The organism is Billgrantia gudaonensis, assembly GCF_900100195.1.
GTDB lineage: Bacteria > Pseudomonadota > Gammaproteobacteria > Pseudomonadales > Halomonadaceae > Halomonas > Halomonas gudaonensis.
Map to the genome: position 1 here is coordinate 111,225 of NZ_FNES01000009.1, position 56,924 is coordinate 168,148.

The 56,924-nt window shown below is 66.4% G+C and carries 50 protein-coding genes, 6 tRNA genes and 1 riboswitch (2 of these 57 cut by a window edge); of the genes, 20 read left to right on the top strand and 36 right to left on the bottom strand.

What is annotated here, in order from left to right:
- A protein-coding gene (gene hemA, locus BLP96_RS12030; protein ID WP_089686483.1) for a glutamyl-tRNA reductase crosses the window boundary here: on the bottom strand, nt 1-175 show its beginning. The gene continues 1,091 nt to the left of window position 1, outside the view; only the first 175 of its 1,266 coding nucleotides appear in the window; the start codon lies at nt 173-175; the stop codon falls past the left edge of the window.
- 245 nt (nt 176-420) lie between these two features.
- Between hemA and BLP96_RS12035 the strand changes: the two genes are divergently transcribed.
- The 9 genes from BLP96_RS12035 to BLP96_RS12075 all read left to right on the top strand — a co-directional run bounded on the left by BLP96_RS12035 (nt 421) and on the right by BLP96_RS12075 (nt 7,677).
- A complete protein-coding gene (locus tag BLP96_RS12035; RefSeq protein WP_089686485.1) occupies nt 421-2,241 on the top strand; it encodes a tetratricopeptide repeat protein in 1,821 nt (606 codons plus the stop codon).
- Entirely contained in the window at nt 2,238-2,861 is a 624-nt protein-coding gene (lolB, locus tag BLP96_RS12040) for a lipoprotein insertase outer membrane protein LolB (protein WP_089686487.1), read from the top strand. Before BLP96_RS12035 ends, lolB begins: the two co-directional genes overlap by 4 nt.
- On the top strand, nt 2,854-3,723 hold the full coding sequence (gene ispE, locus BLP96_RS12045; RefSeq protein WP_245682234.1) for a 4-(cytidine 5'-diphospho)-2-C-methyl-D-erythritol kinase: 870 nt from the start codon (nt 2,854-2,856) through the stop codon (nt 3,721-3,723). Before lolB ends, ispE begins: the two co-directional genes overlap by 8 nt.
- Nucleotides 3,724-3,784: 61 nt before the next feature.
- A tRNA-Gln gene (locus tag BLP96_RS12050) sits at nt 3,785-3,859 on the top strand.
- A gap of 62 nt (nt 3,860-3,921) precedes the next feature.
- Nucleotides 3,922-4,863: a ribose-phosphate pyrophosphokinase gene (locus tag BLP96_RS12055; protein WP_176761514.1), complete on the top strand. Its 942-nt coding sequence runs from the start codon at nt 3,922-3,924 to the stop codon at nt 4,861-4,863.
- Nucleotides 4,864-4,980: 117 nt separating this feature from the next.
- Nucleotides 4,981-5,631 (top strand): 50S ribosomal protein L25/general stress protein Ctc, encoded by a 651-nt coding sequence (locus BLP96_RS12060; protein WP_089686495.1) that lies wholly within the window; start codon nt 4,981-4,983, stop codon nt 5,629-5,631.
- 88 nt (nt 5,632-5,719) lie between these two features.
- The gene (pth, locus tag BLP96_RS12065) at nt 5,720-6,304 is read left to right on the top strand and encodes an aminoacyl-tRNA hydrolase (RefSeq protein WP_089686497.1); all 585 of its coding nucleotides are present in this window, start codon (nt 5,720-5,722) and stop codon (nt 6,302-6,304) included.
- A gap of 141 nt (nt 6,305-6,445) precedes the next feature.
- A complete protein-coding gene (gene ychF, locus BLP96_RS12070) occupies nt 6,446-7,537 on the top strand; it encodes a redox-regulated ATPase YchF (RefSeq protein ID WP_089686498.1) in 1,092 nt (363 codons plus the stop codon).
- A gap of 63 nt (nt 7,538-7,600) precedes the next feature.
- Nucleotides 7,601-7,677, top strand: a tRNA-Met gene (locus BLP96_RS12075).
- 239 nt (nt 7,678-7,916) lie between these two features.
- Here BLP96_RS12075 and BLP96_RS12080 read toward each other — a convergent pair.
- Entirely contained in the window at nt 7,917-9,215 is a 1,299-nt protein-coding gene (locus BLP96_RS12080) for a M18 family aminopeptidase (protein WP_089686500.1), read from the bottom strand.
- Between the two features lie 128 nt (nt 9,216-9,343).
- Here BLP96_RS12080 and BLP96_RS12085 point away from each other — a divergent pair, with 128 nt between their 5' ends.
- A complete protein-coding gene (locus tag BLP96_RS12085) occupies nt 9,344-11,416 on the top strand; it encodes a carboxy terminal-processing peptidase (RefSeq protein ID WP_089686503.1) in 2,073 nt (690 codons plus the stop codon).
- Between the two features lie 60 nt (nt 11,417-11,476).
- Here the strand turns inward: BLP96_RS12085 and BLP96_RS12090 are convergent, their stop codons facing one another.
- The 6 genes from BLP96_RS12090 to BLP96_RS12115 all read right to left on the bottom strand — a co-directional run bounded on the left by BLP96_RS12090 (nt 11,477) and on the right by BLP96_RS12115 (nt 16,149).
- Entirely contained in the window at nt 11,477-14,347 is a 2,871-nt protein-coding gene (locus BLP96_RS12090) for a sensor domain-containing diguanylate cyclase (RefSeq protein ID WP_089686504.1), read from the bottom strand.
- A gap of 223 nt (nt 14,348-14,570) precedes the next feature.
- Nucleotides 14,571-14,646: transfer RNA gene (locus tag BLP96_RS12095), tRNA-Asn, on the bottom strand.
- Nucleotides 14,647-14,674: 28 nt separating this feature from the next.
- Nucleotides 14,675-14,750 (bottom strand) — tRNA-Asn (locus BLP96_RS12100).
- Nucleotides 14,751-14,787: 37 nt separating this feature from the next.
- A tRNA-Asn gene (locus tag BLP96_RS12105) sits at nt 14,788-14,863 on the bottom strand.
- Between the two features lie 157 nt (nt 14,864-15,020).
- Nucleotides 15,021-15,097, bottom strand: a tRNA-Met gene (locus tag BLP96_RS12110).
- 83 nt (nt 15,098-15,180) lie between these two features.
- The gene (locus tag BLP96_RS12115) at nt 15,181-16,149 is read right to left on the bottom strand and encodes a choline ABC transporter substrate-binding protein (RefSeq protein WP_422666819.1); all 969 of its coding nucleotides are present in this window, start codon (nt 16,147-16,149) and stop codon (nt 15,181-15,183) included.
- A gap of 162 nt (nt 16,150-16,311) precedes the next feature.
- On the opposite strand from BLP96_RS12115, the gene betI reads away from it, so the two are divergent.
- The 4 genes from betI (at nt 16,312) to BLP96_RS12135 (ending at nt 23,209) form a co-directional block, all read left to right on the top strand.
- Nucleotides 16,312-16,929: a transcriptional regulator BetI gene (betI, locus tag BLP96_RS12120; protein ID WP_176761515.1), complete on the top strand. Its 618-nt coding sequence runs from the start codon at nt 16,312-16,314 to the stop codon at nt 16,927-16,929.
- A 53-nt stretch (nt 16,930-16,982) separates the two neighbouring features.
- Complete coding sequence (gene betB, locus BLP96_RS12125) at nt 16,983-18,467, top strand: betaine-aldehyde dehydrogenase (protein ID WP_089686510.1); 1,485 nt, start codon at nt 16,983-16,985, stop codon at nt 18,465-18,467.
- 294 nt (nt 18,468-18,761) lie between these two features.
- A complete protein-coding gene (gene betA, locus BLP96_RS12130) occupies nt 18,762-20,453 on the top strand; it encodes a choline dehydrogenase (protein ID WP_089686512.1) in 1,692 nt (563 codons plus the stop codon).
- 308 nt (nt 20,454-20,761) lie between these two features.
- Entirely contained in the window at nt 20,762-23,209 is a 2,448-nt protein-coding gene (locus tag BLP96_RS12135; RefSeq protein ID WP_089686514.1) for an acyl-CoA dehydrogenase, read from the top strand.
- A 107-nt stretch (nt 23,210-23,316) separates the two neighbouring features.
- Here the strand turns inward: BLP96_RS12135 and BLP96_RS12140 are convergent, their stop codons facing one another.
- On the bottom strand, nt 23,317-23,661 hold the full coding sequence (locus BLP96_RS12140) for a DsrE/DsrF/TusD sulfur relay family protein (RefSeq protein ID WP_089686516.1): 345 nt from the start codon (nt 23,659-23,661) through the stop codon (nt 23,317-23,319).
- Between the two features lie 106 nt (nt 23,662-23,767).
- On the opposite strand from BLP96_RS12140, the gene BLP96_RS12145 reads away from it, so the two are divergent.
- The 3 genes from BLP96_RS12145 (at nt 23,768) to chrA (ending at nt 26,607) form a co-directional block, all read left to right on the top strand.
- On the top strand, nt 23,768-24,430 hold the full coding sequence (locus tag BLP96_RS12145) for an ArsR/SmtB family transcription factor (protein WP_089686518.1): 663 nt from the start codon (nt 23,768-23,770) through the stop codon (nt 24,428-24,430).
- Entirely contained in the window at nt 24,427-25,254 is an 828-nt protein-coding gene (locus BLP96_RS12150; RefSeq protein WP_089686519.1) for a sterol desaturase family protein, read from the top strand. The genes BLP96_RS12145 and BLP96_RS12150 overlap by 4 nt, the downstream gene beginning before the upstream one ends.
- 150 nt (nt 25,255-25,404) lie before the next feature.
- Nucleotides 25,405-26,607 carry a chromate efflux transporter gene (chrA, locus tag BLP96_RS12155; protein ID WP_089686521.1) on the top strand — a complete coding sequence of 401 codons (1,203 nt, stop codon included), beginning with the start codon at nt 25,405-25,407 and terminating at the stop codon, nt 26,605-26,607.
- Nucleotides 26,608-26,646: 39 nt separating this feature from the next.
- Here the strand turns inward: chrA and BLP96_RS12160 are convergent, their stop codons facing one another.
- From BLP96_RS12160 to BLP96_RS12175, 4 genes are all read right to left on the bottom strand, one after another.
- Nucleotides 26,647-28,542: an SLC13 family permease gene (locus BLP96_RS12160; protein ID WP_089686523.1), complete on the bottom strand. Its 1,896-nt coding sequence runs from the start codon at nt 28,540-28,542 to the stop codon at nt 26,647-26,649.
- Nucleotides 28,543-28,684: 142 nt separating this feature from the next.
- Nucleotides 28,685-29,503 (bottom strand): enoyl-CoA hydratase-related protein, encoded by an 819-nt coding sequence (locus tag BLP96_RS12165; protein ID WP_089686525.1) that lies wholly within the window; start codon nt 29,501-29,503, stop codon nt 28,685-28,687.
- On the bottom strand, nt 29,500-31,698 hold the full coding sequence (locus tag BLP96_RS12170) for an acetate--CoA ligase family protein (RefSeq protein WP_089686526.1): 2,199 nt from the start codon (nt 31,696-31,698) through the stop codon (nt 29,500-29,502). Before BLP96_RS12170 ends, BLP96_RS12165 begins: the two co-directional genes overlap by 4 nt.
- A gap of 22 nt (nt 31,699-31,720) precedes the next feature.
- Nucleotides 31,721-32,515 (bottom strand): enoyl-CoA hydratase/isomerase family protein, encoded by a 795-nt coding sequence (locus tag BLP96_RS12175; RefSeq protein WP_089686529.1) that lies wholly within the window; start codon nt 32,513-32,515, stop codon nt 31,721-31,723.
- Between the two features lie 261 nt (nt 32,516-32,776).
- Between BLP96_RS12175 and BLP96_RS12180 the strand changes: the two genes are divergently transcribed.
- The gene (locus BLP96_RS12180; RefSeq protein WP_089686531.1) at nt 32,777-33,700 is read left to right on the top strand and encodes a MurR/RpiR family transcriptional regulator; all 924 of its coding nucleotides are present in this window, start codon (nt 32,777-32,779) and stop codon (nt 33,698-33,700) included.
- A 75-nt stretch (nt 33,701-33,775) separates the two neighbouring features.
- On the opposite strand, the gene BLP96_RS12185 is transcribed toward BLP96_RS12180, so the two are convergent.
- Nucleotides 33,776-34,753, bottom strand: a complete 978-nt coding sequence (locus BLP96_RS12185) for an NADPH:quinone reductase (protein ID WP_089686533.1) — start codon at nt 34,751-34,753, stop codon at nt 33,776-33,778.
- Nucleotides 34,754-34,815: 62 nt separating this feature from the next.
- Complete coding sequence (locus BLP96_RS12190; protein WP_089686535.1) at nt 34,816-35,385, bottom strand: hypothetical protein; 570 nt, start codon at nt 35,383-35,385, stop codon at nt 34,816-34,818.
- 146 nt (nt 35,386-35,531) lie between these two features.
- Here BLP96_RS12190 and BLP96_RS12195 point away from each other — a divergent pair, with 146 nt between their 5' ends.
- Nucleotides 35,532-36,293: a glycerophosphodiester phosphodiesterase family protein gene (locus BLP96_RS12195; protein WP_089686538.1), complete on the top strand. Its 762-nt coding sequence runs from the start codon at nt 35,532-35,534 to the stop codon at nt 36,291-36,293.
- A 15-nt stretch (nt 36,294-36,308) separates the two neighbouring features.
- Here BLP96_RS12195 and BLP96_RS12200 read toward each other — a convergent pair whose 3' ends face one another.
- The 14 genes from BLP96_RS12200 to cobT all read right to left on the bottom strand — a co-directional run bounded on the left by BLP96_RS12200 (nt 36,309) and on the right by cobT (nt 50,163).
- Complete coding sequence (locus BLP96_RS12200) at nt 36,309-37,775, bottom strand: cobyric acid synthase (RefSeq protein ID WP_089686540.1); 1,467 nt, start codon at nt 37,773-37,775, stop codon at nt 36,309-36,311.
- Nucleotides 37,772-38,377, bottom strand: a complete 606-nt coding sequence (cobO, locus tag BLP96_RS12205) for a cob(I)yrinic acid a,c-diamide adenosyltransferase (protein ID WP_089686542.1) — start codon at nt 38,375-38,377, stop codon at nt 37,772-37,774. The genes BLP96_RS12200 and cobO overlap by 4 nt, the downstream gene beginning before the upstream one ends.
- 1 nt (nt 38,378) lies before the next feature.
- Nucleotides 38,379-39,719 carry a cobyrinic acid a,c-diamide synthase CobB gene (locus BLP96_RS12210; protein WP_089686544.1) on the bottom strand — a complete coding sequence of 447 codons (1,341 nt, stop codon included), beginning with the start codon at nt 39,717-39,719 and terminating at the stop codon, nt 38,379-38,381.
- 1 nt (nt 39,720) lies between these two features.
- The gene (locus BLP96_RS12215) at nt 39,721-40,488 is read right to left on the bottom strand and encodes an ABC transporter ATP-binding protein (RefSeq protein WP_089686546.1); all 768 of its coding nucleotides are present in this window, start codon (nt 40,486-40,488) and stop codon (nt 39,721-39,723) included.
- Entirely contained in the window at nt 40,488-41,435 is a 948-nt protein-coding gene (locus BLP96_RS12220) for a FecCD family ABC transporter permease (protein WP_218118608.1), read from the bottom strand. Before BLP96_RS12220 ends, BLP96_RS12215 begins: the two co-directional genes overlap by 1 nt.
- 46 nt (nt 41,436-41,481) lie before the next feature.
- Nucleotides 41,482-42,372: a cobalamin-binding protein gene (locus tag BLP96_RS12225; RefSeq protein WP_218118607.1), complete on the bottom strand. Its 891-nt coding sequence runs from the start codon at nt 42,370-42,372 to the stop codon at nt 41,482-41,484.
- A complete protein-coding gene (locus tag BLP96_RS12230; protein WP_089686550.1) occupies nt 42,369-44,177 on the bottom strand; it encodes a TonB-dependent receptor domain-containing protein in 1,809 nt (602 codons plus the stop codon). Before BLP96_RS12230 ends, BLP96_RS12225 begins: the two co-directional genes overlap by 4 nt.
- Nucleotides 44,178-44,330: 153 nt before the next feature.
- Nucleotides 44,331-44,612, bottom strand: a riboswitch (cobalamin riboswitch).
- A gap of 57 nt (nt 44,613-44,669) precedes the next feature.
- Entirely contained in the window at nt 44,670-45,098 is a 429-nt protein-coding gene (locus BLP96_RS12235; RefSeq protein ID WP_089686553.1) for a bifunctional adenosylcobinamide kinase/adenosylcobinamide-phosphate guanylyltransferase, read from the bottom strand.
- Complete coding sequence (locus BLP96_RS12240; RefSeq protein ID WP_089686554.1) at nt 45,050-45,691, bottom strand: histidine phosphatase family protein; 642 nt, start codon at nt 45,689-45,691, stop codon at nt 45,050-45,052. Before BLP96_RS12240 ends, BLP96_RS12235 begins: the two co-directional genes overlap by 49 nt.
- A complete protein-coding gene (cobS, locus tag BLP96_RS12245; protein ID WP_089686556.1) occupies nt 45,643-46,401 on the bottom strand; it encodes an adenosylcobinamide-GDP ribazoletransferase in 759 nt (252 codons plus the stop codon). Before cobS ends, BLP96_RS12240 begins: the two co-directional genes overlap by 49 nt.
- Before the next feature lie 18 nt (nt 46,402-46,419).
- On the bottom strand, nt 46,420-46,956 hold the full coding sequence (locus tag BLP96_RS12250) for a bifunctional adenosylcobinamide kinase/adenosylcobinamide-phosphate guanylyltransferase (RefSeq protein ID WP_089686558.1): 537 nt from the start codon (nt 46,954-46,956) through the stop codon (nt 46,420-46,422).
- Nucleotides 46,953-48,125, bottom strand: a complete 1,173-nt coding sequence (locus tag BLP96_RS12255) for a pyridoxal phosphate-dependent aminotransferase (protein ID WP_089686560.1) — start codon at nt 48,123-48,125, stop codon at nt 46,953-46,955. Before BLP96_RS12255 ends, BLP96_RS12250 begins: the two co-directional genes overlap by 4 nt.
- The gene (cbiB, locus tag BLP96_RS12260; RefSeq protein WP_089686561.1) at nt 48,122-49,114 is read right to left on the bottom strand and encodes an adenosylcobinamide-phosphate synthase CbiB; all 993 of its coding nucleotides are present in this window, start codon (nt 49,112-49,114) and stop codon (nt 48,122-48,124) included. The genes BLP96_RS12255 and cbiB overlap by 4 nt, the downstream gene beginning before the upstream one ends.
- The gene (cobT, locus tag BLP96_RS12265) at nt 49,111-50,163 is read right to left on the bottom strand and encodes a nicotinate-nucleotide--dimethylbenzimidazole phosphoribosyltransferase (protein WP_089686563.1); all 1,053 of its coding nucleotides are present in this window, start codon (nt 50,161-50,163) and stop codon (nt 49,111-49,113) included. The genes cbiB and cobT overlap by 4 nt, the downstream gene beginning before the upstream one ends.
- Before the next feature lie 167 nt (nt 50,164-50,330).
- Here cobT and BLP96_RS12270 point away from each other — a divergent pair, with 167 nt between their 5' ends.
- Nucleotides 50,331-51,413 carry a PA0069 family radical SAM protein gene (locus BLP96_RS12270; RefSeq protein ID WP_089686565.1) on the top strand — a complete coding sequence of 361 codons (1,083 nt, stop codon included), beginning with the start codon at nt 50,331-50,333 and terminating at the stop codon, nt 51,411-51,413.
- A gap of 6 nt (nt 51,414-51,419) precedes the next feature.
- Here the strand turns inward: BLP96_RS12270 and BLP96_RS12275 are convergent, their stop codons facing one another.
- The 7 genes from BLP96_RS12275 to BLP96_RS12305 all read right to left on the bottom strand — a co-directional run.
- Complete coding sequence (locus tag BLP96_RS12275; protein WP_245682236.1) at nt 51,420-52,418, bottom strand: zinc-dependent alcohol dehydrogenase family protein; 999 nt, start codon at nt 52,416-52,418, stop codon at nt 51,420-51,422.
- A 40-nt stretch (nt 52,419-52,458) separates the two neighbouring features.
- Nucleotides 52,459-53,259, bottom strand: a complete 801-nt coding sequence (locus BLP96_RS12280; RefSeq protein ID WP_089686600.1) for a DUF2797 domain-containing protein — start codon at nt 53,257-53,259, stop codon at nt 52,459-52,461.
- A gap of 49 nt (nt 53,260-53,308) precedes the next feature.
- Nucleotides 53,309-53,593, bottom strand: coding sequence for a YeaC family protein (locus BLP96_RS12285; RefSeq protein WP_089686567.1), 285 nt, complete (start codon nt 53,591-53,593; stop codon nt 53,309-53,311).
- 26 nt (nt 53,594-53,619) lie between these two features.
- Nucleotides 53,620-54,468, bottom strand: a complete 849-nt coding sequence (locus BLP96_RS12290) for a rhomboid family intramembrane serine protease (protein ID WP_089686570.1) — start codon at nt 54,466-54,468, stop codon at nt 53,620-53,622.
- 174 nt (nt 54,469-54,642) lie between these two features.
- The gene (locus BLP96_RS12295) at nt 54,643-55,647 is read right to left on the bottom strand and encodes a metallophosphoesterase (RefSeq protein ID WP_089686572.1); all 1,005 of its coding nucleotides are present in this window, start codon (nt 55,645-55,647) and stop codon (nt 54,643-54,645) included.
- Nucleotide 55,648: 1 nt separating this feature from the next.
- A complete protein-coding gene (locus BLP96_RS12300) occupies nt 55,649-56,545 on the bottom strand; it encodes an NAD(+) kinase (RefSeq protein WP_089686574.1) in 897 nt (298 codons plus the stop codon).
- A 75-nt stretch (nt 56,546-56,620) separates the two neighbouring features.
- On the bottom strand, nt 56,621-56,924 hold the 3' end of the coding sequence (locus tag BLP96_RS12305) for a carboxylate/amino acid/amine transporter (RefSeq protein WP_089686576.1). Its footprint extends 566 nt past the window's final position; 304 of the gene's 870 nt are visible here — the last part of the coding sequence; its start codon lies off the right edge, out of view; the stop codon is at nt 56,621-56,623.

The following is a 56,924-nucleotide window of genomic DNA, read 5'->3' on the forward strand; positions in this document are numbered from 1 at the left end:
TCACGCAGTACAGTTCCGTACGATTGCAGGTCGACAGCACGGCGGCTTCCCGCACCTCGGGCATGCCGCGCAGCTGACCGAGTGCCGATGTCAACTGCGGGGGCGTGAAGGCAACCCGCTCGCGCACGGCGACCGTAGCGGTCTTGTGATTGATACCAAGGGCAAGAAGCGTCATGCGTTAGGCGTCTTCGCGTAGTGTCGTTCGGTGGTGCCGCAAAAGCCCACCTCTGCGGCGCAGAATTCTACCACAGCCTGAGCGTTCGGGCGCCAGGCGGCCGTCACTCAACCTTGACGCGGCGCAAGAATCCACGGCGAGCCTGGCATGCCCGACGGCAGCATTTCGACAACGGCCAGGTCGCCGCTTTGCCCTTTCGCCATGAGCCGGTATGCTGACGGCTCGGTCTATTGGACAGGATTCGCATGCCCTCCACCTACCGCGCGGCGACACGCTCTCGCTTTCATCATCAGGGTCGGCGCTGGCGCCTCGGGCTGGCCGCGCTCGGCCTCGGCGCTCCACTTCTGCTGGCCGCCTGCCAGGCGGTATCGACGCACGACTCCAGCAGCCCCCAGGATGATCCACTGGCACACGCACCGGCCATCGAAGAGGGACTCGATGCCGACAGCCTGTCGTCGCTGCTGCTGGCCGAGTTCGCCGGCCAGCGCGGCGACTACCGTCGCGCCACGCGGGAATACCTCGAGATGGCCGAACGCCTGGACATCCCTGCGCTGGCGGAACGCGCCACCCTGGCGGCGCGATTCAGCAGCGACCCGCTGCTGCTCGAGGAATCCGTCGAGCGCTGGCAGCGCCTCGCCCCCGAAGCGGACGCCCCGATGCGCCTGCTCGCCGGGCTCGCCATCCAGCGCGGCAACTGGCCGGAGGCCCTCGAACAGCGCCTGGCCCTTGCCGAACGCGGCAGCCAGGCCGACCTTTCCGGGCTGGTGGAGCTGGCGATGGAAGCCAATGCCGAGCTGGAGCCACTCCGCGAGCGACTCGCCACCTTTCTCGACCGAGCCGAGGTCGAGCTGGCCAGCCCTCACGACGCCGAACTGGCACTGGCCATGCTGGAAGCCGCCACCGGTCAGACGCAGCGAGCCGAAGTGCGACTCGACGGCCTCGCCGAGCAACACCCGGAGTTGCCGGCGATATGGTTCACCCGCGCTCAACTGGCCCTGAACGCCGACGATCCCGAACGCGCCCGCGACGCCGCCCGGCGCGGGCTGGAGATTGCCCCGGACGATCCGCGCTTCGTGCTGCAGCTCGCCCAGGCCGAACTGGCACTGGGCAACGTTGACGCCGCCGAAGCGCGTACCGACGCCCTGCTCGACAGCCATGCCGGCGGACACCAGCTGCGCCTCGCTCTGGCCCAGCTCTACATCGAGGAAGGTCACCTGGAACCGGCCCGCCGCCTGCTGCTGCCGCTCACCGACAGCGATGAAACGCCGGCAGCAACCTTCGCACTGCTGGGCGCCATCGCCGAAACCGAAGGCGAGATCGACAACGCCCTCCTCTATTATCGTCAGGTACCGCCCGGCAACGAATTCCTGAACGCTCGGCTGAATGCGGCACGCATGCTCATCGACGACGGCCGCCTCGAGGATGCCCGCGCCTTCCTGCGTATCGAACGGCTGCGCCACGAACGGCACTACAGCGATCTGGTCGCCCTGGAGGTGGAACTGCTCGACGAACGGGGCCGCGAGGACGCCGCCGACGAGCTGCTCGACAGCGAGCTGGAACGCACTCCCAACGACGAGCAACTGCTCTATCTGCGGGCCATGCGCGCCTGGCAGGATCGCGACCTCGAGGCCATGGAACGCGACCTCGAGCGCATCATCGAGCATCACCCCGAGAATGCCATGGCGCTCAATGCCCTGGGCTACACCCTGGCCGATCTGGATATCGAGGGTCGCCTCGAAGAAGCGCGCGAGCTGATCGAGCGTGCCCATGAACTCGAACCCGACAACGCCGCCATTCTCGACAGCCTGGGATGGGTCTACTTCCGACTCGGCGATCCCCAGCGCGCCCTGCCCTGGCTGGAACGCGCCTATGCGGCCATGCCGGATCAGGAAGTCGCCGCCCATCTGGCCGAAGTGCTGTGGGCCCTCGATCGCCGCGACGAAGCTCGTGACACCGTCCACGAAGCGCTCGAGCGCTTCGATGAACACCCGCTCATTGACGAACTGCTCGAGCGCATCCCCGAGCTCTCTCCTGATGCCTCCCAGCCCGACGAGACACGATCATGACCCTGTTCCCGCCTGTCCAGCGACTGCTCCTGCTCACGTTCGCCCTGACCCTGCTGGCCGGCTGCGCCGGTCGTCCGGCCGCACCGGACGGCGAACGCCAACCCGGCGACTGGGAGGCACAGCAGGCGCGCGTCGAGGCGCTCGACACCTGGACCCTGATCGGCAAGGCGGGCCTTCGCACCCCCGAAGAGTCGACCAGCGCCAACCTCGACTGGAGCCAACACCCCCACTACTACCGCTTGCTCATCAGCGGCCCGTTCGGGAGCGGGCGCAACACTCTGGAAGGCCGCGAGGGCCGCTTCTCGATGACCACCAGCGAGGGGCGCTTCGAAGCCGAAACGCCCCAGGCACTCATGGAAGAGCGGCTCGGCTGGTCGCTGCCCGTCGAGTCGCTCTCCGAATGGGTTCGCGGTCTGCCGGCAGCCGAACGTCCTCATCAGCTCGAGACGGACGCGCTCGGCTTCCCGCGTCATCTCCAGCAGGATGGCTGGACGATCGACTATCGCGACTGGACCCAGGTGGAAACGCTGTGGCTGCCGCGCCGCCTGGTGATGACCTACGACGAGCTGCGCGTGACATTGGTGATCAACGAATGGCGCCCGGACATCGACGATGACTGAGCCAATGTCGGAACGGGCGTGGCTGTCGCTACCCGCCCCGGCCAAGCTCAACCGCCTGTTGCACATCGTCGGCCGCCGCGCTGATGGCTATCACGAGCTGCAGACCCTTTTTCAGTTCCTCGATCACGGCGACACCCTCCACCTACGTCGGCGCGAGGACGGCGAGATCCATCTCACGCCGCCGCTGCCAGGGGTTGCCGCGCATGACAACCTCATCGTGCGTGCCGCTCTCGCGCTGCAGGACGCAAGCGGCGTGCAGCTCGGCGCCGACATCCACCTCGACAAGCGCCTCCCTCTGGGTGGCGGCCTGGGCGGCGGCAGTTCCAACGCCGCCACGGCCCTGCTCGGCCTCGACCGCCTGTGGGACCTCGGTCTCGAGCTGGACGAGCTGGCCGACCTCGGGCTCGCCCTGGGGGCCGATGTGCCGGTCTTCGTTCACGGCCACGCTGCCTGGGGAGAAGGCATCGGCGAACGGCTCACGCCGGTCGAGCTCGACACCCCCTGGTTCGTGGTCGTCCACCCCGGCGTCACGGTCGCCACGCCGGCCGTGTTCGGGGCGCCGCAATTGACACGCGACACCCCCCCGATTACCATGGCGCGCGCACTGCAGGGGGGAGCACCCGGCTGGCGCAACGACTGCGAGCCGACCGTCAGGGCACTCTATCCGGCCGTCGCCGATGCGCTGAACTGGCTCGGCGAACACGCTCCGGCCATGTTGACCGGTACCGGAGCCTGTGCTTTCGCTCGTCTGACGAGCGCCGCCGACGCCCAGCGGCTAGTGAACGACGTGCCCGAGCACTGGCAGGCCTTCGCAGCACGAGGCCTGAATCGCTCACCCCTTCATGCTGCGCTGGGTCGATGATCGCCGCCGTGAATCGCCATGGGGGCGGCACCCAGAAACGACCCGGTGCGGAGCCGATTGCTGGGGTATAGCCAAGCGGTAAGGCAGCGGTTTTTGGTATCGCCATGCGGAGGTTCGAATCCTCCTACCCCAGCCATTCCGTCCCGGACGACCGTCGACCCGATCCCTGAAGACCCTACACAGCAAAGGTGGCTGCGCGTGTCAAAATTGATGGTTTTCGCCGGGAACGCCAATCCCGAACTCGCCCAGAGAATCGCCGAGAGTCTGGACACCCGGCTGGGCAACGCCACGGTCGGGCAATTCAGCGACGGCGAAATCGCGGTCGAGATCAACGAGAACGTGCGCGGCAAGGACATCTTCATCCTGCAGTCCACCTGTGCGCCGACCAACGACAACCTGATGGAACTGATCCTGATGGTGGATGCCCTGCGCCGGGCCTCCGCCACCCGGGTCACGGCCGTCGTCCCTTACTTCGGCTACGCTCGCCAGGATCGCCGGGTACGCTCTGCCCGGGTACCGATTTCCGCCAAGGTGGTGGCCGACATCATGGTCAAGGCGGGCGTCGATCGAGTCATGACCATGGATCTTCACGCCGACCAGATCCAGGGCTTCTTCGACGTTCCCGTGGACAACGTCTACGGCTCGCCGATCCTGCTCGACGACATCGAACGCCAGAACTACGACGACCTGGTGGTGGTCTCGCCCGACGTGGGCGGCGTGGTGCGGGCCCGCGCCATTGCCAAGCAGCTCAACGCCGACCTCGCCATCATCGACAAGCGCCGCCCCTCGGCCAACCAGGCCCAGGTGATGCACATCATCGGCGAGATCGAGAACCGCACCTGCGTGGTGGTGGACGACATGATCGATACCGCCGGCACCTTGTGCAAGGCGGGCGACGCTCTGAAGGATCACGGCGCATGCCGCGTGGTGGCCTATGCCACCCATCCGATCCTTTCCGGTCCGGCCGTCGACAACATCACCGCCTCGGTGCTCGACGAGGTCGTGGTCACCGATACCATTCCGCTCTCCGACACGGCACGCCGCAGCGGCAAGATCCGCCAGCTCAGCGTGGCCGGTCTGATCGCCGAGGCGATCCGTCGGGTCAGCAACGAAGAATCCGTCAGCGCCATGTTCCACTGAGTCTCTCGGTCGAACGGTGCGACGTACGTCCCGGGCACTGTCGCCCGGGCAACCGGAAGCGCCGGGATCTGGTCGCGGATCCAAACGTTTCCTTTTTCTCCAGCAAGAGGCAATTCCATGTCCGACTACACACTCAACGCCAGCGTTCGAAACGACCTGGGGAAAGGTGCGAGCCGCCGCCTGCGTCGTGCGAACGAACAAGTGCCGGCCATCGTCTACGGTGGCGAGCAGGCACCCCAGCCCATCGCCGTCGACAAGACCAGCTTCTACAAGGCGCTCGAGGAAGAGGCTTTCTTCTCTTCCGTGATCACCCTCAACGTCGAAGGCAAGGCTCAGCAAGTCGTGGTACGCGATCTTCAGCGTCACCCCTACAAGCCGCTGGTCACCCATGCCGACTTCCTGCGCGTGGATGCCACCCACGAGATCAACATGCGCGTGCCGCTGCACGTCACCGGTGAAGAGAAGTGCGTCGGCATCAAGGACCAGGGCGGCGAGCTGCACGTGCTCTCCAACGAAGTCGAGGTGAGCTGCCTGCCCAAGGATCTCCCCGACTACCTCGAGATCGACATCACCGACGTCGAGCTGGGCTCGACCCTGCACCTCTCCGACCTCTCGCTGCCGGCCGGCGTGACCCTGGTCGAGCTCTCCCACGGCGAAGACCATGACAACGCCGTACTGAGCATCACCAAGCCCAAGACCCGCGTGGCCGACGAGTCCGAGGACGGCGAAGCCGCCGAGGGCGAGGAAGGCGAAGAGAGCGGCGAGTAAGCCATGTCGCTCAGGGGCCGCGCCAGTCGCGGCCCCTTCATCGACCTCAAGCGCCTCGGCGCTTGTTTTTTTGTTGGGAGGCTGAGCCATGGGCCAGGTCAAGGCGATCATCGGGCTGGGCAATCCGGGCCCCGACTACGCCGCCACTCGTCACAATGCCGGCGCCTGGCTGGTCGAGGCCATGGCTCGCACCGCCGGCACCGAGCTGCGTCCGGAGCGCAAGTTCCTCGGCCTGCATGCCAAGGTGCGCCTCGACGGCCACGAACTCCACCTGCTCGAACCCACCACCTTCATGAATCGCAGCGGAGGCGCCATCGCCGCGTTGACCCAGTTCTTCAAGATCGGTCCCGCGGAGCTGCTGGTCGCTCACGACGAGCTGGACCTGCCGCCTGGAACCGCCCGCTACAAGCAAGGAGGGGGTCACGGCGGGCACAACGGTCTGCGCGACATCATCCGCGCACTGGGCAATGACAAGTCGTTCCATCGTTTGCGCATCGGTATCGGCCACCCGGGCGACGCTCGCCAGGTGACCAACTATGTGCTCGGACGCCCCGGCAAGGTCGAACGGGCGGCCATCGACGCGGCCATCGACGAATGCCAGGCCACCCTGCCACTGGCCATCTCCGGCGACTGGGCCCGCGCCATGAATCGGCTGCACAGCTTCAAGCCTTAGACCGCGGGCCTCGGACTGCGAGCCACGTAAGCAACGCTCGTAGCTCGTAGCTCGTAGCTCGTAGCTCGTAGCTCGTAGCTCGTAGCAGCGATAGAATACCGGCCAATCGCCAATTTCGAACACGCTTTCCAGGACGATCCCATGGGTTTCAACTGCGGTATCGTCGGCCTGCCCAACGTCGGCAAGTCGACCCTCTTCAACGCCCTGACCAAGTCCGGCATCGACGCCGAGAACTTCCCCTTCTGCACCATCGAGCCCAACGTGGGCATCGTGCCCATGCCCGACCCGCGGCTCGACCGGCTCGCCGAGATCGTGGGTCCGCAGAAGGTGATCCCCACCACCATGGAGTTCGTCGACATCGCCGGCCTGGTCGCTGGCGCCTCCAAGGGCGAAGGGCTGGGCAACCAGTTCCTGGCCAACATCCGCGAGACCCAGGCCATCGCCCACGTGGTGCGCTGCTTCGACAACGACAACGTCATCCACGTCGCCAACCAGATCGATCCGCGCGCCGACATCGAGACCATCAACCTCGAGCTCGCCCTGGCCGACCTCGACACCGTGGAGCGCGCCATCCAGCGCCTGGCCCGGGTGGTCAAGGGCGGCGACAAGGAGGCCATTGCCACCAAGTCGATCCTCGACCGCATCCAGCCGCATCTGGCCGAGGGGCTTCCCCTGCGCAGTGTCGGCCTCGATGACGACGAGAAGAAACAGCTCAAGAGCTTCGGCTTCCTGACCCTCAAGCCGACCATGTACATCGCCAACGTCAACGAGGATGGCTTCACGGACAACCCCTATCTCGAGGTGGTCCGCGAGATCGCCGCCGAGGAAGGCGCCGTGGTGGTACCGGTGTGCAACCAGATCGAGGCCGAGATCGCCGAGCTCGATTTTGATGAGCGCGCCATGTTCCTCGACGAGATGGGCATGGAAGAGCCGGGACTCGATCGGGTGATCCGCGCCGGCTATGCCCTGCTCGACCTACAGACCTACTTCACCGCTGGCGTCAAGGAAGTGCGCGCCTGGACGGTCAAGGTGGGAGCCACCGCCCCGGAAGCCGCCGGCGTGATCCACACCGACTTCCAGAAGGGTTTCATTCGCGCCGAAGTGGTCGGCTACGACGACTTCGTCGCGCTGGGCGGCGAGCAGGGCGCCAAGGATGCCGGCAAGTGGCGCCTGGAAGGCAAGGAGTACGTCGTTCAGGACGGGGACGTCATCCACTTCCGCTTCAACGTCTGAGCACTGCCCCGCCAAGTGCTTGACCAGCGCCGGATAAATCCGTAGACTTCGCCCCCGTCGTGCGGCTACGTAGCTCAGTTGGTTAGAGCACATCACTCATAATGATGGGGTCCCCTGTTCGAGTCAGGGCGTAGCCACCAGATCGAATGCCGAAAAGCCCGCCTGTTCGCCAGGCGGGCTTTTTTGGGCTGCGGGCTGCGGGCTGCGGGCTGCGGGCTGCGGGCTGCGGGCTGCGGGCTGCGGGCTGCGGGCTGCGGGCTGCGGGCCATAGTCTAACTCGCCCCTCGAAACCCGCAACTCGAAACCCGTGGCTCGAGGCTCGTATCTCGTGGCACGAAACTCGAGGCCCAACGCTCGTGACTCGCCACCCGAAGTGTCATCAAGGCAGCTCGCGACGATTGACGAAGGCGATCAGCGCCCGGGTCAAATGCTCCACGTCGGCGCTGCCCGCCGTCTCGCGAACCGAATGCATGGCCCACTGCGGTACGCCCACGTCCAGCGTCGGCACGCCTATTTCCGTGGCGGTGATGGGGCCGATGGTGCTGCCGCAAGCCATGTCGGCGCGCGTCACGAAGGTCTGCACCGGCACGCCTGCCTCGCGGCACAAGTCTCGGAACAGCGCACCCGTCGCACTGTTGGTGGCATAGCGCTGGTTGGCGTTGACCTTGATTACCGGCCCGCCGTTGAGTGCCGGCCCGTGGGCCGCATCGTGCTTGTCGGGAAAGTTGGGGTGCAGGGCATGGGCATTGTCGCAGGAGATCATCCGCGACGCCTGGACCAGGCGGATATGGCCTTCGTCGCCGGCCTCGCCCAGCTGCGCGTTGATGCGGCGCAGCACGTCGCCCAGAAAGGGCCCTTGGGCGCCGCAGGCACTGGCACTGCCCACCTCTTCATGGTCGTTGGCCACCAGCAGGGCGCCCTGGCTGCCGTCACTCTCCAGAAGCGCCTCGAGGCCAATGAAACAGGAGAGCAGGTTGTCGAGTCGTGCACTGGCGATCAGCTCGCCGTTCACGCCGACCCGCGACGGAGGCTGAAGGTCGTGGAAGCCCAGTTCGAAATCGAGGATCTCGACATCGCGAATGCCGTGCTGCGCCTCGAGCCAGTCACGCAGCAAGCGTTCGAGATCGGCGCCCTCTCCACCCTGCAGAAAGACCGGCGCCATCTGCGTCTGGGCGTTGAAGGCGCGACCGTTGTTGGCCTCGCGATCGAGGTGAATGGCCAGGCTGGGGATGATCGCCACCGGCTCCTCGACGTCGATCAGCACGCCTTCCAGATGGCCGTCGGCATGGCGCAGGTGCACCCGCCCGGCCAGCCCCAGGTCGCGATCGAACCAGGGGGCCAGTAGAGCACCGCCGTAGACTTCCACCCCCAGCTGCAGCCAACCGGCACTCTGCTGGGCCGCCTGGGGTTTGAGGCGCAGCCCGGGGCTGTCGGTATGCGCACCGATCATGCGCAGTGACTCGAGTTCGCCACGGGGCAGCTGCGCGGCGACGATCGAGGAGTCGTTGCGGGTCACGTAGACTCGCTCCCCCGGGGTGAGCTGCCAGGGCAGAGACTCCGAAAGACGGCGATATCCCGCCTCTTCCAGTCGCTCGGCCATGGCCGCCACGGCATGCCAGGGGGTGGGTGAGCGCTTCAGAAAGTCGAACAGGCGATCCAGTCGGGCTTCCCGGGACATGAGAATCCTCTTTCAGGGGCTGTGGTCGGCAGGACAGCTGCTACAATGCCAGACCGGCCTTTCGCAACTCGCCAGCCTTGTGCGTGTCTAGGGAAGGAAGTGTACACGAAACCAGGAGTGCTTCATTGATGAGCCAGCTTGTCGCCCTTTGGCGGAGAGCCGCCCTGCTGGTGGTGCTGCTGCTGGTCAGCGCCACCGCGCTGGCACGGATCGAGCCCGACGAGACCCATCTCCAGGTTGCCGGGGAAGTCGCCGAATCCCTGCGCTATGGCCACTATGCCAATGTCGAATTCGACGACGAGTGGTCGCAGACCGCCTACGCTCGCTACCTGGACATCCTCGACGGCCAGCGCGCCTTCCTGCTCGAAAGCGACGTCGCGGACTTCGAGCATCTCGCAAACCGCTTCGACGACATGCTCCTCGATGGCGACCTGGACGGGGCCTACGATCTCTACCAGCGCTATCACGACCGCGCCAGAGCCCGCTATGAGTGGCTGCTGGAGCGCATCGACGAAGGGATGTCGCTCACCTTCGACAGCGACGACCGTCTCGAGACGGACCGCAGCGATGCCGAATGGTCCTCCAGCGAGGCCGAGCTGGATGAACTGTGGCGCAAGCGCTTGAAGAACGCCGCCCTCACGCTGGACATCAGCGGCCAGTCACGTGACGACATCGAAGCCAACCTGCGACAGCGTTACGAAGGACAGCTCACGCGTCTGAAACAGACCAACGGCGAGGACGTCTTCGGGCTGTTCATGGCCGCCGTCACCGGCAGCATCGACCCGCATACCGAGTACCTTTCGCCTCATCAGGGCGAATCCTTCGACATTCAGATGCGCCTCTCCCTCGAGGGAATCGGCGCCATGCTGCAATCCGATGGTGAATACGTGAAGGTCACGAGCCTCGTGCCCGGCGGCCCCGCCGACCGCGCCGGCGTCCTGGAGCCGACCGACCGCATCGTCGGGGTGGGCCAGGAGGATGGCGAAATGATCAACGTGGTCGGCATGCGGCTCGATGAGGTCGTCGACCTGATCCGTGGCCCCAAGGGTAGCGTCGTTCGTCTCGACGTGGTGCCGGGCGAGGCCGTGGACATGACCCGCTCTCACGAAGTCGAGATCACGCGCGACACCGTGGACCTCGAGGAGCAGGCCGCCAAGGGCGAAATCATCGAGGTCGAACGCGACGACGGCGTACGTCGCATCGGTGTCATCACCATTCCCACCTTCTACGTCGATTTCGACGCCTGGCAGGCCGGCGAGGAGGACTACCGCAGCACCACCCGCGACGTCGCCCGAGAAATCGAGCGCCTGCAGGACGAAGGCATCGACGGCCTGATGCTCGATCTGCGCAACAACGGCGGCGGAGCACTGCAGGAAGCCAACTCACTGCTGGGTCTGTTCATCGACCGCGGTCCCACCGTTCAGGTTCGCGATGCCCAGGGGCGCATCAATCTCTACGGCGACACCGACAGCGGCGCGCTCTACGATGGCCCGCTGGTCGTGCTGGTCAACCGCCTGTCGGCCTCCGCTTCGGAGATTCTGGCTGGCGCCGTCCAGGACTACGGCCGCGGCCTGGTGCTGGGCAATGCCACCTTCGGCAAGGGAACCGTGCAGACATTGAGCGATCTCAGCCACGGCCAGATCAAGCTCACCCGCGCCAAGTTCTACCGTATTTCCGGAGAGAGCACCCAGCATCGCGGCGTGGAGCCGGACATTCTCTTCCCCAATCTCATCGACCCGGAGCGGATCGGCGAGAGCAGCCTCGACAACGCCCTGGAGTGGGATACCGTCCGCGAAGTGCAGTATCGCACCTATGGCGAACCCTGGGAGTACCTGGAGACCCTGCGCGATCGCCATTCCCGCCGTGCCGATACCCATCCCAACTTCGTCTACCTGGAACAGCGTGCCGAGCTGGCCGACGAGATGCGTGAGGAGCGCACCAGCGTCAGCCTCGACCGGGAGCAGCGCCAGCGCGAAGTGGAAGAGCAGGAGGCCGCGCAACTCGCCCTGGAAAACCAGCGCCGTGAGGCGCTGGGACTGGAACCCCTGGAAGAGTGGGCCGACGCTCGGGACGATGACGCCAGCGACCAGAGTGACGATCAGGAAGACGAGCCCGTGGATCGCGCCCAGGTCCTGGAAGCGGCCGAGATCCTTGCCGATTACGCGGAACTCTCTCAGCGCCGCCTGGCCGGCAATCCCTGAGCGAGGGCTCCATGGATGGCGCTGCCTTCGGCTGCGGCCGAAGGTAGCGCCCTGCTCGGCTCAGAGGTCGGCTCGAGTGCGGCCCATCACGCCATCGGGGTCATCGTCACCGGCAACGCGTGAGCGATTGCGTCCGGAACGCTTTGCCTCGTAGAGCGCCTTGTCGGCACGCTCCAGTCCGCTTTCCGGCGTATCTTCCGGCCCCAACTGAGTCATCCCCAGGCTCACCGTCACCCGCAGCATCTCTCGATTCACCGCCACTCTCATCGACTCGCACGCGCGGCGCAGCCGCTCGGCAAAGGCCATGGCTCCCTCGATGTCGGTTTCCGGCAGCAGGATCGCGAACTCCTCGCCCCCGAGCCGGCCGAGGAGATCCTGAGAACGGAGCTTGTCCCTGCAAACGGCGACCAGTCGCTTCAGCACCTCGTCGCCGGCAGCATGTCCCCAGCGGTCGTTGATGCGCTTGAAGTGGTCGATGTCGAACATCAACAAGCTGGCCGTCGTGGCGCTGCGGCTCAGCCGCTGCAGCTCTTCATGGAAGCGGCGCAGGAAATAGCGGCGATTGGGAGCGCCCGTCAATTCGTCGATCGTCGACAGGCGCTCCAGCTGGTGCTGGGCTTCCAGCCTCTCGGTAATGTCCTTGAACACCACGACACAGCCCGCGATCTCGCCATCCTCGATGAGTGGAGAGGCGACCAGCTCCACGGGGAAGATCTTGCCGCTCCTGTGCCAGAAACAATCCTGAGTGACGCGCCACTGGCGCCCATGGCTCATGGCCTTGAAAATGGGGCATTCCGCAAGAGGATAGTCGGTTCCATCGCGCCGAGTGTGGTGAAAGAGCTCGTGGGAATTCTTGCCCTGCGTCTGTTGCAACGTCCAGCCCAGCAGCCGACTGGCCGCGGTGTTCATGAAAGTGATGCGACCCTCCCGGTCGACCCCGTAGATACCCTCTCCCGCCGCCTCGAGAATCCTATGCTGGCGTTCGGCCAGGCTTTCCAGGGTCTGCAAGGCCTGGCGCTGCTCGGTCACGTCGCGCGACAGCGTCTGCAGTGCGATCAGGCGCCGTTCATGATCGTAGACGGGCATCACCTGGGTATGCAGCCACAGGTAGTGGCCATCGCGATGGCGGAAACGATACTCGATGCCCGGCTCCGCCTCCCCCTCGAGGTAGCGATGATGCACCCTGTCGAGCAGCCGTGCGACATCTCCCGGATGGACGAAATCGAACAGCGCACGCCCCTGCAGTTCATCGGGAGAATGCCCCAGAACCCGCGTCGCAGAAGGGCTCACGAAACGATACTGCATGTCTCCGTCGGCGTTGTGCAGACAGAGCACGTCGCTGATGGTTTCGGCAATGCGTCGAAAGCGCTGTTCGCTGGCCTGCAGCTCCAGTTGGGTCTGCTTCTTCTCGGTGATATCGCAGATGAAGCCATGCCACAGCACGCTGCCATCCTCGAGTCGCTCGGGCGTGGCCATGCCGCGCACCCACCGCTGGTGGCCGTCGGGATTGACACGGTACTCGCATTGCCACGGGGACAGCGTCTGCGCCGACTCGGCGATCGTATCGACGACCCGCTGCAGGTCGTCGGCATGAATGGCATGGAAGGCACGGGCATCGCTTTCCCGCAACTCTTCGGGATCCGCTCCATAGATTTCGCGGCTGCGATGGCTGGCATAAGGGAAGCTCCCCTCGCCTTTCGCATTCAGTCGATATTGATAAATGAAGCCCGGCAGTTGATCGCCGAGCTTGGCCAGTCTCGACTCCATGTCATGCTGCTCGCTGATGTCGAGCATTGCCCCGACCACTTGCTCGGGACGCCCCCGGTCATCGTGGAGCAGCCGCTTCTCGCCGTGCACCCACAAGTAGTGCCCATCGGCATGACGTATTCGATAGCGCAGCCCAATGGCGCCACCTTCGCGAAGCAGGCGCTCGACCTCCTGCCGGGCGTCGTCACGATCCTCCGGGTGCACGAGCTCGGTCAGCCATATGGCCTTGCCGAGGTGCTCGCTGCGCTGATAACCGAGCATCCGATGCAGGTTGGGACTGATGTAGGTCGGCACGAGCTCTGGCGTCGGACGACACGAATAGAGCACCGCGGGATTGGCCTCGAGCAGCCGGTCCAGCTCCTGCCACGAAGCCCAGAGACGACGCTCGCTGTCGCGGACGGCCGTGACGTCGCGCCCCATGCCGACGATCTCGACGATGCGGCCGCTCGCGTCGTGCAAGGGAACGAGCAGTGTGTGCCAGTCGCGAAGCCCGCCCGGCAATTGGAGCTGCTCTTCGTACTCGATGGGCTCCCCCTTCTCGACGCACTGTCGATAGTGCGCCACCATCCAATCCGCTTGGGCCGGATCGACGATCTCGTGGGGCGTCCTGCCGACGATGTCCGTCGACTTCAGGCCGGTATTGTGCTGATGGGCTGGATTGCTTTCCCGGTAACGAAAGCGGCCATCCGCATCGACATCGACGATGAAAACGGCATCGCTGGTGCGTGCTTTGAGCTGTTCGAGAAGCCGGAGTCTCTCACGCATCCGGCATTCGGCGTCGCGCTGCTCGGTGACGTCCTTGGCAACCCCGAACAGACGTATCAAACGACCGTGGTCGCCGACCATCGTCCAGGCCGAATCCTGCAGCCACACGTGGCTGCCATTGGGTCGAACCACACGATAGCAACGCTCGACGTTCCCCTGGGCCAGCAGTTTCTCGTGGCTCGCCGCCACGGCATCGCGATCGTCCGGATGCACGCGAGCCAGCCACAAGGCCGAGTCGTCACTGAAGGCATGCAGTGGAATGCCGAAGATACGCTCGGCAGAAGGGCTGAGATATTCCAGCGAAAGGTCATCGGCCCTGACCGACCAAACGATATCGCCCATGCGCTCCACCAAGCTGCGGAAGAGCGCATGGGAAGACGCGTCATCCAGTTGTGACATCGATCAGCGACTCACGGGTGAGAAGGGTATCCAGCAGTCTGCTCGAGACGTGACTAAACCGGAGTTAAGTGAACATGACCGATCAGCGGCGTCAAGTGTCCGGAAGCACTAGACCTGCGAATCACGGCTCAACGACACGGGTTCCTTGACATCGCACAAGATACCCCCGGTACGTCGGCCACCGGAGAGAATATTCGAGAAGACATTGCCCAGCAGGGAGGCTTGGCTCCCGAAGCAGGACTCGAACCTGCGACCCAGTGATTAACAGTCACTTGCTCTACCAGCTGAGCTATTCGGGAATGGGCATGATGATGGCGGGAACGCTGATGGCTCCCCGAGCAGGACTCGAACCTGCGACCCAGTGATTAACAGTCACTTGCTCTACCAACTGAGCTATCGGGGAATGGCTGCGAGGATCAGCGTAGCGTGCTCTGAATCGGTGGCTCCCCGAGCAGGACTCGAACCTGCGACCCAATGATTAACAGTCATTTGCTCTACCAACTGAGCTATCGGGGAATGGCCTCGAGCACGGTGCGTAGTATACGGATCGCTTCCGGCAGGTCAAGAACCGATTGGCGCGACGAGCCGCCTCCGCACGCCCTTCGGCTCCGACAGAAGACCGTTGAACGACCGCGCCCGCTCGCGAGGGGCGAACGGGCGCGGTCGAAACGTCTGGTGGCTACGCCCTGACTCGAACAGGGGACCCCATCATTATGAGTGATGTGCTCTAACCAACTGAGCTACGTAGCCTTTTTCACTCACCCGAAAGGCAGCCCGGGCAACGGGGGTGAATTATGCACGGCCCCCGTCACCAAGGCAAGCCTCGAGCGTGCTCAGTCTTCGATTCCGAGCTCGGCCTTCACCGCCGGCAGAGCCGGTTCGCCGTCGCGGGTCTCCACATCCTCGAGCCAGGCATCCAGCACTCCGGGGTTGGCCTGCAGGTAGGCACGGGCGGCATCACGCGGGTCTTCACCCTCGTCCATGATCTCGCCCATCAGTTGGTTCTCCATCTCCAGGGTGAACTCGAGATTGTCCAGCAAGGTGCCGACGTTGCCGCACTCCTCGGCATAACCGCCGCGGGTGTTGGTGTAGACGGTGGCGCCCCCCAGATCCGGACCGAAGTAATCGTCGGCGCCTTCCAGATACGCCATGTCGAAGTTGGTGTTCATCGGGTGAGGCTCCCAGCCGAGGAACACCATCCAGTTTTCGTCAGGCACGCGAGCGCTCAGCTCGGCGAGCATGCCGGCCTCGCTGGAATCGACCAGTCGCCAGTCGCCCAGGCCGAAGGCATCATCGTCGATCATGTCCTGAATCAGCTGGTTGCCGTCGTTGCCCGCTTCGATGCCGTGGATGGCGCTGTCGAACTCGTCGGCATGCTCGGCCAGATCCTCCACCGAGGTGACGCCGGCGTCGTAGACGTACTGGGGCACGGCCAGGGTGTACTTGGCCCCTTCCAGGTTGGCGCCCAAGCGATCGACGTCGCCATCCTCGACGTAGGGATCGCTGATCGAGGCCATCGAAGGCATCCAGTTCCCCAGGAAGACGTCGAAATCGTCGTTCTTCATGCCAGAGTAAGCGATGGGCACGGAGACGGTATCGACGCGAGTCTCGTAACCCATGGCCTCCAGCACTTCGGTGGTCAGCGCCGTGGTGGCGGTGATATCGGTCCAGCCCACTTCGGCGAAACGAACGGTGCTGCAGCTCTCGGGTTCGTCGGCAGCCTGCACCGAGGCAGCCAGCCCCATGGCGACGGTACCCAGGCCCAAGGCGGTGAGAGTCGGCAGGTTCGTCTTGTTCATCATAGTTCCCCTTTTCGGTTGGCCACTTGAGTATAGCCGCGGCACCAGGCCAGCGGCAGCCCTTTCTTGATTGAACGTTCAATAAAGAAATGGCAAGCTGTGCACATGGTAACCACGTCGGCTGGTGTGGTTGCAAGGCAGAAACCGGTAACAGGAGCGCGCCAGGTGCCCAAGGTCGGAATGGAACCCATCCGTCGCCAGCAGTTGATTCATGCCACGATGGCCGCCATCGACGAAGTCGGTCTGGCGGATACCACGGTGATGCGCATTGCCCGCCATGCCGGCGTGTCGGCCGGCATCATCAGCCACTATTTCGGCGGCAAGGACGGCCTGCTGGAAGCCACCATGCGCCAGATCCTCCACGACCTGGGAGACGCAGTGGCCGCACGCCGCCGATCACTCGAGGACACCAGCGCCCGCGCCCACCTCGGCGCCATCATCGACGGCAACTTCGACCGCAGCCAGGTCACCGGCGCCGTGGCCAAGACCTGGCTCGCCTTCTGGGCCAGCAGCATGCACAAGCCGCGTCTGGCGCGCCTTCAACAGGTCAACCACCGTCGGTTGCACTCCAACCTGTGTCACCAGTTCCGCCGCCTCATGCCTCGCGACGATGCCCACCGAGCGGCGGCGGGCCTGGCTGCCGTGATCGACGGGCTCTGGCTGCGCGGTGCACTTACGCCCGGCGAGCTGGATGCCGACAAGGCCAGCCGCCTCGCCCATACGGCGCTCGACCAGCTCCTCGCCGGCCACGAAATCGCGGCCTTGGCACCGGGCAACGCTTGAACCACGACACTTCGAATACCGACCCGGCCCGAACAGCTCGAACAGGAGGCCTCATGGCACAGCTCGATACTCAAACCCTCTACGTCGGCGGCCGCCCTGTCGACGCCACTTCCGGCGAAACCTTCGAGGTCGTCAACCCCTTCGATGGCAGCGTGCTGGCCAGCGTGCAGCAGGCTTCTGCCGGCGACGTGGATGCTGCCGTAGCGGCAGCCCGCGATGGACAGCGCACCTGGGCCGCGATGAGCGGCATGCAGCGTGGCCGCATTCTGCAGCGCGCCGTGGCGCTTTTGAGAGAGAGGAACGACGAACTCGCCGAGCTCGAGACGCGCAACACCGGCAAGCCGATCAGCGAGACCACCACGGTGGACATCGTCACCGGCGCCGATGCCCTCGAGTACTACGCCGGCCTTGCCGCGGCCATCGAGGGCACCCAGATCCCGCTGCGCGAGGACGCCTTCGTCTATACCCGCCGCGAACCGTTGGGCGTGGTCGCTGCCATCGGCGCCTGGAACTACCCGATCCAGATCGCCTGCTGGAAAGCCGCTCCGGCGCTGGCGGCAGGCAACGCCGTGGTCTTCAAGCCCAGCGAAGTGACCCCGCTGACCGCCATGAAACTGGCCGAGATATTCACCGAGGCGGGCCTGCCCGACGGCGTCTTCAACGTCGTCCACGGCGACGGCACCGTCGGCGCGATGCTCACCGAGCACGACGGCATCGACAAGATCTCCTTCACCGGCGAAGTGGGCACCGGCAAGCAGGTGATGGCCACCGCCGGCGGCTCCACCCTCAAGGACGTGACCATGGAACTGGGTGGCAAATCGCCCCTTCTGGTCTTTGCCGACGCCGACCTCGACCGCGCCGCCGACGCCGCCATGATGGCCAACTTCTACTCCAGCGGACAGATCTGCACCAACGGCACGCGGGTGTTCGTCGAACGCAGCGTCAAGGAGGCCTTCGAGGCGAAGATCGCCGAGCGGGTGGCGCGCATCCGCGCCGGCGACCCACTGGACCCGAGCGTCAATTTCGGCCCCCTGGTGAGCTTCGAACACCAGGCCAAGGTGCTCTCCTACATCGAACTGGGCAAGCAGGAGGGCGCCACCCTGCTCGCCGGCGGCGAGGCCTGGAACGACGAGGAGCGAGGTGGCATCGACTGGAAAAAGGGCGCCTGGGCCGCGCCCACGGCGTTCAGCGACTGCACCGACGAGATGCGCATCGTGCGCGAGGAGATCTTCGGCCCGGTGATGGCGGTACTGACCTTCGACGACGAGGAAGAAGTGATCCGCCGCGCCAACGCCACCCACTACGGTCTGGCCGCCGGTCTCTTCACCGAAAGTCTCAACCGCGCCCACCGGGTGATTCACCGCTTGCAGGCCGGCATCTGCTGGATCAACACCTGGGGCGAATCCCCCGCCGAGATGCCGGTGGGCGGCTACAAGCAGTCCGGCGTGGGCCGCGAGAATGGCCTCGAGACGCTCGCCCACTACACCCAGACCAAGTCGGTGCAGATCGAGATGGGGCCGTTCGAGTCGGTGTTCTAAGTCACGGGCCTCGAGCCACGAGCCGCAAGTCGTGTTGCGGCCACCCAGATGAGCGGCGCCGGGGGCAGGTCATAGAGAGGGTCCGATGCCAGGGGTGAGGAGGATTCCTCCGAACGGGCTGGCCATGGATGGCCAGCACCGGCCCTGCAAGCGGAGCAGGACGCGAGAGCGCAGCAGGGCATCGCTAGCGTCCAAGCCGGGGTCATAGCGCCCCCTCGTAGACCTGTCCACGGATCAGTCCCGCGCAGCCCCGTTAGCAGGCCCGCTTACGTCGCGTTATCAGTGAGAGATGTTATGTCCCAGCTTCGCGAATTCGATTACGTCATCATCGGCGCCGGCTCTGCCGGTAACGTGCTCGCCGCCCGGCTCACCGAAGACCCGAACGTACGGGTGCTGCTGCTGGAAGCCGGCGGCCCCGACCACCGTTTCGACTTCCGCACCCAGATGCCGGCGGCGCTCGCCTACCCGCTTCAGGGCAAGCGCTACAACTGGGCCTTCGAGACCGACCCGGAACCCCACATGGACGGCCGGCGCATGGAGTGCGGGCGCGGCAAGGGCCTGGGCGGTTCCTCGCTGATCAATGGCATGTGCTACATCCGCGGCAACGCCCTGGACTATGACAACTGGGCCAAGGCAACGGGCCTCGAAGACTGGACCTACGCCGACTGCCTGCCCTACTTCAAGAAATCCGAAGCCCGGGACATCGGGCCCAACGACTACCACGGCGGCGACGGCCCGATCAGCGTGACCACGCCGAAAGAGGGCAACAATCCGCTCTATCGCACCTTCATCGAGGCCGGCGTGCAAGCCGGCTACCCGGAAACCGAGGACGTCAACGGCTACCGACAGGAGGGCTTCGGCCCCATGGACCGCTTCGTCACGCCGAACGGCCGGCGCGCCTCCACCGCCCGCGGCTACCTCGACATGGCCAAGGAGCGTGCGAACCTCACCATCGAAACGCGTGCCATCACCGACGTCATCGAATTCGAGGGCAAGCGCGCCGTGGGCGTGCGCTACCGCCACCGCAGCCAATTGCAGCGGGTGCGGGCCCGCCGCGAAGTACTGCTATGCGCCGGCGCCATCGCCTCGCCGCAGATCCTGCAGCGCTCCGGCATCGGCCCGCAGGACGTACTCGACGAATTCGGCATCCAGGCGGTGCACGTCAACGGCAACGTCGGTGCCCATCTCCAGGACCACCTGGAGATGTACATCCAGTACGAATGCAAGGAGCCGATCTCGCTCTACCCGGCGCTGAAGTGGTGGAACCAGCCGAAGATCGGCGCCGAATGGTTGTTCTTCGGCAGCGGCATCGGCGCCAGCAATCAGTTCGAAGCGTGCGGCTTCATTCGCTCCAACGACGAAGAGGCATGGCCCAACCTGCAGTACCATTTCCTGCCCATCGCCATCAGCTACAACGGCAAGAGCGCAGTGCAGGCCCACGGTTTCCAGGCCCACGTGGGTTCCATGCGCTCCGAGAGCCGTGGGCGAATCCGCCTCGCCTCACGCGACCCCGAAGCGGCGCCGAGCATCCGGTTCGACTACATGTCCACCGACAAGGACTGGCAAGAGTTCCGCGACGCCATTCGCCTGACCCGCGAGATCATCGCCCAGCCCGCCTTCGACGCCTATCGCGGGCGCGAGATTTCGCCGGGGCCCGACGTGCAGTCCGATCAAGAACTGGATGCCTTCGTGCGCGCCCACGCCGAGACCGCCTACCATCCCTGCGGCAGCTGCCGCATGGGCGAGGGCGACGACGCCGTGGTCGACGGTACGGGCCGGGTGCACGGCGTGGAAGGCCTGCGGGTGGTCGACGCCTCGCTCTTCCCGTTGATCCCCACCGGCAACCTCAACGCCCCGACGATCATGCTGGCCGAGAAGATCGCCGATCGCATCCGCGGCCGCGAGCCGCTGCCGAAAAGCGACGTCCCCTACTATGTGGCAGGCGACGCCCCGGCCCGCAGCGAGCCCCAGCGCCGGCTCGACTGAGGCCGGCCTGTCCACTCTCGCCCATGCCCCGTGCTGCTCAGGTAACGCGGGCCTTTCGCTATCCCCTCGGGGCTGATCCGGGCACAGCGTCTCGAGGGGGCGCTGTGAACCCTTCCCTGGGCGCTACATTGGCCATCCCTCGCAAATGACCTCCTCTCCACCCTGTACCCGGCGCCCCTCGCTCTTCAGGTGGAACGCGACGTAATGCGGCATTCATCGAGCTGGCCGGTTGCAGCGAAGTGGGCTAGTCTGCAAGAATTCAAACAGATGTTCGAAATCTTGCGTTCCACGACAACCGGAGTCTCTCCATGCTCACCCTGATCCTGCTGATCGTGGCCATCGTCGGCCTGCTGGCGGTGATGCGCCGCGAGGCCGGCGCATTGCCCGCTCTGGCGGTGCTGGCCGCCACCGGCCTGGCCAGTCTGCTCTTCGCGTCCACGCTGCTGGGCATCGTGCTGCTGCTCGCCGCCGCCGGCGTGGGCGCGGCCGGCCTGCCGGCGCTACGCGGCAAGTGGCTGACCCCGCGGCTGTTCGCCATGTTCAAGAAGGTCTCGCCGAAGGTTTCCGACACCGAACGCACGGCGCTGGAGGCCGGCAGCGTGGCCTGGGACGGCGAACTGTTCACCGGCAAGCCGAACTGGCAAGCGCTACTGGACTACCGTGACGATGGACTCACGGAAGAGGAAAGGGCTTTCATCGACAACCAGTGCTCGATCGCCGCCGGAATGTGCAACGCCTGGGAAATCGCCAAGGAGCGTGCCGACCTGCCCCAGGCGCTGTGGGATCATCTCAAGCAGGAGCGCTACTTCGGGATGATCATCCCGAAAGAGTACGGTGGGCTCGGCTTCTCGGCCAAGGCCCAGTCGCTGGTGCTGCAGAAGCTGGCGATCAACGAAACCCTGATGGTCACCGTCGGCGTGCCCAACTCCCTGGGACCCGGCGAGCTGCTGCTCAAGTACGGCACCGACGAGCAGAAGAACCATTACCTGCCGCGCCTGGCCGACGGTCGCGAGATTCCCTGCTTCGGCCTCACCGGCCCGCGTGCCGGTAGCGATGCCACCTCGCTACCCGATACGGGAGTGGTGTGCAAGCGGACGGTCGACGGTGAGGAAGTGCTGGGCATTCGACTCGATTTCGAGAAGCGCTGGATCACCCTCGCCCCCATCGCCACTGTGGTGGGCCTGGCCTTCCGCCTGTTCGATCCGGATCGCCTGCTGGGCGACGAGGAAGACCGCGGCATCACCCTGGCGCTGATCCCCCGCGACACCCAGGGCATGGAGATCGGCCGCCGTCATCACCCCATCGGCAGCCCCTTCCTCAACGGCCCCATCAAGGGCAAGGACGTCTTCGTGCCGCTGGATACCATCATCGGCGGCGAAGCGATGATCGGCCAGGGCTGGCGCATGCTGGTGGAGTGTCTCTCCGTGGGCCGCTGCATCACCCTGCCCTCCGGCGCCACCGGCACCGCCCGCTACGCCATCGGCTGGAGCGGCGGTTTTGCTCGCATCCGCCGCCAGTTCAACGTGCCGGTGGCAGAGATGGAAGGCGTTCAGGAACCGCTGGCACGCATGAGCGCACTGGGCTACATCGCCCAGGCGGCGGTCTACCAGACTGCCAACACCATCGACCGCGGCGAGAAGCCGGCGGTGCCCTCGGCGATTCTCAAGAGCCAGCTCACCGAATTCCAGCGCGTGATTCTCGGCGACGCCATGGACATCCACGGCGGTAAGGCGGTGACTCTCGGCCCGCGCAACTATCTGGGCATCGGTTACAGCGCCAACCCGGTGGCAATCACCGTGGAAGGTGCCAACATCATGACCCGCAACCTGATGATCTTCGGTCAGGGCGCCATCCGCTGCCATCCCTACGTGCTGGAAGAGCTGGCCGCCAAGGAAGCCGACGACGTCAACGCCTTCGACCGAGCCTTCTTCGGCCATGCCGGCCTGATCTTCGGCAACGCCGCTCGCGCCTTCACCCAGGGGCTCGGCATCGGCAAGCCCGCTACGCCCTTCGACGGCGAGGCCGGGCGCTACGCCCAGGAGATCGCCCGCCTCTCCGCCGGCTTCGGCCTGTGCGCCGATGCCGCCATGGCCAGCCTCGGATCGAGCCTCAAGCAGCGCGAGATGCTCTCCGCCCGCCTGGGCGACGTGCTCTCCAACCTCTATCTCGCCTCCATGGTGATCAAGCAGTGGCATGAAGGCGACAAGGTCGAGGACGAATCGGCGCTCCTCCACTATGCCTGCCAGTGGCTGCTGGGCCGCGCCGAACGAGCTCTCGACGAGCTGTTCGACAACCTGCCGAACCGCGCCCTGGCACGCACCCTTCGCCTGCTGGCAATGCCGCGCGGCAAGCGCTTCAAGCGCCCCCACGACGACCTGACCCGGCGCATTGCCCAGGCCGTCTCCCGCGACACCGCCCTGCGCGACAAGCTGCTGCTCAATACCTGGGACAGCGACGACGGTGCGCGGGAAAACCCGCTGGCTCGCTACAACGCCCTGCTGGCGACCCAGGAACGCGCCGAGACGCTCTACCGCACGGTCAACAAGGCCCACGCCAAGGGCGAGCTGCCCCCTGAGGCCCTACACCCCGAGCAGAAGGTGGAAGCAGCGCTGGAGAAGGGCCTGATCAGCGAGGAGGACGCCCTCTTCATGCGCGAGCGCGAAGCCCAGGTGCTGGAGTTGCTCACCGTGGACGACTTCGAGTACGACGCCTTCGTCATCGACAAGTCCAAGGTGCTGCGCCACAACGCCGCCTGAGCTGCCGTCATGGACGCCGCCATCAGCGACCGCTGGCATGAGACGCCCGCGGTCGCTGGCTCGTGTCGCCGAGTTGCAGGCCACCCTGGCAGATTCAGAAGTGCTGGTCAGAACACCAGCACCTTGTCGGCCTGCTCGGTGGCTTCGGCCAGGGCGTCCATGGTACTGCGCTCGGCGCCTTTCACCACTTCGTCGTCGGTCAGGCCACGGGCGTCCATGCAGGTGCTGCACAGCAGCACCCGGCCCTTGGTGGTGACCCGCTTGACCATGCGTTCGGCGTTGTAGAACCCATCGGGTGTCTTCTGGCCGCGCTTGGCGCCGGAGACGGCGTCGCCCATCAGGAAGACCGTGACGTCCGCCTCGCGCTTGATCAGCGCATGGGCCAGACGCAAGCCATTGAAGAGACGCTCGGTACCGTAAGGCGGATCGTTGATGAGAATGAGAGTCTTCACAGCGCACCTTCATACGAACATTCAATCTATCAATTGAATATCGGAAATATGCTAGCCTGATGTCAAGCGACTGGATGCCCTGCCGCATCATCCACGGGGGATAGCGATGACCTCACAGCAGGATCTCTTGGATACGCTGGCGCTGGTGGCGCGCGCCCTGGGCAACGGCCATCGCCTGGCGCTGCTCGAACGGTTGGCGCAGTCCAGCGCTGCCGTGGAGACGCTGGCCAGTGCTGCCGACCTCTCCATCGGCAACGCCTCTCAGCACCTTCAGCAGCTCCGGCGAGCCGGTCTGGTGACCGCCAGCCGCTCGGGCAAGCAGATGATCTATCGGCTGACCGACGAGCGGATCGTCAACCTGCTGGGCCTGCTTCGCCAGGTGGCCGAGACCAACCTGGCCGAGATGGAGCGGCTGGTCAGCCAGTTGTTTGCCGAAGACGATGCGAGTGGAGCCCTGGAAGCCGTGTCGAGTCGTGAGCTTCTGGCTGCCCTGGAGCGCGGCGAAGTGGCCCTGCTCGACGTGCGCCCCGCAGACGAATATCAGGCGGGTCACTTGCCCGGGGCGATCAACATCCCGCTGAAGCAACTGGAAGCGATGCTCGGTGACCTGCCCCGCGACAAGGAGATCGTCGCTTACTGCCGAGGCCCCTACTGCGCGCTCTCGCACGAAGCCGTCCAGCGTCTTCGACAGCTGGGATATCGGGTTCGACGCTTCGAAGACGGCTTCCCCGAGTGGAAAGCCGCAGGCCTGCCGGTGAGCCAGCCATGAGCGAAACGCTGCTGACTCAGGAACCGTGGGTACGACTCGCCGTCTTCGTCAGCATTCTGGCGGCAATGGCGCTGTGGGAGGTCGTGGCGGCCCGGCGCCCGCAACGGGTTTCCCGCTGGCAGCGCTGGCCCAGCAACCTGCTGATCGTCGTCGTGGACACGCTCGCCGTTCGCCTGATCTTTCCCCTGGCCGCCGTCGGAGCGGCCCTGGTATCGGCCGACAAGGGCTGGGGCGTTTTCAACCTGATCGCCGCTCCAGGGTGGCTGGCCATGCTCGTCTCCGTGGTCGTGCTGGACGCGGCGATCTATTTCCAGCACCGCCTCTTCCATGCCATCCCTTGGCTGTGGCGCCTGCATCGCATGCACCATGCGGACCTCGAGTTCGACGTGACCACGGGCCTGCGCTTCCACCCCCTGGAAATTCTGCTCTCGATGGGCATCAAGGTCGCCGTGGTTGCCCTGCTCGGCGCGCCGGCGCTCGCGGTATTGCTCTTCGAGATCCTGCTCAATGGCACCTCCTTGTTCAATCATGGCAATGTGCGCTTGCCAGCCGGGCTCGACCGCTGGCTGCGCCTCGTCGTGGTGACGCCGGAGATGCACCGCGTTCATCACTCCATCATCCGACACGAAACCGACAGCAACTTCGGCTTTAACCTGCCCTGGTGGGACCGCCTGTTCGGCACCTATCGCGACCAACCCGCCGCGGGCCACCTGGGCATGACGATCGGCATCGAGGATTTCCGCGATGTGCGGGAACTGCGACTCGACCGGATGCTGCTGCAACCCTTCCGCAACCCCGTCCCACGAACGCAACGCAGGTCCTGAGCGAGACACACCTCCTCGAACCGGCCACGCAGCCATCGTGAAAGTGTCACAGTGCCCGAGTAGACTTCTCATGCCACGCTCGCTCTTCGGCGGCGACGCGAAGGCGCAACGTCTCGATCATCCCAATGCCCGAACGAGGAACCCCGACCGATGGCGGATTCGCCACCCCCTGCTGGCCACGTCAAAGACGTCTTCACCACCTTTCTATTACTGGGCCTGACCTCTTTCGGCGGCCCCATCGCCCACCTCGGATACTTTCGCACCGAGTTCGTCGAACGGCGCCGCTGGCTCTCCGAGCGCGCCTATGCCGATCTGGTGGCGCTGTGCCAGTTTCTGCCCGGGCCGGCCAGCAGCCAGGTCGGCTTCGCCCTGGGGCTGATACGCGCGGGCCCCTGGGGCGCGGCGGCGGCCTGGACGGCCTTCACCCTGCCTTCGGCCATCGTCCTGGTGCTGTTCGCCCTCGGCGCCGCCGTGCTGGATGGCCCCGTCAGCCAGGGCATCATCCACGGCCTCAAGGTGACGGCCGTGGCCATCGTCGCTCATGCCGTCTGGGGAATGTCGCGCCACCTCTGTCCCGACCGTCGGCGCGCCGGCATTGCCCTGGCCGCCGTCTTCACCGTGGTGCTGGTCGGCGGTCCGCTGGGCCAGGTGGCGGCCATCGCCATCGGCGCCCTGGCCGGCATGGCGCTGTGTCGGGTCCACGCGGAACCGGACGTTCACGAACTGCCGCTACCGGTCTCGGTCCGCGCCGGGCGGTGGGCGGGCCTCGCCTTCGCGGCCCTGCTGGCCGGCCTGCCGCTTCTCACCTGGGCCAGCCCTTCGGCAATCCCTGCCGTCATGGATGCCTTCTATCGCGCCGGCGCCCTGGTGTTCGGCGGCGGCCACGTGGTGCTGCCGCTGCTGGAAGCCGAGGTGGTGCAATCGGGTTGGGTCAGCTCGGACGACTTCCTTGCCGGCTACGGTGCGGCCCAGGCCGTACCGGGGCCGCTGTTCACCTTTGCCGCCTATCTGGGTGCCGTGCTGGACGCTCTCCCCGTCCCACCACTGCTCGGGGCAGCGCTGGCTCTCGTCATGATCTTCCTGCCCGGCCTGTTGCTGCTCGTCGCCGTGCTGCCCTACTGGAACGACTTCCGGCGCTGGGACAGCGCGCAGGCACTGATGCGCGGGGCGAACGCGGCCGTGGTAGGCATCCTAGGGGCCGCCCTCTATCAGCCCGTGTGGACGAGCGCGATTCTCGGCCCCCACGAGTTCGCACTGGCGCTGACGGGCTTTCTATTGCTCAGCGTGTGGAAGCTACCGGCCTGGACCGCCGTGATCGTGCTGGCCGGCGGAGGGATACTCATCACCCTGTGACGTCCGACCTCGCACAGCGGCGGAAACAGGCAGGCCGCTTCACTGGGCCGACAGCGGCCACACCAGCAGGATCATGGGAATGGCTACCGCCAGCACCACCAGCGACAGCGGCAAACCCAACCGCCAGTAGTCGCCGAAGCGGTAGCCACCGGGGCCCATCACCAAGGTATTGGACTGATGCCCGATGGGCGTGAGGAAGGCACAGGAAGCGCTCACCGCCACCGCCATCAGGAAGGGATCCACCGACACCTCGAAGCCCTCGGCCAGGCTCGCCGCGATGGGCGCCATCAATACCGCCGCGGCGGCATTGTTGATGACGTTGGAAAGCAGCATCGACAGCAGGAAGAGGGCTGCCAGCGTGACCACCACCGGCCAGTCGCTGCCCAGCGCCAGCATTTCTTCGGCAATCAGGCTCGCACCGCCGCTGGTTTCGAGCGCCTGGCCTACCGGAATCATGGCGCCGAGCAGCACGATCACCGGTCCGTCGATGGCCTGATAGCCGTCGCGCAGCGGCAGCACCCCGGCCATCAGCGTCACCAGAGCCGCCAGCGACAGCGCCACCGCCGCCGGCAACAGGTCGAAAAGCATGGCCAGGATGGCAGCACCGAAGATGGCGATCGAGGCAAGCAGCATGCGCGGCTGTCCCAGGGTCAGGTTGCGGCTGGCCAGCGGCAGGCAGCCCAGCGTCGCCAGGCTCTCGGAGAGTTCGCTCTCGCCGCCCTGCAGCAGCAGCACGTCGCCGGGACGAAAGCGGATCTCGCGCAACCGCTGCTTGAGGCGCCCGCCATCACGGGCCACCGCCACCAGGTGCAGGCCGTACTGATTGTGCAGACGCAATTGGGTGACGGTGCGGTTGACCATCATGGAGTCGTTGCGTACTACCGCCTCGACCAGCTGCAGTCCTTCCGTGTCCACGCCACCTTTCTCGTTCCTGTCATCGTCTTGCTTCACCAGCCTCTCGTCCCCATTCTTCTGCGCCTGGGAGTCGCCGGTGAACTCGACGTCATCCGCCTGCTGCTTTTCCTCGGCCTCCGGTTCCTCGTCTGCGGCCTCCTTACCCAGATGAAGCCCCGCACGATCTTCCAGCAGCTTCATCTCGTCGGGTCCCGCTTCCACCAGCAGGATATCGCCCTCTTTCAGTGCACCGAAGAAGGCATGTCCGGCCTGGCGCCTGTCATCACGCACCACCGCCAGCACCGGAACGGTTTCCTCCAGTTTCTGTTGCAGTTCGCGCAGGGTCAGGCCATTGGCCTCCGACTCTTCGCCAACGCGCAACTCCACCAGGTAATGAGCGGTGTCGAACATCGCTTCGGTGGAAGCCTTTCCGGCACGCTGGGGAACCAGCCGCCAGCCCACCAGAAGGATGAAGGCCAATCCGGCCAGGGCTATCGTCAGCCCCACCGGAGAGAAGGAGAACATCCCGAAACTCTCGCCGGTAACGCCACTCCGGTAAGCCGAGATGATGATGTTGGGCGGGGTGCCGATCAGCGTGGTCAGCCCGCCGAGCAGCGAACCGAAGGCCAGCGGCATCAGCAGAATGGAGGGGGAAGCGTCGTGCTCCCGGGCCAGGCGCATGGCTACCGGCAACAACAGTGCCAGAGCGCCGACATTGTTCATGACTCCGGAGAGCACCACCACGGTGCCGGTGAGCACCAGCAACTGAAGGAAGAGCCGTTCGCCCACCTTGAGTACCTGGTCGGCGATCACGTCCACCACGCCGGAGCGTTCGAAGCCGCGGCTGAGCACCAGCACCGCGGCCACGGTGATCACCGCCGGGTGACCGAAGCCCAGAAAGGCTTCTTCCGACGGCACCAGGCCCAGCAGGACCGAACCCAGCAGCGCCGACAGCGCCACCAGATCGTATCGGAAGCGCCCCCAGACGAAAGCGGCCAGGGTGAGCCCGAGCACGATGAAGACCAGTGTGCTGTCGGCCATGCGTTCACCTCCCTGTGAGATCGGATGGCCTCAGCATCGCCAGGCGCGCGGCCTGCGCACAAGTGTTTTTTGCATCGCTTTGGGCCGATCGGGCGCCTCTTGCGCGGAGCGGATGCAGACAGGCTGGATTCGACGTGCGCAGTCACTGCTTCGCCATCTTCTCCAGCATGGCATCGACCGCTTCGAGGTGCTCCGGCTCGTTGTGGCACAGCCCCTGGAAGACCGCGCAGAGGTCGAGGAAGTCGGGCAGCGCCATGCGGCTGCCCTTCTTCATCAGCCGCTTGGTGAGCCGCGTCGCCTTGGGCGGCTGCGCGGCGATGCGCTCGGCCAGCTCCATGGCGCGCGCCATCAGCGCCTCGGGCTCGGTGACCTCCAGTACGATGCCGGTCTGCTTGGCCTCCTCGGCGTCGATCACCCGTCCGGAGAGCGTCAACTCGAAGGCCCGCTGGTAGCCGATCAGGCGCTGCAGGTACCAGGCGCCGCCATCGCCGGGGATGATCCCCAAGTTGAGGAAGGTCTCGCCGAACTTGGCTTTCCTCGATGCGATGCGCAGGTCGGCCATGTTGGCCAGGTCGAAGCCGGCACCGATGGCCGGGCCGTTGACGGCGGCGATGATCGGCACCTCGACGGCGTCGAGGGCCAGCGGCATGCGCTGGATGCCCCGCCGGTAGCGTTCGGCCACCTCCGCCGGGTCGCCGGCGAAGTCGCCGCCGCGGCTCGCCATGTCCTTGACGTTGCCGCCGGCGGAGAACGCCGAGCCGTCGCCGGTGATCACCAGCACCGAAACGGCGTCACAGCGGTTGAGCCACTCGGCCACGGCGACGATGTCGTCCACCAGCGCCGTGCCGGTCAGGGCGTTGCGCACATCGTGACGCGCCAGAGTCAGGGTGGCGATGCGTCCCTCGAGTTCGAGGCGGGCATCGGTCAGCTCGGGCCGAGGGGTGGCGTTCGTGGGTGTCATGCAATGGCCTCCTTGTCGCTGGCATTCGCTGGCAGGTCGCGCGCCACGATGACACGGGCATCGACCACCGCATAGCCGTCGGCACCCACGATCACCGGATTGAGGTCGAGCTCCACGAGTTGGGGATAGGCCTCGACGATGCGCGACACCGTGAGCAGCAACTCGACCAGCGCTTCCTTGTCCACCGGCGCCTCGCCGCGCACCCCGCCGAGAATCTTCTTCGCCTTGATCTGCTCGACCATGGACTCGGCGTCATGGCGAGACAGCGGAATCGAACGGAACGCCACGTCCTCGAGGATCTCGACGAAGATGCCGCCCAGCCCGAACATCAACACCGGGCCGAAGATAGGGTCACGGATCACGCCGAGAATCACTTCCACGCCCTTCTTGGCCATTGGCGCGACCAGCACGCCCTCGATGGCGGCATCCGGGTCGTAGGCACGGCACGAGGTGAGAATGGCCTCGCGCGCTTCGCGCAGCGCCGCCTCGCCCACCAGGTCGAGCTTGACCCCGCCGGCGTCGGACTTGTGCAGGATGTCGCGAGACACCACCTTCATGGCCAGCGGCGCCGCACCGAAGTGCCGAACCGCCTCGGTCAGCTCGGCTTCGTTGCGTACCAAGCGCTCCTCCGGCACCGCCACGCCGTGACCGCGCAGCAGCTCCTTGGCCTCGTACTCATAGAGGTCTCGCCCTTCGGCCTGGGCACGGTGGAACAGCTCGGCCAGCTCGGGTTTGGCCGCTACCGGCATCTCGCGACTCTGCCGATGGTTCTGCGCCAGATAGAGACCACGCTCCCCCAGTGCCGCCAATACCCGTACGGAGTGTTCGATAGAATCGTAAACGGGAAGCCCGGCCTCGTGCAGGCGGCGCAATGCCGGCGGCTTGATCGGCGCATAGAGGCTGTAGATCACCAGCGGCTTGTCGGTGGCGTGGGAGAGGTCCACCATCGACTCGGCACCGCGCATCTCGTCGCCCAGCAGCGACTCGGCGAAGCGGATGCTGTAACCGCCGAACATGCCTACCAGAAAGACGCTGTCGACGCTGTCGTCGGCGGCGACGATCTCCATGCAGGTGGCCAGCAGAGAGGGATTGGCGTCGGTGGAGCCGGCCACGTCCACCGGGTTGACGGTGGAAGCCTGGGGAAAGAGCACATCGCGCAGCCGGGCTCGCGTGGCTTCGCTCAGCTCGGCCAGCTCGAGGCCCGCCTCGGTGAGGCGGTCGGAAGCGATGGTAGCCTGGCCGCCGCCGTCGGAGATCACCGCCACGCGCTTGCCGCGCGCCTTCTGCAGCAGGCCCAGGCCCTCGGCCACCGGCAGTATCTCGTCTGACTGGTGCACCACGCTGACCCCGGACTGCTTGAGCAGGTCGACGGTCATGGCGTAACTGCCGGCCAGCGCCCCGGTATGCGAACTCGCCGCCTTCTGGCCCTGCTCGGTGGAGCCTGACTTGTAGACCACTACCGGCTTCATGGCGGTCACCTCGCGGGCCACCTCGAGGAACTTTCGTCCATCGCGGAAGCCCTCGACGTAGAGCGTCGCCACCCGAGTGTGCTCATCCTCGCCCAGGTAACGCAGGTAGTCGTTGAAGCCGATGTCGCTCTGGTTGCCCGGCCCCACGTAGGTGGAAAAGCCCACGTGACCGTTGTGCTGGGCCTCGAGCGCCAGCGACAACAGCATGTTGCCCGACTGGGAGACGATACCCACGTCGCCCGGCTTGACGTTGTCCAGCGCCAGCAGGTTGATCCGGTGGTGCAGGTTGAACAGACCCGAAGTGTTGGGGCCGATGATGCGCACGCCGTGGGCACGCGCCTTGGCCATCATATCGCGCTCGAGTTCGGCCCCTTCGCTGCCGATCTCGGCAAAGCCGCTGGCGAGTATCACCGCGCCCTTGATGCCGCGCCGACCGCACTCGGCGATCAGCCCGGGCACCGTGGCCGCCGGCGTACAGATCAGCGCCAGTTCCGGATTGCCGGGAATGGCCGTGACCGAAGGCCAGGCCTCGATGCCGAGGATCCTGTCGGCCTTGGGATTGACCGGATAGATGTCGCCCCGGTAGCCATCCTTCACCAGGCCCACCATGGCCTTGTAGCCGCGCTTGGTGGGGTCGGCGGAAGCGCCGATCACGGCGATGCCGCGGGGTGCCAGGATGTCGTGCAGCGGACTGCGAGTGGGAAGGTGTCCTTCGATGGGATTCATGGCTTGCTCACCTGGCTCCTGTTCAATGTCCCTTGAAACGGGGCGTGCGCTTCTCGGCGAAGGCGTCTACCCCCTCCTGCCAATCCGCGGTGGTCGAGCAGGTGAAGACGGCATCCAGCTCCTGCTGCAGCTGTCCTTCCAGGTCGGTATGGCCACCCTGGTTGACCAGGCGCTTGAGCATGGCCATCGAAACCGGCGCCTGCTGCGCCAGGGTGTCCGCCAGCTGACGCGCCTCGGTCATCAGTGCCTCGGCCGGCCAACTCGACGTTGCCAGGCCGATGCGCGCCGCCGCCTCGCCGTCGATCCGCTGGCCGGTGTAGAGCAGCTGGCGCGCCCGGGGCAGGCCCACCAGCTGCGGCAGCAGCTTGGAAACGCCCCCGCCCACGCAGGTGCCGATGCTCACCTCGGGAAAACCGATCTGCGCCTCGTCGGCCATCAGGATGAAGTCGCAAGCCACGGCCATCTCGGCCCCGGCGCCTAGCGCATAGCCGTTCACCGCAGCGATCACCGGCTTGTCGAGCCGCAGGATCGCCTCGCAGACGTCGTTGCCGAGCTGCAGGTACTGGCGACGCTGGTAGAGCGAGCGGCTGGCGCTGCCGTGCTCCTTCATGTCGGCGCCGACGCAGAAGGCGCGCCCTTCGCCGGTGAGGATGATGGCACGCACCTCGTCGTCCGACTCGGCTTCGCCCAGGGCCGCGAGAAGCTCGGTGTAGAGGGGCTCGACCACTGCGTTGAGGCGATGGGGGCGATTGAAGCGAATCGTGGTCACCGGGCCGTCGCGGTCGACGATCAGCGTGTCTGGTTGGCTGTGGCTCATGGCGTTGCTTGGACACTCTCCTGGGTTCGGAACGACGGGGAGGTTGCGGATAACGAATCGCACGGGCTCCCCCGTATCAAAACAAACGTACCGTTATTCACAAAAAAGCGGCACAGTTGTTATGTCGCGAATCCTAGACCAGAGGCGGAGACGACGTCAATACAGGCGTATCATTGTATCAATCTATGAGAAACGATTGTTTCATCGATTGCTGCCACGCATGGGTTACAATGTCGCCACTTCGAAACGCAGGAGATCGCCGTGCAGGATCACGTGCCTGACAACCGCGAATCATCGACCGTCGAGACGCCGCCAGCGGACCTGGAAACGGTGAAGCAGCAGCTGGCCGATGCCTACCCGGAGCTGAGCCCGCAGTTGAAGCTGGCCGCCGGCTACGTGCTGGAGCACCCGGTGGAAATCGCTTTCCAGTCGATCCGCAAGTCGGCCAATTCTGCCGAGGTCACCGCCTCCACGCTGGTGCGTCTGGCCAAGCGGCTGGGCTTCGAGAGCTACGAGCAGTTCCGGGAAATCTTCCAGTCGGCTGTGCAGGCCGGCCCGGTGGAACTTTCCGGGCGCGCCAGCCAGCTGCGCACCCTGGCCAGCCAGACCGACGACCAGGTGTTCCTCGACGTCGGCGACGCCGCCTTCGACAACATCGGGCGGCTGTTCACCGCCAACAATCAGGCCAAGGTCCGCGAAGCCGCCAAGCGCTTGCTCGACGCCCGCAAGGTGGCCGTGGTCGGATTTCGCGACACCTTCGCGTGTGCCTACCACTTCGCCTACGTGGGCCGCATCGCCATGCCCAACATCCAGTTGATACGCGGCCAGGAAGGCGGGCTGCTCACCGAACTCTCCGCTTATGGCGCCGGTGACGTGGTGGTCGCCTTCGGGTTCGAACCCTACTGCAACGAGACCATGCGTGCCCTGACCATCGCCAGGCAGCAGGGCGTCAGTCCCATCGTGATCACCGACACCCTGCGCTCGCCGCTGGTGCCCGGCTCGGCCATCACCTTCACCGTGGCCAACGCCACTCCGCACTTCTTCCCCTCGATCCTCTCCGCCATCACGCTGATCGAGGTATTGCTGGCGGAGTGCGTCGCCTTCGGCCCGGACGATCTGGTCGACAACGTGGCGAGCTTCGAGTCGCGCATGCGCCAGATGGGCGCCTATGTGGAGAACGGCTGAGAGCCGCGAGCGGCAGGCCATGAGCGCTCTAGACCCGCAGCCCGTAGCCCGCAGCCCGTAGCCCGTAGCCCGAGTTCAGGGGAGCAGAATGGTCGAGCCGGTGGTTCGACGATTCTGCAGCGCATCCTGCGCCTGGCCGGCATCGGCCAGGGGATAGCGGTGCGAGACGTCGACCTCGATCTTGCCGCTTTCGAGCATCTCGAACAGCTCGCCAGCCATCCATTCCAGACGTTCGCGGGTATCGGCATAGCCGTTCAGGCTCGGGCGGGTGACGAACAGCGAGCCCTTCTGGTTGAGGATACCGATGTTGACCCCTTCCACCGGCCCCGAAGCGTTGCCGAAGCTGACCATCAGCGAGCGCGGCTTGAGACAATCCAGCGAGGTCTCCCAGGTATCCTTGCCCACCGAATCGTAGACCACGTCGCACATCTCGCCGCCGGTCAGCTCGCGGACGCGCTCGACGACGTCCTCCCGCGTGTAGTCGATGGTCGCCCAGGCGCCGTTCTTCTCGGCCAGCGCCGCCTTTTCCGGCGAGCTCACCGTACCGATCAGCTTCACGCCCAGCGCCTTGGCCCACTGGCAAGCGATGGAGCCCACGCCACCGGCGGCAGCGTGCCAGAGGATCGTCTCACCGCCCTTGAGCTCGCGGGTCTGGCGCAGCAGGTACTGCACGGTCAGGCCCTTGAGCATCGAGGCCGCCGCCGTCTCGAAGTCGATGGTGTCGGGCAGCTTGACGACCTTGGCCGCCGGCAGCACGTGGGCTTCGCCATAGGCGCCCAAAGGGCCCTGGGCGTAGGCGACGCGATCGCCCGTTCTCAGGTGATCGACGCCTTGGCCCACGGCATCGACGACCCCGGCCGCCTCGGTGCCCAGCCCCGAGGGCAGACTCGGAGCCGGATAGAGGCCGGTGCGAAAGTAGATGTCGATGAAGTTGAGCCCCACTGCCCGATTGGCGATGCGTACCTCACCGGGACCGGGATCGACCGGGGCGGCGTCGACGAACTCGAGAACCTCGGAGCCACCGGTGCGGGCGAATTGAATGCGCTTGGTCATGTCGTCAGGTCCTTGTTCCGTGGGATACCGTCGAGCCATCCAAGCGCCGATCGTCGCTCCGGTCAAGTCACGCCGACGGGAAACGCCCCCAGTGCCTCGACGAAGCATTGCTTTTCGGCCTCGAAGAAGCGCGGGTCGTGCTTGAAGCGGCGCAGGATCGCCGCTTCGTCGAACGCCAGCGATGCTGCCAGGTCGTCGACGCCGTGGGCTGGGTGGTGCTTGGCCAGTCCTGCCCGGCGACCGCCGGGCAAGGCAAACCAGCGGGTGATGCCGCAGCGTCGATAGAAGGCCTCGGCCTCCTGATCGGCGGCATCGACGCGCAACGGCGCCTTGAGGGCGAGTTCGCGGATCAGCCGCCGTTCGCTTTCGCGATCGCCACCCGGAGCCGCGGAGAGCCACAGGCGCATTCCGCCGCCGGCTTCGTCGAGCACCAGCAGCGCCAACGCCCCGGGGCGTTGCTGCTCGTCCACCAGAGCCCACAGGCGAGCCGCCTCCTGGGCAAACAGCACCTGGCGCATGCCGGTGAAGGTGACCAGCGGTGTCAGCCCCGCTTCGCGGCCGTAGTGATCGGCGCACAGCCGAGCCAGCCAGGCATCGCGCTGCTCGCAGCGTTCCGGGGTCATCACCCTCATGTTTTCCTCTACGTCTATCTGCCGAAAACGGGCAAGACTAGCACAGTCACGGCACGTATCGCCTATGCCAAGCGGCACCGAAGCCGTTATCCTGTCACTTCAGGCCGCGACACCGTCGCGGATGTCCTGCCAGCCGGAGCGAACGCATGTCAGATCGTCATCCCAGCATCGACCTGCCGCCTCTGATCGCCCATCGCGGGCTCTCCGCTCGTGCTCCCGAGAACACCCTGGCTGCAGTCCGTGCCGCCCACCGTGCCGGCTGCACTTGGGTGGAGCTCGACGTGCAACTGCTCGGCGACGGCACACCGGTGATCTGGCACGACGCCAACGTGAGGCGCTGCTCGGATGGTCGAGCGGCTCTGGCCGACCTCGATCTCCCCAGAACTCGTCAGTTGGACGTCGGTGCCTGGTTCGCCGATGCCTTCGCGGGCGAGCGAATGGCCACCCTGCGCGAGATGCTCGAGCTCATCGATGCACTCGACATGGGGCTCAATCTGGAGCTCAAGGTCAACCGCGGGCGCAGCGCACCGGCACTGGTCGACGGCGCGCTTCCCACCCTGCTCGATGCCCTGCCGCCCGAGCGGCTGATCGTCTCCTCGTTCAACGACGCCGCCCTGGACCATGCGCGGCACTTCGCCGGGCCCGAGCGACTGGCGCTGGGCGTTCTCTTCGAGGGGCTGCCGCGCGACTGGCTAGCCCGCTGCGAGGCGGTCGACGCCTTCAGCGTGCACACCGACTGGAAGCGGCTGAGCCAACGCGGCGCCCGAGCCGTCCGCCAGGCGGGCTATCGCCTACTGGCCTACACCGTCAACGACCCCGCCGCCTTCGCCCATCAATGGGCCTGGGGCGTGGAGAGCGCCATCACCGACGACCCGGCACCGTTCGAAGGGCGCCTGCCAACCTTCTGACTCCGACGCAGTCCGCTACCCGTCAGACAGCAGCCTTTCGATGGCAGTAAAATCCAAGCAGGACTCGACCGTATCCGCCAGGCGGTCGAGCTCCCGCTGGCGATGCTCCCGGTAATCCACCGCCGCCTCCGCAGCGGCTGACCCACAGCGCGCCAGCAGTGCCGTGCAGGCCTCCGGCCGGTCGAACAAGCCATGCAGGTAGGTGCCCATGACCTGGCCATCGTCGCTGACCGCACCATCCGCGCGTTCTCCTTCGCGGTCGTCGAGCGCGACCAGCGGGCGCGCCAGCGCCGGCCCCTCGCTGACCCCGTTGTGGATCTCGTAACCGCTGACGGGAACGCCCTCCGGCGACAGGCGACCCGCCACGTTACGCAGCTGCTTGCCGGGCACCATGCGCGTCTCGAGGTCGAGCAGTCCAAGCCCCGGCGTAGACCCGGCCGGCCCCTCCAGGCCCTCTGGGTCGTGGACGACACGGCCCAGCATCTGGAAGCCGCCGCAAATGCCCAACACCCGGCCGCCGTAGCGCAGGTGGCGCCGGATGGCGGCCTCCCAGCCCTGGCTGCGCAGCCAGGCGAGGTCGGTGCGGGTGCTCTTGCTGCCGGGAAGGACGATCAGATCGGACGGCGGGATGACCTGGTTCGGCCCCACGAAGGTGAGTGCCACCCGAGGATGCAAACGCAGGGGGTCGAAGTCGTTGTGATTGCTGATGCGCGGCAGCGCCGGAACCACCACGCGCAGCGCCGGCTCGCCATCGTCGTGCCCGGCGCGACCGATGCTGTCCTCGGCATCGAGGAGCAGGCCATCCAGATAAGGCAGCGTGCCGAGCACCGGCTTGCCGGTACGTTCGGCGAGCCACGTCAGGCCCGGATCGAGCAGCGCCAGGTCGCCGCGGAAACGGTTGATGATGAAGCCTCGGGTACGCGCCCGTTCGCTGGCGCTGAGCAGTTCCAGGGTGCCGACCAGTTGGGCGAAGACCCCGCCGCGATCGATGTCGCCGACCAGCAGCACCGGGCAGTCGACCCTCTCGGCAAAGCCCATGTTGGCGATATCGTTGTCGCGCAGGTTGATCTCCGCCGGGCTGCCCGCCCCCTCGGCGATGATCATGTCGTAACGGCTCGACAGCGCCTCCCAGGCGGCCATCACGCCAGCGCGTGCCTGGCGCTTGTAGGCGTGGTAGTCCAGGGCGTCCATATGGCCGTGTACCCGCCCGCGCAGGATCACCTGGGCGCCGCGGTCGCTCTCCGGCTTGAGCAGCACCGGGTTCATGTCGCTGTGGGGCTCGACGCCACAGGCCAGCGCCTGCAGGGCCGTGGAGCGGCCGATCTCGCCGCCGTCCGCCGTCACCGCACTGTTGAGCGCCATGTTCTGCGGCTTGAACGGCGCCACCGACACGCCGTGGCGCGCCAGCGCCCGACACAGGGCCGCCACCACCGTGCTCTTGCCGGCATCCGAGGTGGTGCCCTGGATCATCAACGTCGTCAAAGTTCGACGCCTTTCTGGGCCTTCACCCCCTGATCCTTGAAAGCGTGCTTGACCAGTTTCATCTCGGTTACCGTGTCGGCCAGCTCGATCAGCGCCTTGGGCGCATAGCGGCCGGTGACGATGGCATGCTGCATCGCCGGACGCGCCTGCAGGTCGTCGAGCACCCGGTCGAGATTCAGGTACTCGAAATGCAGGGCGATATTGAGCTCGTCGAGCAGCACCATGTCGAAGCTCGAGTCGGCGAGCATGCGGCGGGCGACTTCCCAGGCCGCCTCGGCCTTCTCGATGTCGCGTTCGCGGTTCTGAGTATCCCAGGTGTAACCCTCGCCCATCACGTGGTACTCCACGTTCGGCAGGTCGCGGAAGAACGCCTCCTCGCCGGTGCTGAAGGCGCCCTTGATGAACTGCACCACGCCCACCTTCATGCCGTGGCCCAGCGCACGGGCCAGCATGCCGAAGCCGGCACTGCTCTTGCCCTTGCCCGAACCGGTGTGCACCAGCAACAACCCCTGCTCTTTGTCGGCTTGGGCGATGCGCTCGTTCATGATCCGCTGCTTGATCGCCATGCGCTCGGCATGGCGCTGGGGGTCGACGTCTTTCATGTCAGTCTCCTGATGAGTTGCAAAGGGCGGCATCCAGACCGCTGCCCGTGAAGATGGCAGCGGTGAGTGCCGGTGCCGAAGGAAAGTAGCCATGGAAGTAACTGGCCGTAAGGCTGCCCTCACGATAGATCGCCTCGGCAGCACTGCCCGCCAGGCGCCGGGCCCGGACCACTGGCACCCGAGCGGTTTCGAGCTGCGAATGATGGTAGGTGTGGCCGCGCAGCTCCCCCAGTGCCGTGTCCAGACTCTGCAGGCCCAGGGCACTGAGCTTGCCGGTCATCCGTGCGGTGCCGGGCAGCAGGCCGAACGGGGCATGCTCGGCACCATGTTCATCGACGAGCCGTTCCATGCAAACCATCAGTCCACCGCATTCGGCCAGGATCGGCTTGCCCGCCTCGTGGTGGACGCGGATCGCCGCGTGCATCGGCGCGTTGGCGGCGATCCTGGCGGCATGCAGCTCCGGGTAACCGCCGGGCAGCCACAGGGCATCGCAGACGGGCAGTCCGGCGTCCTCCAGCGGCGAGAAGAAAGCCAGTTCGGCGCCCATGGCCTCGAGCAGATCGAGATTGGCGCGATAGATGAAAGCGAAGGCGGCATCGCGAGCCACGGCGATGCGCCGACCTTCCAGCAGCCGCGGCGGTGGTTCCGGAGCTTCGGTTTCCAGTTCGACTCGGGCCGGCAATCGATCGAGGCCCGCCTCGGCTAGCACCTCGGCGGCGGCATCCAACTGGGCGTCGAGCCCCTCTAGCTCGTTGGCCTGCACCAGTCCGAGATGGCGATCGGGAATCGCCATGGCATCGCTACGCGGGATGGCGCCGAGCAGTGCGAGTCCCTCCGGCATGCTGTCTGCCAGCAGCCGGCCGTGGCCGGGGCTGCCCACGCGGTTGGCAATCACCTCATGGATGGCGAGCCGCGGATGGAAGTTGGCGAGCCCCTGGGCCACAGCGCCGAAGGTCTGGGCCATCCCCCAGGCATCGATCACCGGCAGCGCCGGCAGACCGGCCAGTATCGCCAGATCGGCGCTGGATGGATCGCCGTCGAACAGTCCCATGGAGCCTTCGACGAGGATCAGGTCGGCCTCCCTGGCGGCCTCGGCCAGGCGCCAGCGACACTCGGCAGTACCGGTCATCCAAGGGTGGAGCTGGTAGACCGGTGCGCCGGAGGCGACCTCCTGCACCATCGGATCGAGATAGTCGGGGCCATGCTTGAACACCCGCACCCGGCGTCCTGCGTTGCGGTGCAGCCGCGCCAGCGCGGCCGTGACCATGGACTTGCCCTGGCCGGAGCCGGGAGCGGTAATCAGGGCGGCATGGGCTTCGCCGCGAATCGGGGTCGTGGTCATGTCACCTCACGGGTACGAAAACGGGAGCGCCGTCGACGGTCGTCGTCGCCAGGCGCTGGCCATAGAGTCGCTCCAGGACGCTCGGCACCAGCATGGTGTCGCGCGGTCCCCAGCACGCCTCGCCATCGGGATAGAGCAGCAGTACCCGATCGCACCAGCGCGCAGCCAGGTTGAGATCGTGCAGGCACATCAGCACGGCGCGCCCTTCGGCAGCCTGCTCGGCGAGCAACGCCATGACCGCAGTCTGGTGGTGCAGGTCGAGATGGTTGGTGGGCTCGTCGGCCAGCCAGATCGCGGGTCCCTGAGTGAGCACCGTGGCGATGGCCAGGCGTTGGCGCTCACCGCCGGAGAGCGTGTTCACCAGGCGTTCCCCCAGGTGGGCCACGTCGAGGCGCGCCAGGGCCGCCTCGGCCAGTTGCACGTCCTCGCCGCCCTCCATCTGCCAGGGCGAGAGCCAGGGATGGCGTCCAATCAGCGCCGTCTCGCGCACCGTGGCAGGGAAACCATCGTGACGCTCCTGGAAGACCAAACCCAGGGCACGCGCGACCCGGCGACGCGACAGCGCGGCCAGTGGCTCGCCGTCGAGACGCACCGTACCGCGGCGCGGGGCACGCAGCCCCGCCAGGGTGTGCAGAAGCGTCGTCTTGCCCGCCCCGTTGGGACCCAGCACACCCCACACCTGCCCCGGTTCCAGGCTCAGGGTCAACGCCCGGCCATCGCCCCGGCCCGGCACGTCGATCACCAGCTCGCAGGCCTCGAGTCGGCTCATCAGCGGCTCCGGTAGAGCAGATAGAGGAAAGTAGGCACGCCGAGCAGCGCCGTGATCACCCCCACCGGCAGCTGCTCGGGCGCGATGATCGTGCGCGCCAGGGTATCGGCGAGCACCAGCAGGGTACCGCCGGCCAAGGCACAGGCAGGCAGAATCAGGCGCTGGTCGTTGCCCAGCACCAGGCGCAGCATGTGCGGCACCACCAGGCCCACGAAACCGATGCTTCCGGCGGTGGTGACCGCCATGGCGGTGAGCGCGCTCGCCGCCAGGTAGATCGTCCATTCCAGGGGCCGGACCGCCACGCCCAGCGCCGCGGCCTGAAGCGCCCCACGGGCCAATACATTGAGGCTGCGTCCCAAGGGAATGGCCAGCAGGCATACGCCCACCAGCAACATCGACGGCAGCAGGGGAGAGCGCGCATAGGCGAGATCGCCCATCAGCCAGTAGAGCATGCCGGGCAGGCGTTCGACGGGACTCACCGCCAGCATCAGGGTCACCACGGCACCCCAGCCGGCCGCCACCACCACCCCGGTGAGCAGCAATCGTGCCGGCGTCCAGCTGCCTGTGCCATGCGCCAGGCCGAATACCAGCAGGGTGGACAGCAGTGCGCCGGCAAAGGCCGAGCCAGTGATCAGCGCACCGCCGAGCCCCGCCAGCATCGCGGCCAGTGCTCCCACCGCGGCACCGCCGGAGAGTCCCAGCACATAGGGATCGGCCAGTGGGTTGCGCAGCAGCACCTGCATCAACGCCCCGGCCAGCGCCAGCAAACCACCGGTGGCAAAGGCCGAGAGTGCCCGCGGCAGACGCAGCTCGAGTACCAGGGTGCGCGACAGCGGCTCGCCCTGGCCCGTGGCCACTGCCCACAGTTCCCCGGGCGAGACCGCCACGCTGCCGATGCCAACGGCCAGCGTCAGGGCCGCCAGAGCAGCCAGTGCCAGCACTCCGATCGGGCGGCCCAGCCCGCGGTGGCTGCCGGTCACGCCCAACGCATGCCTAACGATGTGCACGTGCCTTCTCCAGTTTCTCGCAGAACAGGCGGCTGCCCTCGAGCAAGCGCGGTGTGGGGCGCTGAATCAGCGACGGCGGCACGAAGAAGAGGTTGTCGCGCCTCAATGCCGTCAGACTCGGGTACTGCTCCCAATGGGTGAGCCACTGGCGATTCTCCTCGCCCATGCCGCCGGCCAGTATCGCCTCCGGATCGGCGGCCAGCACGGAGGCATCGTCGATGCGCGGCACCAGACGATCGAGGTCGCCGAAGACGTTGACGCCACCGCAGGCACTCAACACCTTGCCGATCAGGTGCTCGTCGTTGATGGTCATCAACGGCTCGTCCCACACCTGATAGAAGACCCGCACGGACGAGCGGTCGGCATAGCGCTCGTGGATCTCGGCCATGCCATCGCGAAAGCGTGCAGCCTCGCGCCGTGCCACCTCCCGAGTGCCGGCCAGCTCGCCCAGGCGTTCGATGGCGCTGGCCACGCCCTCGAAGCTGCGCGGCTCCAGATAGAACACCGGCACGCCCAGCGACTCGACGGTCTCCAGCTGTTCCGGCGGATTGCCGGTCACCCAACCGATCACCAGAGCCGGACGCAACGCCGCCAGGCGCTCCATGTCGAGGCGCGTATGACTCCCCACCTTGGGCACTTCGCGTGCCTCGGGGGGGTAGTCGCTGTAGTCGACCACCGCCACCACCTTGTCGCCGGCCCCGGCGGCATAGACGAGCTCGGTGGCCCCGGGCGAGAGTGCCGCGATGCGCTCGGCCGGCGCCGGCAGGCACACCTCGCGCTCGGCATCGTCGGTGGCACACACCTCGGCGTAGGCCGACGACGCCGCCATCGGCAGCAGCGACAGGGCCAGAGCGATCAGGAACCGACGCGACATCATCCGCCGAAATGCACGCTGAGGAAGGCGGCACGGCCAGCGTTGATGTAGCCTCCGGCGGTCTCGTACTCCTTGTCGAGCACGTTATCCAGCGTCAGCCGCGCCGACCACATCGGTGCGAATTCCCAGCCAGCGCGCAGGTCGAGCAGGCCGAAGCCGGGCAGACGATCCTGCTCGCCATCACTGTCGTACCGGTGGTTCTGCACGATCCATGAACCGCCCAGCGACCAGTCGCCCAGTTCGCGATCGACATCGAAGCGCAGGCTTTGCGTGGCACGGCGCGGCAGCCGATCGCCGGTGTCGCGATCCTCGGGGTCGGTATAGGTGAGCGCCGCCTGCAGGGTCCAGGCGTCGATCTCGGCACCGGCGGAGAGTTCCACGCCGCGAATGCGCGCAGCATCGATCTGCACTGGCGCATACATGCCGCCGCCTTGATCCTTCCAATCGATGAGATCATCGATGGTCGTCTCATAAACCGCCAGATCCCAGAACATCGGCGCGAACTGCCCACGCACGCCCACTTCGAAGGTCTCCGACGTCTCCGGGTCGAGATCGGGGTCACCTCCGAAGGGAGTGTACAAGTCATTGAAGCTCGGCGCCTTGAAGGCGGTGCCATAGCTGGCTCGCAGGGTGTGGTGAGCATCCAGTGCATAGCCCAGCGCCAGGCTCCCGGTCACTTCACTGCCATAGGCCTCGTTGTCGTCATGGCGCAGACTGGCCTGTACGGTCAACGGCGAGAAGTCCAGCAAGCTCTGGGCGAAGACGGCCGTATTGTCACGGCTGTCGACCTCGAAGTCGCTGGTGCCCGATACCTGGTCTTCGCTGTACTCTGCGCCGACGATCAGTTCATGGGACGCCAGACTCAGGCGGTTTTCCCAGTGAGCCGTCTGCGTGCGCGTATTGATGGTGGACGGAAAAGCGGTGTTGAAGGTGTCCAGTTCATCTCGGGACTCACTCAGGGTCAAACGGCTTTTCCACTGCTCGGTGACGGGCACTTCGCCATAGATGCCGGCCACTTGCTGGACGAAGTCGCTCTCGCCGCCATCGAACTCGGTATTGCCGCGCGCGCGCAGCCCCAACAAGCCGATTTCGCCACCGCCATCGAAGGCATGCGAAAGCCGAACGAGACCGGACGTATTGTCGTAGCCCTTGTCCTCGCCGCCGCGACGAATAGGCGCGCCATCGGTCGCGAAATGGCTGGCGGCGAAGCTGTAGCGGGTACCTCCTTCGCTGCCCGAGAGCCCGGCGCTCAAACGGCGTGAATCGAAGCTACCGCCGCCGACGGAAACGCGGGGATGCGGGCTGCCTTCTTCCGCTTCGTGCGTGAACAGCTGCACCACGCCACCGATGGCATCGGCGCCGTAGAGGCTGCCACGCGGACCGCGCACGATCTCGGCGCGCTCGAACATTCGTGGATCGAGGTGTTGCCACGCCGCGCTCCCCAAAGTGGCCGAACGCAGGCGAATGCCGTCGATCAGCAATACGTTCTGATCGCTGGCGGTGCCGCGAATGGAGACGCTGCTGGACTTGCCGAAACTGCCGTTGGTGGTGACGTCCACGCCCGGCTGACCGCGGAAGAGATCGGTCAGGCTGACGGGATCCTGGCGGCGCAGGGTCGCCTCGTCGAGCAGCGTGACGGAGGAGAGCGACTCGTCCGCGGTACGCGGCGCCAGAGCAGCGGTCACCACCAGGGGATTGAGGTCGACGGACCGGTCGTCTTCGGGTTCCGACTGGGCGTGAACGACCAGCGGAAGGAAAGCCAGGCCGAAGGCGGCCAGGCCACGGGGGGCGTTGCGTGTGGTGTTCATGGGAGTCCCTTGCTCGCCGTGCCTGCCCGCACGGCAATGGTGTCGCATTCACCGGGGCGGCAAGGAACGAGAGAGGGAGACGACGGCTTCGACGAGAACCCTGCCTCGTGGTCGCCCACCGCAACCCGGCATGAGGGAAACACGGTGTATCCGCGTTTCCTGGACTCTCGGGCCGGTCTCCGGGCTGACGAGTGGACGCGCAGCGTCCCGGAAAACCACCTTCCCATGCCGAGCGGCACAGTGGTATAGGGCATTCCCGGGAGCCTGTCGGATCTCGCAGTAAATCAGCGTTACGTCCGACAGACTCCTAAACTCGATCACCGTTGCGGGGGCAGCGTCGGAATGGCGGACTTCAATAAAGCACCGCGCACCGACTTCCCGTTTCACTCCGGCGTGTCTGCGCACGCCTGGAGCACCTGAGAGAGAACGTAACCTAGCAACCCGCCGTGGCCGGGTCAACGACGGCGCCCCGTGGGAACGAGAAACATCCTATCATTTCAGGGACTTCACGAGTCCATGTCGAACGTACTCGACGGCATCGGCAAGCTCGGCCACATCCTGGGCCAACCAACCGGCCAGGTCGCGCAAGCGGCGTAGCCGAGCCGCCATCGGCACGATGCCGCGGCCCATTTCGGGCAGGATCACGATGACGGTAGTACCGCGCTCTCGCTCGACGGCGACCAGCGCCTCGAGGGCAGCAACCAGTTGCTCGCGCAGGCGATCGTCGTCGGGCTCATCGCTCAGGGCCATTTCGATCCAGTCTGCCCAGCCGGTCACCACCAGCGGCACCTCGGCAACGACCGTCTCCCGCCAGTCGGGCAGTCGCGTACCGGCCTCCAGGCGATGCCAGCGAGCGGCCGGAAAGCGCTCGCTTACGGCGTCGCACTTGCCGGCACAGGCTCCGCCGATGAAGAGCTGCATTGCCACTCCCCCTCTCGTTGCACGAAGGTCAGGCGGCGACCTTCGGCCTGGCCTACGCTGCCTTCCCAGAAGTCGATCTCTTCGAAGTGCCGGCGCAACTCGCGGATCACCCCCCCATGGGTGATGACCAGCACGCGCTGGAGACCATGAGCCTCCACATCGGCGAGCAGATCCCCGAACCACTCTCCGAGGCGCTGACGCAAGGATCGAGTGGACTCGCCCCCCGGTGGGGCCTGTTCGCCCTGACTGTCGATCCAGGCTCGATAGGCGGGCAGTGCCTGGAGCTCCTCGTAACACTTGCCCTCGAACTCGCCGAAGTCGAGTTCGCGCAAGCGCGCGTCGAAATGCGGCTCGACACCGAGCCGGCGGCCGACCAGCAGATGCGCCAGGGTCTGGCGGCAGCGTATCAGGTCGCTGGCATGCACGGCATCGAACTCATCCCCGGCCAGCGACTCGCGCAGACGATCCAGGCCGGTGCGCGCCTCGGGCAGCAACAGCGGAATGTCACGCTGACCCTGGTAGCGGCGCTCACGGTTCCAGGCCGTCAGGCCGTGACGAACGACCACCAACTCCAGGCGATCAGCAACAGCCATAGCTCTCCTCCCTCGATGGCGGCACCCACGATATCGCCGTTGATGCCGGTAAAAGCTCGTGTCATTCCCCCACCGTACACCAGCAGGAAGGCCAGCAGCGCCCCCAGCAGCAGCGGCCATCCCGGCAGCAACGCAAACAGCACCGCCAGCGGCACGAGGGCCAGCAGCAGGTCACGCCGTTCGAGATCCTGCCGCCAGGTCCAGGCCAGCCCTTCTCGACGCGCACAAGGCGCCAGGCACAGCAAGGCCACGGCACCGAAGCGCGCCAGCGCCGGTACGGCCACCAGCACGCCTAGCGAGGCACCGGCGTTCAGCAGCGCCCAAACCAGCATGCCCTTCCAGGCCAGCAGGAAGACCAGCGCCAGGATGGCGAAGCTTCCCACCTGGGGATCCTTCATGATCTCCCAGCGCCGTGCCAGGGGTGCATTGCTGCCCAGGGCGTCGGCCACGTCCATGACACCGTCCAGATGAAGTCCTCCGGAAAGCGCCACCCACAGGCTGAGCAGCACGAGCGCCAGCAGCGGTGTCGGCAATACGCCGCTCAGCAGTGCAGCAAACGCCGCCAACAGTACGCCGATCGCCAGCCCCACCAGCGGATAGCTGCGCAGCGCCCAGCGCCGGGTGACCGGCGTCCAGGGGCACGCCACCGGTACCGGCAGCCGTGTCAGAAACTGGCAGGCCAGCAGCAGCCCGAAAGCGGCGTTCATCATGGTCTTCTTTCCTCGGGCTCAGGCATGCGGGGATTTCCAATCGATGGCCACACCGGCCACCACCTCGACGACGCGCTCGGCTTCCCGAGCGAGCGTGCGGTGCAGGCGTTGCAGGAAAGCGACATAGTCGCGCGTTGCGGCATCCTGCGGCAATGCGGCCTCGTTCAGGTCGTTGGAGACCACCACCAGGTCGAGCGGCCGGGTGCGAGCCGCAACCAGCAGCGCCTCGAACTGGGCGAGGCCGGCAGCACTGTGGTAACCGGCCTCGAAGCGCGCGCGGCTGGCCCACAGCGTCAGGCAGTCGAGCAGCACGCAGCTGCCGGGCTCGATACCGTCGAGTGCCTCCCCCAGTGCCAGCGGTACCTCGCGCGTGCACCACTCGCTGCCACGGTCACGGCGGTGGCGAGCGATGCGCGCGGCCATCTCGACGTCCGACGCCATCGCCGTGGCCAGGTAGTAAAGCGCCCCGCCGTGGGCTCGTTGGCAGTCGCGCGCCAGGCGCTCGGCGACCTCGCTCTTGCCCGAGCGCGCCCCGCCGCTGACGAAGACGATCATGACTCCCCACCCTCGCCCAGCGCGCCGAGCAGACGCGTGTTGGAGTCCCGGTCGCGCAGTGCCAGGCGCAGCCAGCCACCGTCGAGCCCGGGAAAGCCATGGGTATGGCGGGCCAGGATGCCGGCATGCAGCAACCGTTCGAACAGCCTCTCGGTCGTCAGGGCAATTGACTCAGTCATAAGCGCCTGAATCGAGCCGTCAACGGGTCTTCGGTGCTGGACCTGCCCTGCCGTCGCTTCGACATCAATCGCTGGCCGCACCAAAAAGAAGTTGGCACGACTCGGGATCACCTCGAGACCGGCGGCGGCGAGACCGGCCTGCAGGCGTGGCCGCTCGTCGGCCAGCCACTGCCGGGTACGAGCCAGGAAGGCGGTATCGGCCAGTAACGGGGCGACGAGCTCGGCCGCCAGGTGATTGACGCTCCAAGGTGGCTGGCACGCCTTAATCTTGCGCACCATTAATTCGCTCGCCAATAGATATCCCACTCGAAGTCCCGGCAATGCATAGAGCTTGGTCAGCGAACGCAACAGAACGAGATTGTCGAAGCGCGCCAGCAGGGGCGCCAGGCCCTCCTCGGGCGGCGTCACGAAGTCGATGAAGGCTTCGTCGATCACCACCCGGCAACCACGTGCCGCAGCCAGGCTCAGCAGCCGCTCGACCGTTTCGCGGGGCACCAGGGTACCAGTGGGGTTGTTGGGTCGACACAGGAAAAGCACCGGGCAACGCTCGATCCGGCGTTCGAGCGACTCGCTGTCTAGCCGGAAGTCGGGCCCGGCCAGCGTGATATCAGCGACCTCCATGCCATGGGCACGACAGGCCCGGGCATATTCATTGAAGGTAGGCTGAACGATGGCCGCCCGCCCGCCGGCATGTGCCGCCGCCACCAGGAAGATCGCCTCGGCGCCGCCGTTGGTCAGCAACACCTGCTCCACGGCCACGCCGGCCTGGCGGGCGATCGCCGTGCGGGCCGCGCGGTAGTCGGGGGCCGGGTAGTGCACCAGGCCGTCGGCCGCATCGGCCAGGCGGGACGGCACCCAGTCGGGCGGCCCCAGAGGATTCAGGTTGGTGCTGAAGTCGTGCAGCGGATGGTCGGGCGGGAGGCCGAAGCGCGCCAGCAGCGACGTGGCCTGGCCGCCATGCGAAGGCCAGGTGGCATCGTGCGTCGTCATGTCAGCCCCTCCCGGATCAACACCGCCAGCGCCATCAGCAACGCGAAAGCCAACCAGCCGCCGTGCATATGGCAGATCGCACGCTCGATGTGCCCCACGGCCAGCGGTTCGCCGCCCTCGCTCGGCGGGACGCCCAGCACCGCACGGTGCGAGGCCACGCCAGCGTAATGGTTGGTGCCGCGCAGCTGAACCCCCAGCAACTGCGCCACCATGGCTTCAGGCCAGCCGGCATTGGGGCTCGGGTGGCTTGGCGCCTGACGCCAGGTGGCCGCCAGCGCCCCAGTACGGTGGGCGCCCGGCATCGCCCAGGCAGCGAGCCACAGGGCCAGCGCGGTCAGCCTGGCCGGCAGCCAGTTGGCCAGGTCGTCGAGTTTCGCCGCCGCGTAGCCGAAGTCGGCATAGCGCACGTTGCGGTAGCCGACCATCGAATCCAGGGTATTGACCGCCTTGTAAGCCAGAGCCAGTGGCGCCCCGCCGAGCAGGGCCCAGAACAGCGGCGCAGTAATGCCGTCGACGCAGTTCTCGGCCACCGTTTCCACGGCGCCCCGGGCGATCTCGGCCTCATCGAGTCGTTCCGTGTCACGCCCCACGATCATTGACAGGGCGCGTCGGGCGGCAGGCAGATCACCGCGGCTAAGTGGCGAGGCCACCGCCCGGCCGGCATCGGCCAATCCCTTGATGGACAGCGCCGCGGCCAATAGCCACAGCTCGGCGGCAAGCGCCAGCCACGGATGCACCCGCGCAAGCAGCACCAGCGCTCCCCAGGTGAGCATGAGAGTACCCGCCACCACGGTCATCGTCATCGCGGCACCGCGCCAGCGCCGCGCTCGTGCGGAACCCTGGTTCCAGGCACGCTCCAGGACCTTAACCGCGCGGCCGATGCCCACCACCGGGTGCGGCAGGCAGCGCGGGTCGCCGAGTAGCAGGTCGATGACCACGGCAGCCGCCACCCACCCCAGCAGCGCCAACGTCAGGGGCTCCTGGGTCATGGCGTCTGACTGGCAGCGACCCCGGCATCCTCGAAGGTCGCCATCTCGGCCAGCATGCGGCAAGCCGCTTCCAGCAGCGGGAAAGCGAGCGCTGCACCGGTACCCTCGCCCAGGCGAAGCTCGAGCTCGAGCAACGGCCGGGCATCGAGCGCCGCCAGGGCATGGCCGTGGCCCGGCTCCTGGGAGCGGTGCCCGAAGATCAGATAGTCGCGCGTGGCCGACCCCAGCCGGCAGGCCACGAGCGCCGCCACCGTGGCGATGAAGCCATCGACCAGCAGCGGCACCCGTCGTGCCGCTCCCCCCAGATAGGCGCCGACCATGGCGGCGATCTCCAGGCCCCCGAGCTTGGCCAGCACGTCGAGTGGGTCATCGCGAGCCGGCGCGCGAGCGGCGATGGCACGTTCGATGATCGCCTGCTTGTGGGCGAGGCGCTCGACGGGAATCCCGGTACCGTTCCCGATCAGGCCGGTCACCGAACTCTCGGTGAGCACTGCCAACAGGGCGCTGCTCGCCGTAGTGTTGGCGATGCCCATCTCGCCGACGATCAGGCAGCGACAACCCGCCTCGGCGGCACGCTCGGCCGCGCGAATGCCCACCTCGATCGCCCGCACGGCTTCGTCACGGGACATGGCGTCTCGCTCGACGAAGTTGGCACTGCCTGCACGCACTTTCTCGTGGACCACTCCCGATGACGGCAGCTCGGCGGCCACCCCCACGTCGATCACCTCGAGGCGGGCGTCGATCTGCCGGGCAAAGACGTTGATCGCCGCACCGCCGGCCACGAAGTTGGCCACCATTTGTGCGGTGACTTCCTGAGGGAAGGCCGACACGCCCTCGGCGGCCACCCCGTGGTCGGCGGCGAACACCAGCACCCCGGGCGGCGCGACCCGGGGAAAGGCCTCGCCGGTGATGGAAGCCAGCGTCACGGCCAGCGCTTCCAGCCGGCCTAGGCTGCCCGGCGGCTTGGTGAGGTTGTCAAGATGAGCGGCGACCCGGTCTTCCATGGCGCTGTCGGCGGGTTCGAGACGCGCGAGGGTATCGGCGAGCATGCAAGCGTCCTGCGGTGGCATGGGTGACATCGAAGGCGATCATCATAGCAGCCCTGATCCGCTCCAGCAGAACCGCAGCGATATCGACGCCGTCGTCGTCGGCATGCCTTGGCGTCTTTCCGAAGCGCCTCTATACTGTACATGAATACAGTAACGGAGATTGCCGCATGCCTCGTTCCACCGCCGCGGCTCCCCACAAGGGGCGCGGCGCCACTTTCGACCCTGACAATCGCTTCGCTCCCACGCGGGTGGAGGCGGAGGACGACGGCTGGTGGCAAGAAGACGTCCCCGAGCGACTGGCCACCGAGGTCCGCGAGGAACGCGCTCGCAGCGCCCTGTCCTGGAACCGCTCGCCCGACCTCCCCTTCGACCGTTCGCTCAACCCCTATCGCGGCTGCGAGCACGGCTGCATCTACTGCTACGCCCGGCCCAGCCACGCCTACTGGGATCTCTCCCCCGGTCTCGACTTCGAGTCGCGCTTGATCGCCCGTACCGGGCTCGTCGAGCGCCTGCGCGAAGAGCTGGCCAAGCCCGGCCACGTGTGCCGCTCCATCAACTTGGCCGGCAACACCGACGCCTACCAACCGCTGGAGGCCGAGCGCCGGACTACCCGCGAGGTGCTCGCCCTGCTTCTCGAATGTCGCCACCCGGTGACCCTGGTCACCAAGAGCGCGCTCATCTTGCGCGACCGCGACCTGCTCGCCGAAATGGCCCGCCACCGACTGGTACGGGTGATGATCAGCCTGACGAGCCTGGATCGCGATCTCAAGCGTGCACTGGAGCCGCGCGCCGCCTCGCCGGCAGCCCGGCTGCGCACCATCGAGCAGCTGACGGCGGCAGGCGTGCCGGTGGGCACACTGATCGCCCCGGTGATTCCCGGACTCACCGACCACGAACTCGAGCGCCTACTGGGGGCCGCCCGCGAGGCGGGTGCCGGTACGGCCGGGTGGATGCTGCTGCGTCTACCGAGAGAAGTGGCGCCGCTGTTCGAAGAGTGGCTCGAAACCCACTACCCCGAGCGCGCCGCCAAGGTCATGAGCCTGATCCGCCAATGCCGCGACGGCGAGGTGTACGACAGCCGCTTCGGCAAACGCATGCGCGGCGAAGGCATCTTCGTCGACCTGCTCGAGCAGCGCTTCGCCCGGGCGTGCCGACAGCTGGGGTTCAACACGCCAGACGCCTGGGCGGCGCAGTCGCTGGATACCGCGGCGTTTCGCCCACCCCGCGCCCAGGGCGATCTGTTCGCTTGAGCCCGATCACGGAATGAGCACGGCAGCGCCCGACAACCGCCCTTGGCGCAGATCGTCCAGCGCCTGGTTGGCGGCTTCCAAGGGGTAGGCTCGGGTCTCGGTGCGGATCGGCACCTCGGGGGCGAGCGCCAGGAACTCCTCGCCGTCGCGGCGGGTGAGGTTGGCCACCGACCGGACGCTGCGCTCCTCCCACAGCAGGCGATAGGGGAAAGCGGGAATGTCGGACATGTGGATGCCCCCCGAGACCACCGTGCCGCCGGGTTTGACGTGACCGAGCGCCGTGGGCACCAGTTCGCCCACCGGCGCGAACAGCAGCGCGGCATCCAGCCGCTCGGGTGGCGCCTCGTCGCTACCGCCGGCCCACACGGCACCCAACCGCCGGGCGAACGCTTGAGCCGCGTCGTCCCCCGGGCGGGTGAAGGCGTAGACATGCTGGCCGCGGGCCACAGCGAGTTGGGCGAGGATGTGCGCCGCGGCACCGAAGCCGTAGATGCCCAGGCAGCGGTTCGCCTCGCCGCCGGCGAGCCGCCAGGTGCGATAGCCGATCAGTCCTGCGCAGAGCAGCGGTGCTGCGGCCTGGGCATCGTCGTCGTGGATGGGAAAGCAGTAGCGGACGTCGGCCACGGCGTACTCGGCATAGCCGCCGTCGCGGGTGTAGCCGGTGAACTCGGCACGCTCGCAGAGGTTCTCGCGGCCGGCGCGGCAGGGTTGGCACTCGCCGCAGGTCCAGCCGAGCCAGGGCACGCCGATGCGCTGGCCCACCTCCAGACCGGCGACGCCTTCGCCCAGCGCCGTCACCTCCCCCACCACCTCGTGGCCGGGCACGAGCGGCAGTCGTGGCTCGCTGAGCTCACCGTCGATGACATGGAGGTCGGTGCGGCAGACACCGCAAGCCAGCACCCGAAGCTGGATCTCGCCGGCACCCGGGTGCGGAACGGGAATTTCGTCGAGCGCCAGGGGCTGGCCGGGGGCATGCAGGCGCATGGCACGCATCGTGGCATTCATGGGCGAGCTCCTGTCTGGTCTTGCCTGATGCCAGGATAGCTCAGGCGGCGACCTCGACCTCATAGCCGGTGAACTTGCGCAGGTTGATCACACCGCTATCGAGGATCAGATACTGACCTTTCACGCCGTGTAGCATGCCGGAAACCTCCGGGTGCTTGTCGAAGTTGTGGGAGACGATCTTGCGCGGATACTCCAGCACCGGATAAGCCAGGCTCACCGCACGCTCGTCGAGGATACGGATGGCCTCGTGACCGAAGCGCTCGCGAAGGTTGGCCAACCCGCTGTCGAGACGCGCAAGCAGACGGTCGCGCTCGGCGGCGAGATCCAGCGGCGCCACCTCGCCCTTGAGCATGGCGCGCCAGTTGGTGCGGTCTGACACGGTCTCCTTGAACAGCACTTCGACGAAGCCGGCCTGTTGGCGGCTCTCCACCGCCAGCACCGGCAGGGCCTGGACGGCACCCTGGTCGAGCCAGCGGGTCGGCACCTGGGTGGCCCGGGTGATGCCCACCTTGAGACCCGATGCGTTGGCCAGGTAGACGACGTGGGGCTGGAAGCAGTGGCGCTCGCCCCACTCCGGCTCGCGGCAGGTACCCTCGTAGTAGTGGCACAGTTCCGGCTTGACGATGCAGGTATCGCACTGGGCGAGACGCTTGAAGCAGGGGTAGCAGTAGCCCTGACCGAAGCTCTTGCGGGTCGCTCGACCGCAATGCGTACAGGCGATGGCACCGCTCCAAGACAGGCGCAGCGGACGTCCCAGACAGGCATTGAGGTCGAGCCGCTGCGTACCGGCACGCAGCGTATAATGCGCCGGCGCGTTGCCGCGCCCGGGCTCCACGGCCATCTTGGTCAGACACCCCCGGATGACATGGCCAACGGCGATGGTCGATGCCTCATCCACGGGTGGCGTCCTGAGCCAGGCCGGCCAGCTCGGGGGGCACGTCGGCACCGCTGGCAGCGCTGCCGCAACTGCGCTGCGAAAGGTAGCCGACGCGCTGTTCCTCGGGCACCCGGCATTCGGCCTCATAGCGCATCACCGCCTCCAGGCAGAGCTCGGTCTGCTCGGCGGTGAGCCAACGACCATCGGGCCATTTGCGCAGGGCTACCGCCTGCTTGAGGCTCTCGTAGATGGCCGGAGTCATCTGCTGGATCATGCGCTCGAAGGTCATCTCGCTCATGGCATCGTTCTCGTGAAAGGGGAAAGTCAATGGCGGCGATGCGCCTTGCGGGAATGGTACCAGCCCATGGCCAACCCCACGACCAGGCCGCCCAAATGCGCTTCGTTGGCCACGTTGCCGAACCCCACCAGCGAGGCGGCATCGGTCATGGTGAACACCATCCAGCCGAGCATGAACACGACCAGCATCTGCGGTACGAAGAAACCACTGGACGGAACGCGGCGCGACATCAGCCAGACGTAGCCGAGCAGGGCGAAATCGACGCCGGACATGCCGCCGAAGAGCACCGTGCCGGCAGCGTACTGCGCGAGGTTGGCGCCGATACCGGCGATCAACAGCACGGCCAGCATGCGACGAGAGCCATGCAGCGCCTCGACCTGACGCCCGAAATACCACAGCCAGAGCATGTTGAAGATCAGGTGCATCCAGCCGAAGTGCAGAAAGGCCGGTGACAGCAGCCGCCATACCTGGCCGCTGGTGACAGCCTCGCCCAGGCTGCCCACGGCAAGACTACCGTTGGCCACGCCCACCGGCACGATGGTCAACAAGGCCACGACGAGATCGCCGAACAGCCCCATGGCGGCGAAGACCAGCAGACACAGCGCCAGGGTCGAAGCGGTCACCGGCGCCTGACGAAAGGGGACGGCCAGCGAAGCCCCCCCGCCGGCGGGCTTTCGACGCTCGGGCTCGAGCGCTTCACCGCGCTGCCAGCGCATGAGCAACTGCTGGAGGGCCGCTTGCTGGTCGGGATCGGCCAGCCACAGCACTTGCCCGTCCTCCTCCTCGGTGAAGCGGTGACCGATGCGATGCGCCCACAGCGCTCGTCGCAACTCGCTGGTGTCGATGTCGTGGGGGAACAGCATCACCCGATACATGAGCTCTCCTGAGTCGGCGTCGCGATCCCGCCACCGTACGCGCACAGAAAAAATCCGGCGGAAGGGGAGCCGCCGGACAAGAGCAAGGGATCATTCAAGGGAACACTTACTCTGATGAGCGAAGGCACGGGAAGTTCACGGTCATGATCGAAAAAAATCGTAGCTTTTTGTAAATCAATCAAAGTCGATCTCCCAGGGACGAGGCCTCGCCGTCTCCTCCTGCGGCACCCGAACCCACACGAAATGATCGGCGTTCAGGCGCGACTCGCCGCTCCAGCGATAGGCCACGAGGCGGCCGAACTTCACGGCGCTGTAGTCCAGACAGGCCACGTTGCGAGCCGGCAGCGAGGGAATGCCCTCGCACCAGTAGTGACCGATGAACAGCGGTGGCTCGTCCGCCCCGTAATGACTGAGATAGGCCCGCTCGCGGTCGGTCAGCGGCCGCGATTCCAGATCGTCGGGAAGATTGTCCGGCTGAAAGACCACATCGCCCCAGGTGCGTGGATTCCGGGCCCAGAAGTGGGCGCGAAAACTCCTGCGCGTGAAACCGTCGCCGGAATGGATCGTCACCCCTTCGGGAAGCGGAATGTGGGTACCGCGAGTCAGGCGATCCATCACTTGCCAGGCGAAGGTGCCATGTTCTACCGACGCCTCGAGGAAGGCCGAATCGATGCGCCCGTCGGGGTGCTCGCGGCGCAGCGCATCGATCAGCGGCTGATCCCAGCAGGCATGCACCACGCGCAGGCCAGGCAGCTCCAGCAGCAGCGGAATCTCGCGGAACCAGGCCAGCGCGTCGTCCCATTCGGCGGGGTGGTCCCGGTACTGCTCCAGGGTCTCCTTGATGATGCGATTGTGGCGCGGCGTATGCTCGCGCAGCCACTCGCGACCCAGGCGTGACGGCGCACGCTGACAGTAGGCCAGGGCATTGTACTCGTGATTGCCCATGACGATCTCGGCCTCGCCCTCCTCCACCATGCGTCGCACGATGTTCACCGCCAGGCGGATGCGTGGGCCGCGATCGATCAGGTCTCCGAGGAAGATGGCCCGACGCCGCGGATGACGATAGACGCCGCCGCGCCGATGATAACCGAGCTTTTCCAGCAGGCTCGCCAGCGTGGCACCGCAGCCGTGCACGTCGCCGATCAGGTCGAAGCCTTCGAGACTCGCGTATCGCGTCACTTCAGTCCCCCAGGCGATTGCTCCAGCCCAGCTTGCTGCGCAGGACCTCGTAGAAATTATGACCGTGCGGATGGACGAGCTGCACCCGCTGCGGCTTGCGTCGCACCACCAGAACGTCGTCGGGCTTGGCCACGGCGCGGGTCTGGCCATCGCAGCTGATGTGCGGGTAGGTCTGGTTGGTCTCGCCGATGTGCACGCGGATCTCGCTGGCCGCATCGATGACGATGGGGCGCGACGAAAGGGTATGAGGAAACATCGGGACGAGCTCGATCACGTCCAGCTTGGGATGCATGATCGAGCCGCCACCGGACAGCGAGTAGGCGGTGGAACCGGTGGGCGTGGCCATGATCAGGCCGTCGCTGCGCTGGCTGTAGACGAACTGCTCGTCGATGAACAGCTCGAATTCGATCATGCGCACCGCCTTGCCCGGATGCAGCACCACCTCGTTGAGCGCATCGCCGTTACCCACCAGGGTACCGTCGCGATAGAGTTCGGCATCGAGCAGGAAGCGCTCTTCCACTTCGTAGTGGCCGGCCAGCACCTCGCCGACCCGCTCCTCGAGCTCGACGGGCGAGATGTCGGTGAGGAAGCCCAGGCGGCCGCGGTTGACGCCCAGCACCAGGGTACCGCTGTGGCACAGGGTGCGGGCGGCCCCGAGCAGGCTGCCGTCGCCACCCACCACGATCACCAGGTCGCACAGCTCGCCCAGGGTACGGCGGCTCGCCTCGGGGTGGCCGTGATCGAGCAGCACCGTGGCGGTGCGATCCTCGACGATGACGTGATAGCCGCCTTCGTCGAGGAAACGCATCAGGCGCTTCAGCGTCTCGACCACCTCGGCACTGCCCAGGCGGCCAATCAGACCGATGTTCTTGAAAGCCTTGCTGGTGAAATTCTGCATGCCCTGGCTCGCTCGCTCACGGCCGCTCATTATGGCGACTGGCTGCAAGGCGGGCAAACTCGGAACCCAACGGACTCAGGCCAGGGCAGTGCGTCTTTTTTTCAACCACCACTCGTTGAGCACCAGCGAAGCGACGATGATGGTCCCACCCAGCGCCAGGCGCGGCAGGTCGGCATCGCGATTCCAGATCACCAGGTTGACCGCGAGCCCGGCGGGAATCAGGGCATTGTTCATGATGGCCAGCGCTCCGGCATCTACGCGAGTCGCTCCAAGGTTCCACAGGAAATAGCCGAGCCCCGAAGCGACCAGCCCCAACCACAGCAACACGCCCCATTGCACCCCGGTGGTGGGCAGCGCCGAGACGTTGCCCAGCAAGGCG

Bases quoted from the DNA above. Each gene is read 5' to 3' on its own strand.
- BLP96_RS12035 (WP_089686485.1), top strand. From the start codon at position 421: ATGCCCTCCACCTACCGCGCGGCGACACGCTCTCGCTTTCATCATCAG.
- lolB (WP_089686487.1), top strand. From the start codon at position 2,238: ATGACCCTGTTCCCGCCTGTCCAGCGACTGCTCCTGCTCACGTTCGCC.
- ispE (WP_245682234.1), top strand. From the start codon at position 2,854: ATGACTGAGCCAATGTCGGAACGGGCGTGGCTGTCGCTACCCGCCCCG.
- BLP96_RS12060 (WP_089686495.1), top strand. From the start codon at position 4,981: ATGTCCGACTACACACTCAACGCCAGCGTTCGAAACGACCTGGGGAAA.
- pth (WP_089686497.1), top strand. From the start codon at position 5,720: ATGGGCCAGGTCAAGGCGATCATCGGGCTGGGCAATCCGGGCCCCGAC.
- ychF (WP_089686498.1), top strand. From the start codon at position 6,446: ATGGGTTTCAACTGCGGTATCGTCGGCCTGCCCAACGTCGGCAAGTCG.
- BLP96_RS12080 (WP_089686500.1), bottom strand. From the start codon at position 9,215: ATGTCCCGGGAAGCCCGACTGGATCGCCTGTTCGACTTTCTGAAGCGC.
- BLP96_RS12085 (WP_089686503.1), top strand. From the start codon at position 9,344: ATGAGCCAGCTTGTCGCCCTTTGGCGGAGAGCCGCCCTGCTGGTGGTG.
- BLP96_RS12090 (WP_089686504.1), bottom strand. From the start codon at position 14,347: ATGTCACAACTGGATGACGCGTCTTCCCATGCGCTCTTCCGCAGCTTG.
- BLP96_RS12115 (WP_422666819.1), bottom strand. From the start codon at position 16,149: ATGATGAACAAGACGAACCTGCCGACTCTCACCGCCTTGGGCCTGGGT.
- betB (WP_089686510.1), top strand. From the start codon at position 16,983: ATGGCACAGCTCGATACTCAAACCCTCTACGTCGGCGGCCGCCCTGTC.
- betA (WP_089686512.1), top strand. From the start codon at position 18,762: ATGTCCCAGCTTCGCGAATTCGATTACGTCATCATCGGCGCCGGCTCT.
- BLP96_RS12135 (WP_089686514.1), top strand. From the start codon at position 20,762: ATGCTCACCCTGATCCTGCTGATCGTGGCCATCGTCGGCCTGCTGGCG.
- BLP96_RS12145 (WP_089686518.1), top strand. From the start codon at position 23,768: ATGACCTCACAGCAGGATCTCTTGGATACGCTGGCGCTGGTGGCGCGC.
- BLP96_RS12150 (WP_089686519.1), top strand. From the start codon at position 24,427: ATGAGCGAAACGCTGCTGACTCAGGAACCGTGGGTACGACTCGCCGTC.
- chrA (WP_089686521.1), top strand. From the start codon at position 25,405: ATGGCGGATTCGCCACCCCCTGCTGGCCACGTCAAAGACGTCTTCACC.
- BLP96_RS12160 (WP_089686523.1), bottom strand. From the start codon at position 28,542: ATGGCCGACAGCACACTGGTCTTCATCGTGCTCGGGCTCACCCTGGCC.
- BLP96_RS12165 (WP_089686525.1), bottom strand. From the start codon at position 29,503: ATGACACCCACGAACGCCACCCCTCGGCCCGAGCTGACCGATGCCCGC.
- BLP96_RS12170 (WP_089686526.1), bottom strand. From the start codon at position 31,698: ATGAATCCCATCGAAGGACACCTTCCCACTCGCAGTCCGCTGCACGAC.
- BLP96_RS12175 (WP_089686529.1), bottom strand. From the start codon at position 32,515: ATGAGCCACAGCCAACCAGACACGCTGATCGTCGACCGCGACGGCCCG.
- BLP96_RS12185 (WP_089686533.1), bottom strand. From the start codon at position 34,753: ATGACCAAGCGCATTCAATTCGCCCGCACCGGTGGCTCCGAGGTTCTC.
- BLP96_RS12190 (WP_089686535.1), bottom strand. From the start codon at position 35,385: ATGAGGGTGATGACCCCGGAACGCTGCGAGCAGCGCGATGCCTGGCTG.
- BLP96_RS12195 (WP_089686538.1), top strand. From the start codon at position 35,532: ATGTCAGATCGTCATCCCAGCATCGACCTGCCGCCTCTGATCGCCCAT.
- cobO (WP_089686542.1), bottom strand. From the start codon at position 38,377: ATGAAAGACGTCGACCCCCAGCGCCATGCCGAGCGCATGGCGATCAAG.
- BLP96_RS12210 (WP_089686544.1), bottom strand. From the start codon at position 39,719: ATGACCACGACCCCGATTCGCGGCGAAGCCCATGCCGCCCTGATTACC.
- BLP96_RS12215 (WP_089686546.1), bottom strand. From the start codon at position 40,488: ATGAGCCGACTCGAGGCCTGCGAGCTGGTGATCGACGTGCCGGGCCGG.
- BLP96_RS12225 (WP_218118607.1), bottom strand. From the start codon at position 42,372: ATGATGTCGCGTCGGTTCCTGATCGCTCTGGCCCTGTCGCTGCTGCCG.
- BLP96_RS12230 (WP_089686550.1), bottom strand. From the start codon at position 44,177: ATGAACACCACACGCAACGCCCCCCGTGGCCTGGCCGCCTTCGGCCTG.
- BLP96_RS12235 (WP_089686553.1), bottom strand. From the start codon at position 45,098: ATGCAGCTCTTCATCGGCGGAGCCTGTGCCGGCAAGTGCGACGCCGTA.
- BLP96_RS12240 (WP_089686554.1), bottom strand. From the start codon at position 45,691: ATGGCTGTTGCTGATCGCCTGGAGTTGGTGGTCGTTCGTCACGGCCTG.
- cobS (WP_089686556.1), bottom strand. From the start codon at position 46,401: ATGATGAACGCCGCTTTCGGGCTGCTGCTGGCCTGCCAGTTTCTGACA.
- BLP96_RS12250 (WP_089686558.1), bottom strand. From the start codon at position 46,956: ATGATCGTCTTCGTCAGCGGCGGGGCGCGCTCGGGCAAGAGCGAGGTC.
- BLP96_RS12255 (WP_089686560.1), bottom strand. From the start codon at position 48,125: ATGACGACGCACGATGCCACCTGGCCTTCGCATGGCGGCCAGGCCACG.
- cbiB (WP_089686561.1), bottom strand. From the start codon at position 49,114: ATGACCCAGGAGCCCCTGACGTTGGCGCTGCTGGGGTGGGTGGCGGCT.
- cobT (WP_089686563.1), bottom strand. From the start codon at position 50,163: ATGCTCGCCGATACCCTCGCGCGTCTCGAACCCGCCGACAGCGCCATG.
- BLP96_RS12270 (WP_089686565.1), top strand. From the start codon at position 50,331: ATGCCTCGTTCCACCGCCGCGGCTCCCCACAAGGGGCGCGGCGCCACT.
- BLP96_RS12275 (WP_245682236.1), bottom strand. From the start codon at position 52,418: ATGAATGCCACGATGCGTGCCATGCGCCTGCATGCCCCCGGCCAGCCC.
- BLP96_RS12280 (WP_089686600.1), bottom strand. From the start codon at position 53,259: ATGGCCGTGGAGCCCGGGCGCGGCAACGCGCCGGCGCATTATACGCTG.
- BLP96_RS12285 (WP_089686567.1), bottom strand. From the start codon at position 53,593: ATGAGCGAGATGACCTTCGAGCGCATGATCCAGCAGATGACTCCGGCC.
- BLP96_RS12290 (WP_089686570.1), bottom strand. From the start codon at position 54,468: ATGTATCGGGTGATGCTGTTCCCCCACGACATCGACACCAGCGAGTTG.
- BLP96_RS12300 (WP_089686574.1), bottom strand. From the start codon at position 56,545: ATGCAGAATTTCACCAGCAAGGCTTTCAAGAACATCGGTCTGATTGGC.